Below are 56,040 nucleotides of genomic sequence, written 5' to 3'. Positions count from 1 at the left end.
ACGCAAACGTCGCCAGAATCCCGATGATCGCCACCACGATCAACAATTCGATAAGCGTAAACCCTTTCTGAGTACTCATAGACAAGCTCCATGCATGAGTCGAAATCTCATGATCTGAACCAGTATCAGCACAGCCCATGCCAAGCCCGTTGCCCCCTGTTAGCGGGGCGCGAGAACGGCGCAAGGCCTTGTCCTGCCCTCAGGATCCGCACTATCTGACACTTTTTGTCACCAGAGCAGCGCTGGTTTGGCGTCACCGGTTGACTAGGCTATAAGTCATGAACTGTCTGTGTCCGGTATCCCCATGAATGACATCGCCCTTAGCGGTCTGGCCAAGCAATTGGTGCTTGCCGAGCTGCTCACCGACCAAAACGCGCAACAGGCGTATCAGCAAGCCCAACGTCATAAAATCTCCCTGGTCAGTTATCTGGTGCAGAACAAACTGGTGAAAAGTCGCCAGGTCGCCGAGATCGCCTCGGAGCATTTCGGTATGGCGCTGCTCGACCTCAATTGCCTGGACAAGGAAACCCAACCCAAGGGTCTGGTCAGCGAGAAACTGGTTCGCCAGCACCACGCCCTGCCCCTCTGGCGGCGTGGCAACAAGTTGTTCGTGGGGGTTTCCGACCCGACCAATCACCAGGCCATCAACGACATCCAGTTCAGCACCGGGCTGAACACCGAAGCCATCCTGGTGGAGGACGACAAGCTCAGCGATGCCATCGAGAAGTTCTTCGACAGCCATGCCAGCGGACTGGAAGACATGGCCGACGTCGACCTCGATGGCTTGGACATCGAGTCGGTCGATGACCACCAACAGGACGCCATCGCCGGACAGGATGCCGACGACGCGCCGGTGGTGCGCTTCGTTCACAAGATGCTGCTGGACGCGATCAGGAGCGGCTCTTCCGACCTGCATTTCGAGCCCTACGAAAAAACCTACCGCGTGCGGATGCGCACCGACGGCATGCTGCGTGAAGTCGCCAAGCCGCCGATTCAACTGGCCAACCGCATCGCCGCCCGCCTGAAAGTCATGGCCAGCCTCGACATCTCCGAGCGGCGCAAACCCCAGGACGGGCGGATCAAGATGCGCCTGTCGAAGAGCAAGTCCATCGACTTCCGGGTCAACACCCTGCCGACCCTGTGGGGCGAGAAAGTGGTGATCCGGATCCTTGATCCATCGAGCGCGCAAATGGGCATCGACGCCCTCGGCTACGAACCTGACCAGAAAGACCTGTACATGGCCGCGCTGAAACAGCCGCAGGGGATGATTCTGGTGACCGGCCCCACGGGGTCGGGCAAGACAGTGTCGCTCTACACCGGCCTGAACATTCTCAACACCGTGGACATCAACATCTCCACCGCCGAAGACCCGGTGGAGATCAACATGGAAGGCATTAACCAGGTCAACGTCAACGCCAAGCAAGGACTGGGTTTTGCCCAGGCGCTGCGTTCATTTTTGCGGCAGGACCCGGACGTGATCATGGTCGGCGAGATCCGCGACCTGGAAACCGCCGAAATTGCCATCAAGGCCGCCCAGACCGGGCACCTGGTGCTGTCGACCCTGCACACCAACAGCGCCGCTGAAACCCTGACCCGCCTGCACAACATGGGCATTCAGGGGTTCAACATCGCGACGTCCGTGAGCCTGATCATCGCCCAGCGCCTGGCGCGCAAACTGTGCAGCCAGTGCAAGAAGCCCATCGATGTTCCCCGCGAGGCATTGATCAAGGAAGGCTTCCCAGAGGAACGGATTGGCGCATTCACGATCTATGAGCCGGTCGGTTGCGATCAGTGCAACGGCGGCTACAAGGGGCGCGTGGGGATTTATGAAGTGGTGAAAAACACAGCAAGCCTGCAACGGCTGATCATGGCCGAAGGCAATTCGCTGGAAATCGATATCCAGATGCGCAAGGACGGCTTCAACGACCTGCGTACTTCCGGGCTGATCAAGGCCATGCAAGGCATCACCAGCCTTGAAGAAATCAACCGGGTCACCAAGGACTGAACATGGCGGTCAAAGCAGCAAAAATCAGTGTGTACGCCTGGGAAGGCACCGACAAAAAAGGCACAAAAATAGCCGGCGAACTCAGCGGTCAGAACCCGGCGCTGATCAAGGCGCAACTGCGCAAGCAAGGCATCAATCCCGGCAAGGTGCGCAAGAAATCCGCCTCGCTTTTCAACCTCGGTCAACGCATCAAGGCGCATGACATTGCCCTGTTCACCCGGCAGATGGCGACCATGATGAAAGCCGGCGTACCGCTGTTGCAGTCGTTCGACATCATCGGCGAAGGCTTCGAAAACCCGGCCATGCGCAAACTGGTGGACGAGGTGAAACAGGAAGTCGCGGCGGGTAACAGCTTCGCGGCAGCCCTGCGCAAAAAGCCGCAGTATTTTGATGAGCTCTACTGCAATCTGGTGGATGCCGGCGAACAGGCCGGCGCGCTGGACACCCTGCTGGAGCGGGTCGCGACCTACAAGGAAAAGAGCGAAAGCCTCAAGGCCAAGATCAAGAAAGCCATGACTTATCCGCTGGCGGTGGTGGTCGTCGCGATCATCGTCACCGGGATTCTGCTGGTCAAGGTGGTGCCGCAGTTCGAGTCGGTGTTCAAAGGTTTTGGTGCGCAACTGCCGGCGTTCACGGTGATGGTAATCGGCCTGTCGCAGTTCATGCAGGATTGGTGGTGGCTGATGCTTGGCGCGCTGATCGCGGCGATATTCGGTGTGCGCCACGCCTTCAAGACATCGCAAGGCTTTCGGGACCGGACAGACACCTGGCTGCTGAAACTGCCGTTGATTGGCGCATTGATGTACAAGTCCGCCGTGGCCCGTTACGCCCGTACGCTGTCGACCACTTTCGCCGCGGGTGTGCCGCTGGTCGAGGCGCTGGAGTCAGTGGCGGGCGCGACCGGCAACATCGTGTTCAAGCGGGCGGTGCTGCGTATCAAGCAGGATGTTTCGACGGGGATGCAGCTGAATTTCTCCATGCGCACCGCCGGCGTCTTTCCGAACATGGCGATCCAGATGACGGCCATTGGCGAAGAGTCCGGCGCACTGGACGACATGCTCGACAAGGTCGCCAGTTTCTATGAGGCGGAAGTCGACAATATGGTCGACAATCTCACCAGCCTGATGGAGCCATTCATCATGGTGGTGCTGGGTGTTATCGTCGGCGGCCTGGTGGTTGCGATGTACCTGCCCATTTTCCAACTCGGCAATGCGATCTGACATGCCCTTGAACGAAATCCTGACTGTGTACCCGTTGGCGTTTGTCGTCATTGCACTGCTGGTCGGCTTGCTGGTCGGCAGCTTCCTCAATGTGGTGATCTGGCGCCTGCCGAAAATGCTCGAGCGTGAGTGGCAATTGCAGGCCCGGGACATTCTCGGTTTGCCTGGCGAAACACCGCCGGCGACCTACAACCTGATGCTGCCCCACTCCGAGTGCCCGCATTGTGGGCACCGAATTCGCGCCTGGGAAAACATCCCGCTGCTCAGTTATGTGTTTTTACGTGGACGATGCTCAAGCTGCGCAGCCCCCATCAGCAAACGCTACCCGTTGACCGAACTGGCCTGCGGCCTGCTGTCGGCGTTCATTGCCTGGCACTTCGGTTTCGGCTGGCAAGCCGGGATGGTGCTGGTCCTGAGCTGGGGCCTGTTGGCCATGAGCCTGATCGACGCCGAGCATCAACTGTTGCCGGATGTGCTGGTGCTACCGCTGATGTGGCTGGGACTGGTCGTCAACAGCTTCGGATTGTTCGTGCCGTTGCACGAGGCGCTGTGGGGCGCAATTGCGGGCTACATGGCGCTGTGGTCGGTGTTCTGGCTGTTCAAGCTGATCACCGGCAAGGAAGGCATCGGCCACGGCGATTTCAAGCTGTTGGCCATGCTGGGCGCCTGGGGCGGCTGGCAGATTTTGCCGCTGACCATTCTGCTGTCGTCCCTGGTGGGCGCGATTATCGGCATGATTTTGCTGAGCCTGCGCAATGCGAAAACCTCGACCCCGATCCCCTTCGGTCCCTATCTGGCCATTGCCGGCTGGATTGCATTGCTCTGGGGTGGTCAAATAACCGGCTTCTATTGGCAGTTTGTCGGTTTGAAATGAATACCCCTGTGGATAAACCCTGGATTCTCGGCCTGACCGGCGGCATCGGCAGCGGCAAAAGCGCGGCCGCCCAGCACTTCATCGACCTGGGCGTGCACGTGGTCGATGCCGATCATGCGGCGCGCTGGGTGGTGGAGCCGGGTCGCCCGGCGCTGGCACAGATCGCCGAACATTTTGGCCCCGGCGTGTTGCAAGCCGACGGGCAACTCGATCGCGCAGCGTTGCGCAAACTGATCTTCGAAGTGCCTGAGCAACGCCTCTGGCTCGAGGCGCTTTTGCATCCGCTGATCGCCAGGGAAATCGCCGATCACCTGGGCAAGGCACAATCGCCTTACGCGATTCTGGTTTCGCCGTTGCTGATCGAGTCCGGGCAGTACGCCATGACCCAGCGAGTGCTGGTGATCGATGCGCCCGAACAACTACAGATCGAACGCACCCTGCAGCGTGACCAGACCAGCGAACAACAGGTCCAGGCGATTCTCAAGGCGCAATCCAGTCGCCAGGATCGCGTGAGCCATGCCGACGATGTGGTGGTCAACGACCGCGACCTCGCCTGGCTGCACAGCGAGGTCGAACGCCTGCATCACTTTTACCTTACATTGCGTGGAGGCCAGTCATGAGCCAGATCCCAACCGTCGAATGCCCAACCTGCGGCGCCCCTGTGGAATGGACCCCGGAAAGCACATTCCGGCCGTTCTGTTCGGACCGCTGCAAACTGATCGACCTGGGGGCGTGGGCATCGGAAGAGCACAAGATTCCAGTGGCACCCGATGCCGAGGACGAGTTGTTCAGTGGCGATTTCGACCCGCGTCACTAAGTGACGGTTCAGGGCCGCATGAAGCCATAGTCCTGACCGTCATCGAGGTTCTCGGCGAGAAACTGCAACTCATCGGCCAGATCCTCGACACTGCGCACGGCCTTGCTCTGCTGCACCACCGCGCTGAGCAGGGCGCGCAGGCTCAACCCCGGATCAAACCCGACTTCCTGCGCTGCATCCAGACTGTGGCGCAACTCCTGCCTTGCCCATTCGTAGACACTCATTTTCGATGCTCCTGAAGGTTTTTCGGAGCATGGATTCGTCGACGTTTTTTGGATTTGATGTGGATCAAGATTTCGGATCGTCGTCCTTCCAGGGCGCCGAAAGATAGCGTGTGCGGTTGAATGTCTCCAGCCATTCGGGGCTGAACACCACCAGTGCGCTGACGACCATGCCGTTGATGAAGGCTTCGGGAAAGATGATCAGCCACAAGTAACCGACAAAATCTTCCAGCCAGTAAGGCATGACGAAAAGCTCGTTGAACCACAGCAGCCATAGGGCCAGCAGCAGGCACAGCAAGGCCGATAGCGCCGCTGCGAAGAAACCGGAAACGAAGATATACACGAATGGATTACGCGGCTGCGCGCGCTCGACCAGGATTGCGCAGCACTCGGTGACCAGCACGGGCAGCAGAATCAACAAGGCGCCGTTCACGCCGACGGCGGCGAGGTCCTGGCGTCCGAGCATTACCAAGCCTGCTTGTGCGACCAGTCCGCCGACGATCGCCAAGGGCCAATCCAGGAGCAGGGTTACTGCGGTCAAGCCGATGAAGTGATAGGACACGCCGGTGTCGAAATCCCGGCGTACCAGCCACAGCATGAACAGCGCGAACACGGTGCCGAACAACAGATGTTGGCGGCGGCTGTCGCTGAACAGCTCAACCCACGGGGCACGTGCGATGGCCCAGATCAGTGCCGGGACGTAGATCAGCCAGCCGACGGTGAGGGTTTCGGGGGACAGCAGCTCGGCACCGATCATGGCTGGGTGGGCTCCCTTGTCTTTGCCGGAATAGGGTGGGGTATCAGTTTACACCGGTGTTTGGTTGGTCTTTGGTTGGGGGGCATATCCGTTTTTTCGGTGATGGCGGCTATTGGTTCCGCTCTTACAGCGGGTTACTTGGAAAAGCGCCAAGTAACCAAGCGCTCTTGCCCCTTTCGTTCGGTGCCTCGCTGTGGCTCGGCATGCCCTCGCTCCGGTCCTGCTCCGTGGGCCCGCCGCCATCGGCCATCCATGGCCGGGGGCGGCTAACCCGGCATCCATGCCGGGTTGCCCACTGCGCAGAACCTGCGCTCGGCCTCTCGAGGGGGCGCTCAGATCAAGAGCTGAAGGCGAGCTAACGCTCGGCCTGATGAGTGGTGGGAATCAAAAGCGTACGCAGGCCCCCTGTAGGAACCGGCTTGCCGGCGAAAATCGTTTGCACACCGCGTTCATTCAGACAGCCCGCGTTATCGTTGACGTCCATCGCCAGCAAGCTGGCTCCTACAAGGGCAATGCAGATGCGTCTGGATGAGTACGATCAACTGTAGGAGCCGGCTTGCTGGCGATAGCGGTGGATCAGTCACCTGTTTATTGATTGGACGGATGCCATCGCCAGCAAGCCGGCTCCTACAGGGGAATGTGCAAACATCCAAAATTAGTGCGACCACCACAATGCGAGAGCACGTGCACGACTGATGAGCCAGGTCGGCTTTCAGGCCGCCTCGGCGGCGGTGGCGGTAGTCGCCCCCTCGAGAGGCCGAGCGCAGGTTCTGCGCAGTGGGCAACCCGGCATGGATGCCGGGTTAGCCGCCCCCGGCCATGGATGGCCGATGGCGGCGGGCCCACGGAGCAGGACCGGAGCGAGGGCATGCCGAGCCACAGCGAGGCACCGAACGAAAGGGGCAAAAGCGCTTGGTTACTTGGCGCTTCTCCAAGTGACTCGCTGTAAAAGCGAAACCAATAGCCGCCATAACCGCAGAAACGGATATGTACCCAAACCAAACGCCCCCAACGATTGTTACGTTTCCTGCAAAGCTGAATCAGCCCCAGCCCCCTTTATCCATCACCACCAAGGACTAAACTTCAAGCATCAAAACCAACACCGAGCACACAAAAATGAAAACCCTGAGCACCCTGTTTCTGACCCTGATCGCCACCTCAGCCATGGCCGCCAGCGAGCCCGCTGCCACCCCGTACGACCCGGCGCAACCGCTGGACATCGCCAAGGTGGTTTCCGTGACCGACACCGCAACCGCGTGCGACGTCGTGCCGGCAACCATGGTCTACATCGACCATCAGGGCCAGACCCATCGCGTGACCTACCAAGTCATGGGCAACTGCACAAGCAACCTGTAACACCTGGCATCACACGATCAGCCGTTTCGCCTGCAACGCCAAATCATGCAGGCCGGCCAAACGCGCCATGATCCGCTCGACCACCTCGACCCTGGCCACCGCACCGCTTTGCAATTCCCCCATCGAATGCAAAGCCACTCCAGCCTTTTCCAGCCCCAGACGGGTGGAGCCGGATAACTGCTGAATCCCCTGGCGTGCATGCTCCGCCGACTGCTCCAGCCCCGTGGCGATTTGCCGGATCTGCGCACTGGAGTCCGCAGCCTGACGCGAGAGATTGCGCACTTCATCGGCGACCACCGCAAACCCTCGGCCATGACTGCCCGCCCTCGCCGCCTCGATTGCCGCGTTGAGCGCCAGCAAATTGGTCTGACGGGCGATGTCCTGGATGCTGCCGACAATCGCGCCGATGCGCATCGACTGACTGCCGAGCTCATCAAACACCTGATCCAGACGCTGCATGTAGAGGTTCAGGTCCTCCAGCACACTGGCCGAAGACTGCATGCTCTGCGCACTCGCCTTGACCCGATCGCCGGCCGTGCGCGCCAGTTGATTGGCAAAGCGCATGTCTTCCTCGGTTTGCAGCACCGACTCGGTCAATTGCTCCAGCTTGTTCTGCAAGCCGATGTTGTAAGGCGGTTGTTCTTTTTCAAGGGTCATAGCAGCGTCCAGGTGTAACTGAGGATCAGGCGGTTTTCGTCGATATCACTGCGGTAGTTGGAACGGGCCATCACGTTGCGCACGCGAATCCCGAGGCCTTTGAGGCTACCGTTTTGCAGCACGTAGCCGAGGTCGAGATCACGCTCGCGATCCTTGCCCTCGAACCCTTGCCCTGTGTCGACGTTATTACCGGAAATGTAACGCACGGTGCTGGTCAGCCCCGGCACACCGAGGGCGGCGAAGTCGTAGTCGTAACGCGCCTGCCAGGAGCGTTCATCAGTAAATGCAAACTCGTAGGTCGGCACCTCGTTGCCCAGCGGCGAGATGTTGGCGAAGACACGCGGGAATGCGCTGTCACCGAACATCCCCTGATAACCGACATAAAACGTGTGACCACCGCGCTTGGCCGACAGCAGCGAGAAGAACGCCTGGTTATCGATGTTGCCCAACAGCTTCTTGCCGTCTTCGCGCGAATCGTAATAACCAAGGTTGGCGCCCAGAGTCCAGTCACCCATCGGCTGGCTGTGCTTGAGACCGAGAAAACGCTGGTTGTAGATATCTTCCAGTTGCCCGAACCAGGCGCTGACCGAGCTGCGTTTATCGTTGAAGGCGTAATCGGCGCCGGCAAAGTTGAAGCCATCACTGCTGACCTGGCGCTGCGGCACGTGGCCGAGCATGGCCTGCATCTTTTCGTCGCCCGCCTCGTTGCGCAGGCTGGTCGTGTTCAAGTGACCGCCTTGCAAAGTCAGGCCATTGATCTCACTGGAGCTGATGCTTGCACCTTGATAACTGGGCGGCAGCAGGCGGATATCACTGAACGCCAACACCGGCAGGTTGGGTTGCAACTCCCCGACCTTCAGCTCTGTTTTGGAGTAACGCACCTTAAGCGCAGCTTCGAGACGGCTGTAATCATCTGCCGCACGCCCGTCATCCTTGACCGGCAGTAAACCGGTATTGACCCGATCCGGGCTGCTGTCGAGTTTGAGGCCGAGCAGGCCGATCACATCCACACCAAACCCGACGGGGCCCTGGGTGTAGCCGGATTTGACGTTAAGAATGAAGCCCTGCGCCCACTCTTCGGCCTTCGACTGTTTGTTCGCCCCGACGATGTCGGAGAAGTCCCGGCTGAAGTAGTAATTGCGTGCCTGCAAGGTGGCCGTGGTGTCTTCGATAAAGCCGCCCTCTGCCGCCATCGCACCGGTGGAGAAACCCGAGACGAGCGCCATGGACAACACGGAACCGGTTGTTGGAAGAATCTGTTTCATCGTTTTTTCTCTTATTTTTATTGATCGACAGTTGGAAGTGCTTCAGCCGCCGCGCTTTCGCGACGGGCGTTTAACAACACATGGGTGACCATGCCGAAAATCAGTCCCCAAAAAGCCGCGGACAAACCCAACAACGACATGCCCGAAGCGGTGGTGAGAAAGGTCACCAGCGCGGCTTCCCGATCACTCGGCACCGCCATTGCGCCGGCCAGTGCCCCGGCAATCGCGGCGAACAGCGCCAGCCCGGCCAGCGCCGCGATCAGCTCTTTGGGGAACGCCGAAAACAGCGAAACCAGGGTGGCGCCGAAGATGCCCAGCAGCAGGTAACACAGCCCGCCGACCACCCCGGCCACGTAGCGCTTGCCAGGATTTTCATGGGCCTCGCGACCGGTACAAATGGCCGCGGTGATCGCGGCCAGATTCAGCCCGTGGCAACCGAACGGTGCCAACAGCGCCGTGCCCAACGCACTGCTGGCGATGATCGGGCCGGACGGCGTCGCGTAACCGCTGGCCCGCAGCACCGCCATGCCGGGCACGAACTGGCCGGTCAGCGCCACCATCACCAGCGGCAAGGCAATGTTCAGCGTCGCGCTGAGGCTGAACACGGGCGTGATCCACACCGGCGTGGCCAACCCGATCACCAGCGCTTCGCTGTGCAAATCACCGCCGAGAAACGCCATCGAGCAGCCCACCAGCAGCACCATCACCACCGCATAACGCGGCATCAGGCGTTTGCAGATCAGGTACGTGGCAAACATCGCCAGCACCAGCAGCGGTTTGCCCTGCAACGAGACAAACAACCCGGTGCCGAAACTGAACAGAATCCCCGCCAGCATCGCCGCCGCAACAGCCGCCGGCAGTTTGCCGATGATCCGGTCGAACGCCCCCGACACCCCGACCAGGAAAATGATCAGGCTGCTGACCAGGTACGCGCCCACCGCCTCCGGCATCGAGATCCCCGGCAACAGCGCCACCAACAATGCCGAGCCGGGCGCCGACCACGCGATGATCACCGGCACGCGGTAACGCAGGCTCAAACCGATGCCGAGCACCGCGCTGCCGATGGAAATCGCCCAGACCCACGACGACAACACTTCCCGCGACAGGTGTGCGGTCTCGGCCGCCTGGAAAATAATCACCAACGGGCCGGCATAGGAAATCACCGTGGCGATAAATCCGGCGACGGCCGCCGACAGGGAAAAATCCCGGACAAACGTTTTCATGAAGCTTCGCCGACAGACCCGTCTGGCGAACCGTTGCGCAGGCCCGACAGCGCTTGCCTGTGACTACGCTGACTGCTGATCGCAAACACGGTCATGGCTATCGCGGCCACCGCGCCGGGCAAGGCAAACGCCATGAAGTTGAGTTGCAGCGGCAGGCTGATCCCGAGCAAGGCACCACCCAGCAGCGGCCCGACAATCGCACCGTTGCGGCCGATACCCGAAGCCCAGCCCAGACCGGTGGAGCGAATGGTCATGGAGTAGAACTGCGCGGCGCAGGCGTACAACAGAATCTGCGAACCGATGGTGGTGGCGCCGGCGATGGCGATCAGCAAGTACAGCAGCGGCATCGGGCTGTTGAAACCGAGCAAGGTGATCGACACGGCGGCCACGGCGAAGAACACCGCCAACACCCGCGGCAGGTTCAGTTTGTCACCCAACACGCCGCCACCGACAGCACCGAAAATGGCGCCGAAGTTGAGCACCAGCAGGAACGACAGGCTCGAACCCAGGCTGTAACCGGCGTTGGCCATCAGTTTCGGCAGCCAGGAACTCAAGGCGTAAACCATCAACAAGCAGCAGAAAAACGCCAGCCACAACATCAGCGTGCGCAGTGCGCGCCCCTCGCGAAACAGTTGCAGCACGGGGGTGCCGGTGCCCTTCACTTCGCTCATGTGCAGTTGATCGCCGGACTGCGCAACGTACGCCGGATCGACCCGTTGAAGAATGGCCCGCGCCTCTTCATTGCGTCCCTGACGCAGCATGAAACCCACCGACTCGGGCAGGAAGTACATGATCAGCGGCAACAACACCAACGGCAGCACCGCGACGTAAAACACCGACTGCCAGCCGAAGCTCGGGATCAGCACGATGCCCAGTCCCGCCGAGAGCATGCCGCCCACGGAGTAGCCGCTGAACATGATCGCCACCAGCGTGCTGCGGATTTTCTTCGGCGCGTACTCGTTCATCAGCGCCACGACGTTGGGCATCACCCCGCCGATACCCAGGCCGGCGATGAACCGGCACAGGCCGAACTCGGTGGGGTTGCGGGCAAAACCGTTGAGCACGGTAAAACCGCTGAAGAGCATCACGCAGATGGTGATGGCTTTCTTGCGGCCGATCTTGTCCGAGAGCGGGCCGAAAAACAGCGCGCCGAACATCATTCCAAACAATGCGTAACTTCCCAGCGCGCCGGCCTGCAAGGGACTGAGCCCCCACTCCTTCATCAGCATCGGCAGCACCACGCCGTAAATCACCAGATCGTAACCGTCGAAAATGATGATCAGGGCACACCAGAACAGCACCATCCAGTGGAAGCGGTTGAATCGAGCGTTGTCGATAACCTCATGTACGTCGATCTTGCGCATGGCATTCATCTCTTGTTGTTGTTTTATTCAGAACGTCGGTAAAGCGGCTAACGTCCCGTAAAGCCGAGGGTAAAGCTGCCAGGCGCGGGGCAATATCCGCTTTGCGCAGATCGCTATCCGTTTTGTGCAGGGCCCTGAAACGGGCGCGGGATGGGGCAATGGCGTGACAGGCTTTTGCTCTTCTCCGACAAACTGTCTTCTTTGCGAACGCATTTGAACGCTAAGCTTGGGCCTATGGATGACTCAGATTACTTACGCTTGCTGACCATTGCGGCCGAGCAAGCCAACGCGTTTCTTTCCAATGCCCGCAAATGGGAGCGTGAGCGTTGGGTGTGCCAGCGCCTGCTGCAAGGGCTGAACATTCCTTACCGCACCGACGAATTCGCGCCTGCCGGGGAGCCGCCGGACGTGCTGTTTCGCGAGGCGAATTTCGAAGTGTTTTTCGTGCTCGACGAAGGCCGGCGCCTCAACGATGAGTGGCGCGATGAACTGCAACGCCGACGCAGTGCGTTTTCGCTGAGTTCGCTGGTGCGTCGCGAAGCCAAACCCCGGCGCATTCCGGCCAATGAATTCCTGTTGAGACTGGCGCCGACCTTGCGCAAAAAAGCGCACAACTACAAAGAGCGCGGCATGGACCTGGGCGAGCTGGACATCATCGCCTTCGCCAGCCTCAAGCGCGAAGTGCTCGACCTCAATAGCCATTTCCCACCGCCCACCGAATACTTGCGTCAGGGCTGGCGCTCGTTGTCGCTGGTGGGGCCGACCTTCGCCCGTGTTTTATTTGCGCATCCCGACGCTCCGGATTTTCTGCGCAGCAACCTCGGTCGCAGCATCGTCTTCGATGTCGGGATCAGCCTGTGAGTCCATTGCAGGAACTGATCGCTGAAGTCCCGCAAACCGGCCGCGTACGCTGGATCGGCGTGCGCCCGCAGCCACACGTGCCAATGATAGAACTGGAAGCCGTGGAGGCACGACTCGAGGCCGGTCTGACCGGCGATCGTGCCCGCCCCGGCGTGCGCAATGCGCGGCAGGTGACGCTGATTCAGTGGGAGCATCTGGCGGTGATCAACTCGCTGATGGGCCGCTCGGAAGATAACCCGCTGTTGCCTAATGATTTGCGGCGCAACCTCGTTATCAGTGGGATCAACCTGTTCAGCCTCAAGGGTCGCCGCTTCAAAATCGGCCAGGCGATTTTCGAAACCACCGGTTGGTGTCAGCCCTGCGCGCGTCTGCAAAACAACCTCGGCCCTGGCACCTTTCAGGCCGTTCGCGGACATGGCGGAATCACCGCCCGAGTGTTACAAAGTGGAATCATTCGCCTGGACGATACGGTCAGCGTCGAGCCTGTTCCAGCGAGCGGCTATGCTCCGTTCAATGCGGGCTGATGTGTTACACCGCCGCCCGCATGTAGCTTCCCCACATTCAGCAACGTCTACCCCTGACGAGGCCCGATATGACCAGCCGCCTGAACCCCGACGACCAAAAGCATGTCGAAGAGTACCTGCACCTGTCCCAGCACCGAGTCGAGCGCCGGCCTTTCCGGCCGTGGATGCTCCTGGTGGTGGTGCTGGCCGTGACTATTGGCCTGGGCCTGTTGAGCCGATTTATCAGTTACCTGACGCTATGAGCTGCATCGCGCTCGCTCGGGTAATTGCACCGATTTCTTTTAGCCTTGCGAGATATCCCCATGACTCATCGTATTGTCATCGTTGGCGGCGGCGCCGGCGGTCTGGAGTTGGCTACCCGTCTGGGTAAGACTCTGGGCAAGCGCGGCACGGCCAGTGTGATGCTGGTCGACGCGAACCTGACCCACATCTGGAAACCGCTGTTGCACGAAGTGGCGGCCGGTTCCCTGAACTCTTCCGAAGACGAACTCAACTATGTTGCCCAGGCAAAATGGAACCACTTCGAGTTCCAGCTGGGGCGCATGAGCGGGCTTGATCGGACACAGAAGAAAATCCAGCTGGCCGCCACCTATGACGAAGCCGGCCTGGAACTGGTGCCGGCGCGTGAAGTGCCGTACGACTCGCTGGTAATCGCCGTCGGCAGCACCACCAACGATTTCGGCACCCAGGGCGCGGCGCAACATTGCCTGTTCCTCGACACACGCAAACAGGCCGAGCGTTTCCATCAGCAACTGCTCAACCACTATTTGCGCGCGCACGCCGGGCAGACGGATGTGGTGCAGCAGATCAGCGTGGCCATCGTCGGCGCCGGTGCCACGGGCGTCGAGTTGGCCGCCGAACTGCACAACGCCGCACATGAACTGGCGGCTTACGGTCTGGACCGGATCAAACCGGAGAACATGCACATCACCTTGATCGAAGCCGGTCCACGGGTGCTGCCAGCATTGCCGGAACGCATTGGCGGGCCTGTGCATAAAACCCTGGAGAAACTCGGGGTCAATGTCATGACCAACGCGGCCGTTAGCGAAGTGACCGCCGACAGCCTGATCACCGCCGACGGCAAAGTGATCAACGCCAGCCTGAAAGTCTGGGCCGCCGGGATTCGTGCGCCGGGTTTCCTCAAGGACATCGACGGTCTGGAAACCAACCGCATCAACCAGCTGCAAGTGCTGCCGACCCTGCAAACCACCCGCGACGAGAACATCTTCGCCTTCGGTGACTGCGCGGCCTGCCCGCAACCGGGCACCGATCGCAATGTGCCGCCGCGCGCCCAGGCTGCACATCAGCAGGCGTCGTTGCTGGCCAAATCGCTGAAGCTGCGGATCGAGGGCAAGCCGCTGCCTGTGTATAAGTACACCGACTACGGTTCGTTGATTTCGCTGTCGCGTTTTTCGGCTGTGGGTAACTTGATGGGCAACCTGACCGGCAGCGTGATGCTCGAGGGTTGGCTGGCGCGGATGTTTTATGTGTCGCTGTACCGCATGCACCAGATGGCGCTGTATGGCGCGTTCCGCACGGCGATGTTGATGCTGGGCAGCAAGATTGGTCGCGGGACCGAGCCGCGCCTCAAGCTGCACTAATAACCATCCCCTGTGGGAGCGAGCCTGCTCGCGATAGCGGTGTGTCAGTCGCCACATGAGTTGGCTGACACACCGCTATCGCGAGCAGGCTCGCTCCCACATTTGATCTCCACTGATTTGGAGACCTGTGTCTTACTGCATCTCCCCCCGTGTCCGAACACCTGAAAGATCAAGACGGCGCCTAAGTCTCAATAAAAAAGCCGCGCTTTTCCTTCGAAAAGCGCGGCTTTTTCATGTCCGGCACATTTACACGCGAAAACGCTGCACCATCCCCTGCAACGCATTGGCCAGTTTCGATAGCTCGTGGCTGGAGGCACTGGTCTGGTCGGCGCCGGTAGCGGAACGCACCGACAGATCACGAATGTTCACCAGATTGCGATCCACTTCCCGGGCCACTTGGGCCTGCTCTTCCGCCGCACTGGCAATCACCAGGTTGCGCTCGTGGATTTCGTGAACCGAGGCAGTGATCGTCTGCAATGCGTCACCCGCCCGCTTCGCCATCACCAGGGTTTCGGCAGCACGGGAAGCGCTGGCATTCATCGAGTCCAGCGCCAGGCTTGAACCATTGCGCATGCCCTGGACCATTTGCTCGATTTCCTGGGTCGATTGCTGCGTGCGATGCGCCAGTGCACGCACTTCATCGGCCACCACCGCAAAACCGCGCCCGCTCTCCCCCGCGCGCGCCGCTTCAATCGCCGCGTTGAGCGCCAACAGGTTGGTTTGCTCGGCAATGGCCCGAATCACATCCAGCACCTTGCCGATGTCCTGGGACTGATTGGCCAGCGATTGCACCAACTCACCGGTGTGCTGCACATCATTGGCCAGGTCGCTGATGGCACTTGCGGTTTCGCTGACTCGCTCCTGCCCCAGATGCGCCGACTCGCTGGACTGGCGAGTGGCATCGGAGGTCGACACTGCGTTGCGCGCAACTTCTTCGACGGCGGAGGTCATTTCGTTGACCGCCGTGGCGGCTTGCTCAATCTCGTTGTTCTGTTGTTGCAGACCCTGGGTACTGTCGAGGGTGACGGCGTTCAGCTCATCCGCCGCCGTGGCCAGTTGCGTCGCCGAGCCACTGATGGCTTGCAGGGTTTCCCGCAGGTTCTGCTGCATGGTCGCCAGCGCCTTGAGCAAACGGCTCACTTCGTCGTTGCCATGGGTCGCGATAGGCCGAGTCAAATCGCCCTGCGCCACGCTTTCCGCCGCACTCAGGGCTTCATTCAGCGGACGGACGATACTGCGAGTCAGCAACATCGCCAGGCCGACGGTCGCCAGCGCCGCGAGTGCGATGAACAGGCTGACGATGGATCGCGAGGTTTCGTAGTGCGCTGCGGATTTCTGGCTTTCAACGGCGACCTGTTTGGCGAACAGGTCCGCCAGGTCATTGAGCTGCTTGCCGGAACCATCGACCACGGTTTTCATGTCGATCAACAGCAGTTTGGTCAGCTCGTCACGGCGACCTTGCTCGGCCAAGGTGAACGACTGGGCAATGCCGGTGCGATAGGCGGCGAAGGTGGTTTTGAACTGGTCGTACAAGGCCTGACCTTCAGCGGTGTCGACCAACTTGTCGTAAGCCGCAATCTTCTCGCTCAGTTCCTTGTCGCGGGTGTCCATCTGGCCGCGGTAGGTTGGAATGTTCTTTGGGTCTTGATCCAGTGCCATACGCAAGGAAATGGTACGGATGCGCAGCATCAGCTCGCGGATCTCATCACCACCACGGATGCTCGGCAGCCATTGCTTCTCCACCGCCACCTCGCTCTCGCGAATGCTCGACATCTGCCCCAGGGCAAATATTCCGAGCAACGCCACCAGCACGGCAATCAAGGCAAAACCCAGCGCAGCACGAGGGGCAATATTCAGCTGACGAAGAAACATAACGAGCGCCTTTCTTGTTGTTGGCCTGAATGGGAGGTCGCGAGTGCGCCCCGACAGCTCGTTATCGGCTAGTTGTACGATGACTTGAAAGGATTCGGCTTTTTCAAAGGCAAAAAAAATCCCCGTATCTTTCGATACGAGGATTTTTAATATGGTCGGGGTAAGGGGATTCGAACTCCTGACATCCTGCTCCCAAAGCAGGCGCGCTACCGGACTGCGCTATACCCCGGTAAAAAAAAGGCACCTTTAAAAGGCGCCTTCTGCGAACAGAGCTTTTGGCGTCTGATCTTAAGATTCGATTCCAGCGTTAACTGGTTTCAAAAATGGTGGGTCGTGTGGGATTCGAACCTACGACCAATTGGTTAAAAGCCAACTGCTCTACCAACTGAGCTAACGACCCAAAAATGGTCGGGGTAAGGGGATTCGAACTCCTGACATCCTGCTCCCAAAGCAGGCGCGCTACCGGACTGCGCTATACCCCGGTTTGAAATTGGCTCCGTGACCAGGACTCGAACCTGGGACCCAATGATTAACAGTCATTTGCTCTACCGACTGAGCTATCACGGAACTACATATTTCAATTTACAACGGTGAAGCTTTACTGCGTTCTCTTCGACCCGTTCGCATCGCTGCGTTCGTGTGTCTGAGGCGCGCTATTCTACAATCTTAAGCACCTCTGTCAACCCCCTAAATTGCATTCAAGTTAATGATTTGCAACTTATTTCAGATTCCTGCTTGGGGAGCAGAAACCCTTCCGGGTGACTTACTGCGGGGCGCACTTTACAAGCCTTTTCCTTTGAGTTCAACAACCTGACGAAAAAAAGGCCTCGCAATGCGAGGCCTCTTCAGTTTTGTTGCTGACGCGGATCAGGCGAAGACGATTTCGTCGTTTTCCACCACACCCTTGGCGGTATCGCCGGGCATGAAACGACCCGACAAAATCAGCTGCGCCAGCGGGTTTTCGATCCAGCGCTGAATCGCACGTTTCAGTGGCCGTGCGCCGTACACCGGGTCGTAGCCAACCGCGATCAGCTTGTCCATGGCCTCAGGGCTGAGTTCCAGTTTCAGTTCGCGCTCAGTCAGGCGACTGCGCAGACGACCCAACTGGATCTCGGTGATGCCCGCGATCTGATCCCGCGCCAATGGCTCGAAGATCACCACTTCGTCGACCCGGTTGATGAACTCCGGCCGGAAGTGCGTGGAAATCGCATCCATCACCGCTGCGCGCTGAGCCTCACGATCACCGACCAGTTCCTGGATCTGTACCGAGCCCAGGTTGGAGGTCATGACGATCACGGTGTTCTTGAAATCCACCGTGCGGCCATGGCTGTCGGTCAGACGGCCATCTTCCAGCACTTGCAGCAAGATGTTGAACACATCCGGGTGGGCCTTCTCGACCTCATCCAGCAGGATCACCGAATAAGGCTTGCGACGCACCGCCTCGGTCAGGTAACCGCCCTCTTCATACCCTACGTAGCCTGGTGGCGCACCGATCAACCGGGCCACGGAATGTTTCTCCATGAACTCGGACATGTCGATCCGCACCATCGCCTCTTCGGTATCAAAGAGGAACTCGGCCAACGCCTTGCACAACTCGGTTTTACCGACACCGGTCGGGCCGAGGAACATGAATGAACCGCTCGGACGATTCGGGTCGGACAAACCGGCCCGCGAACGACGCACCGCGTTGGAAACCGCGATCACCGCTTCGTCCTGACCGATCACACGCTGGTGCAACAGGCCTTCCATCTTCATCAGCTTGTCGCGCTCGCCTTCGAGCATTTTCGACACGGGGATACCGGTCCACTTCGAGACGACTTCGGCGATTTCTTCCTCGGTCACCTTGCTGCGCAGCAACTGGTTTTCGCTTTTGCCATGCTGGTCGACCATTTGCAGGCTGCGCTCCAGGTCCGGGATCACCCCATATTGCAGCTCGGCCATGCGGTTCAGGTCGCCTTTACGGCGTGCGGCTTCCAGTTCCTGGCGGGACTGTTCGATTTTCTGCTGGATCTGCGCAGAACCCTGGACTTCGGCTTTTTCCGAGTTCCAGATTTCTTCGAGGTCCGAATACTCCCGTTCATGACGAACGATTTCTTCCTGGAGTTTTTCCAGGCGCTTGATCGCCGCTTCGTCGCTCTCTTTCTTCAGCGCCTGGGATTCCACCTTCAGCTGAATCAGACGACGCTCAAGACGGTCCAGCACTTCCGGCTTGGAGTCGATCTCCATGCGGATGCGGCTGGCGGCTTCGTCGATCAGGTCGATGGCCTTGTCCGGCAACTGACGATCGGTAATGTAGCGATGACTGAGTTTGGCCGCGGCGATGATCGCACCGTCGGTGATCGCCACTTTGTGGTGAACTTCATAGCGCTCTTTCAGGCCGCGCAGAATGGCGATGGTGTCTTCTTCGCTCGGTTCGTCCACCAACACTTTCTGGAAGCGCCGCTCAAGGGCCGCGTCCTTCTCTATATATTGGCGGTACTCGTTGAGCGTGGTCGCGCCGACGCAGTGCAACTCGCCACGGGCCAACGCAGGTTTGAGCATGTTGCCCGCATCCATCGAGCCTTCGCCCTTACCGGCGCCGACCATGGTGTGCAGTTCGTCGATGAACAGAATAATCTGCCCTTCCTGCTTCGACAGTTCGTTGAGCAGGGATTTCAGGCGTTCTTCGAACTCGCCACGGTACTTGGCACCGGCAATCAGCGCGCCCATGTCCAGGGACAGCAGGCGTTTGCCTTTCAGGCCATCCGGTACTTCACCGTTGATGATGCGCTGGGCCAGGCCTTCGGCGATGGCGGTTTTACCCACGCCAGGCTCACCGATCAGCACCGGGTTATTCTTGGTGCGGCGTTGCAGCACCTGAATGGTCCGGCGAATTTCGTCGTCACGACCGATTACCGGATCGAGCTTGCCGTCTTCGGCGCGCTTGGTCAGGTCGACGGTGTATTTATCCAGCGCCTGACGCGACTCTTCGTGGTTGGCGTCGTTGACCGCTTCGCCGCCACGCAGGTTGTTGATCGCGTTTTCCAGGGCTTTTTTGCTGACGCCCTGACCGAGCAACAATTTGCCGAGTTTGCTGTTCTCGTCCATGGCGGCGAGCAGCACCAGCTCACTGGAAATGAACTGATCACCCTTCTGCTGGGCCAGGCGATCCGCCTGGTTGAGCAGACGCGCCAAGTCCTGCGACATGTTGACGTCGCCGGTCGGGTTCTGGATTTTTGGCAGCTGGTCGAGCTCTTTGGTCAGCTCTTTACGCAGGCTGTTGACGTCAAAACCGACCTGCATCAACAGGGGTTTGATCGAACCACCCTGCTGTTCAAGCATGGCTTGCATCAAGTGCGCCGGTTCAATACCGGGATGGTCAAGGCCGACGGCCAGCGATTGGGCGTCGGATAGAGCTAACTGCAATTTGCTGGTTAAACGATCTATACGCATGGGTCACCTTCCTTTTGAGCAGGCCGGACCTATAAAACATCCTGAATGAAGAAACCTGCCAGATACTGCTATAGATGTGGTCGATTCTGGGAGTTTCAAGCGTCGTACAGTTGACGCAGGTCAGAGGAGTTTAGCGTTCGAGCCAGATAAGGGAGGCAAACCGACCAGTGCGAGGACTACGACGGTAAGAAAAGAAGCGGGGATCGGTCACGGTGCAGAAACCGCCACCATAAACAGCAGTGACACCACGAGCCGCCAGACGCAAACGCGCCAGCTCATAGATGTCAGCCATGAATTTGCCAGCGTTTTGGCTCGGCACGAAGGCTTTCGCGGATTCGGGCAATTGCTCGACGAAGGTAGCCCGCACTTCCGGGCCGACTTCAAAGGCTTGCGGGCCAATGGCCGGACCGAGCCAGACCAGCACGTCTTCCGAGGGCACGGCCAGCGCATCGAGCGTCGCTTCGAGCACGCCCGCCGCCAACCCGCGCCAACCGGCGTGGGCCGCAGCGACGCGAGTGCCGGCACGGTCGCAAAACAACGCGGGCAGGCAATCAGCCGTCATCGCCGCGCAGGCAATGCCGGGCGTTGCCGTCCAGCTGGCGTCTGCGGTGGCCACAAGGCTTGGGTCCGCATGAGCCACGGCGATGCCGTGAACCTGCTTCAACCAGGCCGGCTGCATGGAGAAATGATCGGTGAGGCGACGGCGGTTTTCGGCAACAGCTTCGGGGCTGTCGTCGACGTGATCGCCGAGGTTGAGGCTGTCGAACGGCGCCAGACTGACGCCGCCCGCACGGGTGGTGACGCAGGCTTTCACCCCGGCAGGCGCAGGCCAGTCGGGAATCAGCCAGTCACTCATCCGATGAACGCCTCGCGGTCTTGCTTGAGCAGCGTCAGCAACCAGACGAAATCGTCCGGCAGTGGCGATTCCCAGCTCATGCGTTTACCGGTAGTCGGGTGATCCAGCTCCAGGAACCGCGCATGCAGCGCCTGACGCGGGAACGTCTTCAAGGAATCGACCATGGTCTGACTGGCGGCTGGCGGGATACGGAAACGACCGCCGTAGGCAGGATCTCCGACCAACGGGTAGTTGATGTGCGCCATGTGCACGCGAATCTGGTGCGTACGACCGGTTTCCAGCTTCACCCGCACGTGAGTGTGGGAGCGGAAACGCTCGAGCACACGGTAATGGCTGACGGCTTGCTTGCCACCTTCCATCACGGCCATGCGCTGGCGTTGCTGGCCGTGACGACCGATAGGCGCGTTGATCTTGCCGCCCGCCGTTACCACACCGATCACAATGCACTCGTAGATCCGGCTGACGCTACGGCTCTGCAACTGTGTAACCAGCTGCGTCTGCGCTTGAATGGTCTTGGCCACCACCATCAGACCGGTGGTGTCCTTGTCCAGGCGATGCACGATACCGGCGCGGGGCACATTGATAATGTCCGGCACGTGGTGCAGCAAGGCGTTGAGCAAGGTGCCATCAGCGTGACCGGCAGCCGGATGCACCACCAGGCCCGCGGGCTTGTTGATCACCAGGATGTCGTCGTCTTCATAGACGATGTCCAGCTCGATGTCTTGAGCGATCCATTCGCCCTGAGCTTCCTGCTCGGCAGTCAGTTCAAGAATGGCGCCACCGTGAACGATGTCTCGCGGGCGGATAACCGCCCCATCCACAGTCAGGCGGCCGTCTTTGATCCAGGCGGAAAGGCGCGAGCGCGAGTGCTCAGCGAATAATTGTGCGGCGACTTGATCGAGGCGTTGGCCGCCCAATTCGGACGGCACCTCTGCGCGAAGTTCAATTTTATCGGACATGCTCAGACTAGGCGTCGGCACAGCCTTTGGTTTCGGCTGCGCGCTTGTGGTTAAATACGGCGTCTTTTGCCCCGAGGCTATTCAACGGGGCGCTCATCATAACAGGACGGCCTCGCCCAAGACAGCGGCCGTCATAGGGACGCAAGCCGCCATGCAAGTGAAACACCTGCTGCTGATCGCCATCCTCGCATTGACCGCTGCTTGCTCATCGAAGGAAGTCGTAGACGAAAACCTTAGCGAAGTCGAGCTGTACCAGCAGGCTCAGCAAGATCTGGACAACAATAGCTACACCGCCGCCACAGCCAAGCTGAAGGCGCTGGAGTCGCGTTATCCGTTCGGTCGCTACGCCGATCAGGCTCAACTCGAGCTTATCTACGCCAACTACAAGAACACCGAGCCTGAGGCTGCGAAGTCTGCCGCCGAGCGCTTCATTCGTTTGCACCCTCAGCATCCGAACGTGGATTACGCCTATTACCTCAAGGGCCTGACCTCTTTCGACCAGGACGTCGGCCTGCTGTCGCGTTTCCTGCCGCTGGACATGACCAAGCGTGACCCGGGTGCTGCCCGCGACTCCTACAACGAGTTCGCCCAACTGACCAGCCGCTTCCCGAACAGCCGCTACTCGCCGGACGCCAAGCAGCGCATGATTTACCTGCGCAACCTGCTGGCGGCCTACGAGATTCACGTCGCCGACTACTACCTGACCCGTCAGGCCTACGTCGCTGCCGCGAACCGTGGTCGTTACGTGGTGGAAAACTTCCAGGAAACCCCATCGGTCGGCGACGGCCTGGCGGTGATGACTGAAGCCTACCAGCGTCTGCACCTGGACGACCTGGCAGCCACCAGCCTCGAAACCCTGAAGCTCAACTACCCGAACCACCCAACGCTGGTGGACGGTCAGTTCGTGCCATCGGTCGACGAAGCCGACAACCGTTCGTGGTTGAGCAAGGCGACTCTGGGCCTGATCGAATCCCGTCCACCGCTGCCGCCGGGCGAAACCCGCGCCAACCAGGACGTGCAGAGACAATTCCGAGACGCCAAAGAAGCGATTCCGAACGATCTCAAGCCTAAAGATGAAAATGGCGACGTGATCGAAGAAGAAAATCACGAAGCGGAAGGCAACAACAGCGACCGCTCGTGGTTCAGCTACATGACCTTCGGCGTGTTCGACTGATACGACCGGTGGTGCAAAAAGGAGCCTTTCGAGGCTCCTTTTTTATGTCCGGACTTTTATTGCGGCGCTAACAGGCTGTGCGCCCGTCATGTCCTTGGCTAAACTGCTTAATCACTCGTCATAAAGCAGCTCATCATGCTTCGTTTACTGTTCTGGATCGCCCTGATTGCCGCTGCGGTATGGTTCTGGCGCAAGTTCAAGGGCCAGGCTTCTGTGCCCAAGTCCCCCGCCGAACTGGAAGCCGCGCCCATGGTCCGCTGCGCCCATTGCGGCGTACACCTGCCCCGCGACCGCGCGCTGAGCCTTCAACAACAGTGGTATTGCAGCCAGGCTCACCTCGAGCAAGGCCCGGGCTCCAGTGATCGCTGAGACGTCCAGTCCCGGCAGCAAACAGGCTCAGCGACTGCTGCGCCTTTATCACCTCTACCGTCTAAGCGTCGGCATCACCTTGGTGCTGCTGATCTCCAGCAACCTGGACAACCAGTTGCTGACGTTCGCCAATGACAGCCTGTTGCGCAGTGGCAGCTGGCTGTACCTGGTGCTGAACATCTTGCTGGTGGTCTTCTTCGAGAACACCCGCCGTCCGGCGCAACTGTTCAGCCTGGCGCTGATTGATGTCCTGCTGTTGTGTGGCTTGTTCTACGCCGCCGGCGGTGTCGCCAGCGCCATCGGCAACTTGCTGATCGTCTCGGTGGCCATCAGCAACACCTTGTTGCGTAGCCGCATCGGCCTGCTGATCGCCGCCGTTGGCGCGCTCGGCATCGTCGGGCTGAGCTTTCTCCTGAGCTTAAACCACCCCGCCAGCCCCAACGATTACCTGCAAGCCGGCACCCTCGGTGCGCTGTGCTTTGCTGCAGCGGTGCTGGTGCAAGGCTTGATCCAACGCCTGGAAGTCAGCGAAACCCTCGCCGAACAACGGGCCAGCGAAGTGGTAGGCCTCGAAGCCCTCAATGCATTGATCCTGCAACGCATGCGCACCGGCATCCTGGTGCTCGACGGCCAACTGCGGGTGCAATTGGCCAACCACAGCGCGCTGATCTTACTGGGCAGAGACCATCTCGAAGGCCAACGGATCGACGACTGCGCTCCCATTCTTGTCGAACGCCTGCAACTGTGGCGGAACAATCCGACGCTACGCCCCCAGAGCCTGAAAATTGCCAACAGCGGCCTGGAACTGCAACCGAGCTTCATTGCCCTGACCCAAAGCCCACACCACCAAACCCTGGTCTTCCTTGAGGATCTCGCACAAATAGCCCAACAGGCCCAACAACTGAAGCTCGCCGCTTTGGGCCGCCTGACGGCCGGTATAGCCCACGAAATTCGCAATCCTTTGGGCGCCATTAGTCATGCCGCTCAGCTATTGCAGGAATCGGAGGAACTGAACGGCGCGGATCGACGTCTGACCCAGATTATTCAAGACCACTCTCAGCGAATGAATCGGGTTATCGAAAACGTCCTGCAACTGTCCCGCCGCCAGCAAACCGTGCCGCAACGACTCGACCTGAGGGCGTGGCTGGAACAGTTCGTTGCCGACAGTCGCGAAAGTGCGCTTGATCGTCAGCAGATTCACCTGCGCATCGGTTCAGGGGACTTCAAAACCCTGATGGATCCGAACCAGCTCACCCAGATTCTCGATAATTTGTTGCGCAACGCCTGGCGACATAGCGCTCAAATCCACGATCAGGCGCAGGTCTGGCTCGATTTGTTTGTCGACCCCGACAGCCAGTTGCCGATCATCGAGGTTCGGGACGATGGCCCCGGCGTGGCACCGGACCAGCAGGTGCATTTGTTCGAACCGTTCTATACCACCAGCGCCCAAGGCACGGGCCTGGGGCTGTATCTGTCCCGTGAGCTGTGCGAAAGCAACCAGGCCCGCCTAGACTTCAAGCCACGCCATGATGGCGGCTGCTTTCGCATCACCTTTGCTCACGGACGGAAACAAAGTTGAACATGAGCCCACGGCAAAAAGTCCTGATCGTCGACGACGAGCCGGATATCCGCGAACTCCTGGAAATCACCCTGGGACGGATGAAACTCGACACCTTCAGCGCCCGTAACCTCGGCGAAGCCCAGGCGCTGTTGAAGCGTGAGACCTTCGACCTGTGCCTGACCGACATGCGCCTGCCGGACGGCACCGGTCTTGAGCTGGTGCAACATATCCAGCAACGCGCCCCAAACCTGCCGGTGGCCATGATTACCGCCTACGGCAGCCTCGAAACGGCGATCAACGCCCTCAAGGCCGGCGCCTTCGACTTCCTGACCAAACCGGTGGACCTCACGCGGCTGCGCGAACTGGTCACCAGCGCCCTGCGCATGCCGGCACCGGGCGCAGCCATCGACCGACGGTTGCTGGGCGATTCGCTGCCCATGCGCAGCCTGCGCAAACAAATCGACAAACTGGCGCGCAGTCAGGCGCCGGTCTATATCAGCGGCGAGTCCGGCAGCGGCAAGGAACTGGTCGCCCGACTGATCCACGAACAAGGACCGCGCGCCAACCAACCGTTTGTCCCGGTCAATTGCGGGGCGATACCGTCGGAACTGATGGAAAGCGAGTTTTTCGGCCATCGCAAAGGCAGCTTCAGCGGCGCTATCGAAGACAAGCCCGGGCTGTTCCAGGCCGCTCAGGGTGGCACGCTGTTCCTCGACGAAGTGGCCGACTTGCCGCTGTCGATGCAGGTCAAACTGCTGCGGGCGATTCAGGAAAAAGCCGTTCGCAGCGTTGGCGGCCAGCAGGAAACCGTGGTCGATGTGCGGATCCTCTGCGCCACCCATAAAGACCTCGACGCCGAAGTCGCCGCTGAACGCTTTCGCCAGGATTTGTATTACCGGCTGAATGTGATCGAACTACGGGTTCCGCCCTTGCGCGAACGCCGCGACGACATCGAGTCATTGGCCAGTCATGTGCTCAAGCGTCTGGCGGCAGCCAGCGGCCAACCCGCCCCGAAGCTCCACCCACAAGCGCTTGAAGCGCTGAAAAGCTATCGCTTTCCGGGCAATGTGCGGGAATTGGAGAACATGCTCGAACGCGCCCACACCCTGTGCGACAACAAACAGATCGAAGCCAGCGACCTGCGACTGGCCGAAGGCAATTGCAGCGCCGACAGCGGTGTGCCGGACCTGACGCAGATAGACAATCTGGAAGACTATCTGGAAAACGTCGAACGCAAACTCATCCTCCAGGCCCTTGAGGAAACCCGCTGGAACCGCACGGCGGCGGCTCAGCGATTGAATTTGTCGTTTCGGTCGATGCGTTACAGGTTGAAGAAATTCGGGCTGGATTGAAGGGCCCCATCGCGAGCAAGCTTGCTCCTACAGAATTTGAGTCAATCACAATATGTAAATCGACTCATACCCTGTAGGAGCAAGCTTGCTCGCGATAGCGTCCTGACAAACGCCAACTATCTAACGGTCAAATCCGCCCTGCCGGCGCATATGGCGCCGGATCAATGATCGGCGTCCTGCCCAGCATCACATCCGCAAACAACTGGCACGACGCCGGCGCCAGCACCAACCCGTTACGGTAATGCCCGCAGTTGAGCCATAACCCCTCGAAGCCCGGCACCCGGCCGATGTAGGGAATGCCCTCCGGGGAACCCGGTCGCAACCCCGCCCAATGCCCGACCACCTCGGCATCCGCCAGCGCTGGAATCAATTCCACCGCCGACGCTTTCAGGCTTTCAAGCGCAGAGCCGGTCGGCGTCTTGTCGAAGCCTTCATGTTCCAGCGTGCTGCCAATCAGAATGTGTCCATCCCGGCGAGGAATCGCATAACGCCCCTTGGCCAGCACCATGCTCGGCAGGAAGTCCGCCGCGCACTTGTAAAGAATCATCTGCCCTTTCACGGGTTCAACCGGCAACGCAAGGCCCAGGCTTTTGAGCAAATCACCGCTCCAGGCACCCGCCGTCAGCACCACCTGATCACCATGGATCGCGCCCGCCGAAGTCTGCACGCCGACGACTTTTTCGCCTTCGCGAACGAACCCGCTGACTTCGCACTGCTCATGAATCGTCACGTTCGGCAGCGCCAATAAGGCAGCCTTGAGGGATTTCACCAGCCGTGGATTACGTACGTTGGCCACGTCGGCCATATAGATCGCACGGGTAAAACCGCCACCCAGGACCGGCACCGCATCGTGCGCCGCCGAGATATCCACAGCCCGCAGCGGACGGTTTTCCCGCTCGGCCCAGGCCAGCGCCTCGGCTTCATCGTCCAGGTCCAGCCAGTACAGGCCGGTGGTGTGCACTTCGGGATCAATCCCGGTCGCAGCAAACAGGCGCTCGCCCAGCTGTGGATAAAAGTCCTGAGACCAATGGGCCAGCGCGGTAACTGCCGGGCTGTAGCGCCACGGGTAGAGCGGTGAAACGATACCGCCACCGGCCCAGGACGATTCCTGACCGACATTCGAACGGTCCAGCAGCACAACGCTCTGTACTTGCGACGCGAGATTGAACGCTGTCAGTAGGCCAATCACACCGCCGCCGACTATCACCACTTGCTGTTGCATGGTCATGTTCCGATCCAACCGTTAAAGAGACAGGAGGCGCAAAAGGCGCCCGGAAAAAACTCAGCGACCCCAGCAATCCTTGGTGGTCAGTCCGGCCGTCGCGTTGACCATGCTTCTGACACCGGTGTTGGTGATGGTGAAATCGCCACACTTGTCAGTCGCCATGCTGCCGGCCTTGCGTGTAGCGGTCAGCAGGAAGGTCTGGTCGGTCAGGGTCGGGGTGATGGTGTAATAGTCATTGCCGGCGCTCAGGCCGGTGGCATTGGTGTAGACATTACCCTTCGAATAAAACCGTTCAAGAACCTGCGCCTGCTCGGAGAGCAGCCCGGCCACTTCAGCCCGGCGGCCCTTTTTCACGTATTCGGTGAGGCTCGGGTAGCCAATGGTGATGACGATCCCGATGATCGCAATCACGATCATGATTTCGATCAGGGTAAAACCTCGGTTGGATCTGCGCATGCCTCAACTCTCACTTACTGTATTTGTCGCCACATGATGCGACGGCTGCCACCGCCGCCCTTTTCGGTCAGCTTGGTCACCGTTGAACCTGTATCGGTTACGATCTTGCCGGTGCCGCCGTTGGTAACGGCGCTCAAGAATGGCATCCCGCTAGTGAAAATCACCCCGGCGGATATCGCGTCTGCGCTGTCGACCACCCCATCGCCAGTGGTGTCGAGCACCGCGTAGTTGAGCATCTTACCGCTGAACGCATCCAGTTCGACCAGTTTGCCGGTGCCAAAACTGGCACAAGGGTCCGTGGTGTCCACAATGGCCGTGGTAAATACGATTCGCCCCAACACCAGAGCCGCCTGGTTAATCACCCGCTCACCGGTCAATACGCTGTTGTAGACCAGTGGCAAATACCAGCCCTTCTCCGCCGGATAGGTCACTTCGTTCTGGCTGGTGGTGATGAACTGCCCCGTACTTCCCGAGAACACGCCCGTCACCGACTGGATCTGCAAACTGGACGTGGTGATCTGTCCAGAGCCGCCGTCAGCATCCCACACCGCATAAAACGCCTGCAGATCCTTGTTGGTCTTGTCGACCGTCTCATTGAATTTGCCGGTACCGAAAAACACCACTTTGCCGCCCAGTGAATTGTCCGCCAGCAACGGCTGCGCGGTGATTGGCTGGGTGGCCCCGCCCGCCGTCGTGAACAACGGTTTGCCGGAAAACGCCACGCCCCAGGTGTCCGTGGTAGCGCCGCTCAAATCAAACTTCCATAACCGCCCTTTCAGGTCCCCGCCATAGGCGGCCTGCACCACATTCTGCGAGTTGACCTTGAGTTTCACCGACGACAAACCGTTGGTGGTTTCCGTGCTGTCGACGACGATTTTCTTGATCAGCGATCCATCGCGGATATCCACCACGTACAACGCCGCCACGCCCGAATTGCTGCCGTAGCCGTTGGAGATGAATGCCGCCCAACGACCATCCGCTAAGCGTGCCACTTCCGGACGGGCGTAGGCATAACCCAGATCATTGAAAACGTTCGCCGTGTTTGCTGTGGCAGGTGCACTGATTTCCCACAACGCCTTGGTCACGTTGCCTGCCGAAGCGTCAAACAGCTGCAAGGCGTAGAACGTCTTGCCGCCCGCGCCTGTTCCGCCGAGCGCGAGGGTTTTCCAGGCACTGTTGAGTTGTGCATCGAATACGCCGACCTGACCGTCGACCAAAAACTTGTGGCTGACGCCGTTGATGTAGGCGGTATCGGCGATATAGCGCAACGATGGCAAAACACTGGAGGGCATGTAGGCATAACGTCTGGCGCCGTTACCCGAGTTGATGACGCTGACAAAACCATCATTGGCATTGACCACCAGGCTGGTGTTCATGTTGCTGGATTTGGTGGCCAGATAGGTGCTGTAGCTGGTGTCACTGACCAGATCGGATGCGGTTTTTTCCGTGGGTGAGGCCAGCACCAAAGGCGAATTGATGATGTCGCCGAGCAACACGCTGCGAACTTTCAACCCGGTCTTGTTGGTGCCCTTGCTCCATTCCACAAGGTCGCTGCCCGTGATGCCGGTGGGCAGGCCTTGATTCAGCACCGTCTGCTGTGCCGGGGCGAAATTGGCGTAGGCCAGCGTGACGGGAGCATTGCTCACGTTGTTCCACGACTGGTAAGTCGGCGCTGTGGCGCCGGGCACGATGGCGGTATCAGTCGTCCAGAGCACCGTGGAGGTATTGACCGAGCCGGTGGCGGTGAACCCGTAAGATTTGATGGTGCCGCGCCAGTCCTTGGGGTCGTAGCTGGTCTGGTAGTAAGCGGAACCGACCCCGACGATTGCACTGCTGGTGGTGCCGCTCCCGCCAGAACCGGCTTTCGACGTGATGTCGCTCAGGGCTGATGACAACGCGGTATTGAGGCCGGCACTGTCCGTCGCCTGGTAGTACTTGCCCTGCCCGTAACCGGCGGCGTCCGACAACATCTGGTTCGCGGCGGTGAAACCCACGGTGTAGGTGTTCATGTTCTGTTTGGGGAAATCTGCGGCGTTCCAGCTTTTGCCACCGACATCGGTGCCGGTGGTGCGCATATCGATGTCGAAGGCGAATTTGGCGATGTCGTCCAGGTACAACGTGTCCCCCTCGCCATCACCGGAGAGGTTGTCGCCATCGTTCGCGCTGTTGCCGTCCCAGTTCGGCAAGCGGGCGCCACCGAGCGGATCGTTGGTCGGGAAGGTCCTGTCGAACGTAGGCAAGCCGTCGGTGATCACCACGCCATAGTTTTTCTGGCAGCGATACTGGATCGGGCTGGTGTAAGTGGTTGGCGTCGAGTTGTAGTACGGCGCCATGCCGCGCATGTACCGCGTGATCTCGTAATAGGTTTCTGCCAACGGGGTATTGGCGATTGCACTCAAACCATTGATTGAAGAGATCAAGGCGTTGTAATTGGTGTCCGCCTGGGCCTGGGTAACGCTACCACTGACGGGAGACAGATCGCTGACCGCACGGGCGATAAAACCGCCGGGGCCGGAGTTGCCACTGACAGAAGGGTTGAATGTCGCCAGGCCTATTCTCAATGAACGGTTGCTGGTGACCAGATTGGTGGATACATCCTGCGCAACGCTGATGCGGTAATCATTGGGGATCGCACCGGTACCGGTGGTGAAATCCCTGTTCGAACCGTTGGCCAGTGTGACCAGATAAGACAGATAGTTAGCCGTATAACGCGTGTTTTCGTTGCCCACCGGGTCCGGCAGCTTCAGGCATATCGATGACAGTCCCAGGAAGCCCCGATAAAAACCGTACCAGTTGCCATTGTTGGAGCAACCGCCGCGATTCAGGCTCGACAAGGTGATGTTGGTATCGTCCATGTCCAGATTCTGACCGCTCAGACACGAGCTGTTCGAACTGCAATTGGCAATTTGCGGGCGACTGACCGTCGGATCGAATCCCGGCGCCCAAATGATGTTGTTCATGCTCCCCGAATCATCGATCAGCAGCATCACGTTGGGCGCAACCGCCGCGGCGCTCAGCAGGGGCGAGTCCGAGGGCGTGAATGCGTACGCAGGCGCTGACAGGTACAGCCCCAATGCAATACCACTCAGTAACCGCCAGATCCCTGAGCACCTATTGGTATTTGGCATAGATGCTCTCCACCACACTGCGCACGTTGTTGCCCACGATGGCCACTGCCGTGACCCGATAAAGCGTCGCAGAGGTGTTGCTCGGCACATTCACGGCATTCAACGTGGTGCCGATGTTCTGTACCCCATAGAAGCCGTTGGCGGCCGCGATCCAGGTGACACCCGAGGAGGAGTTGAGACCGGCAGCCGTGAGGGTCGATGACTCGGCGGGTGGCAAACATTGATTGCCGCTGCAAACCGGCAATGTATAGGTATCGAGCTGAACCGCACTTTCGCCGATGCGCAACGCGGCTTCGGCGATCTGGAACGACTGATTGCGCAGGGTGACGCTGCTGGCCATCTTTTCCTGCAGGGTTGCGTTCTGCATCGATGAAATACCAATCAGCGTCAGCAACAGGAGGAACACCAGGCTGACCAGCAGCGCCATGCCACGCTGGGCGTGAGTGGTAGCGGGAGAAAAACTCATCGGCCCTCCCCTCATGGCAAGCGGTTGCGCAAAGCGGCAACCACGTTGAAGGTTTGATCTCGAACGCGACTGTTCGGATCTTTCAGCGTCAACGTCAAGCGCACACTACGGATTCGCGCAGGGTCGGACGGGTTGGTGCTGTAACTGGAAGCGGCCGTATCGGTGGCTGACGCTGCGAGACCGAAGCTCACGTCAAAGGCTTTGACGTTGTCGACAAGCACTGCCTGAGCCGGCGTGCCGATGCCACTGCCCATCGTCAGTTGGCCGTTCTTGAGGCTGTAGATCAGTCGTCGAATCGGAAACGCCAATTGCCCTGTGGCGGGAGCCTGCACGTTGGAGTAAGCCGTCGCGGTATTTCGGCAATCCGAAACCACCGTCCAGGTCGGCGTACCGCCACCCGCTCCGACATCGGCAGTCACCAGGGTCAGCTTGAGGTTGGCATTGTCCCAGCCGATCGGCGTTGCCTGGTTGGTAGTGAAACCGACCCCAGCGCTTGCCTCGGAGATCGTCCCCAGACAACCGAACATCCCCACCATGCGGATTTCCTGAATCATTTTGCTCAGCACGAAACGCGCATCTTCCTGCATGTTCGCTGCCGCGTTCTGGCTGACATAAGTGTTCTTGGCCGCTATGAAAATCTGCGCCACACCGAGCACCACGACCAGGCTCAACGCCAACGCGATCAACATTTCGATCAGGCCGAAACCTCTGTTGAGCCGGTTCATGGTGTCGCCACCGGATCGACAGCGGCGCGACTGGTCAGCACAAAGCTGCGACGGGAATTGGCGGCATTGGCAGCCCGCGAGTCGTCCCAGGTAATGGTGATGGTGTACACCCGCTGATTAAGGGTGACGCTGCCCGTAGCGGTGGCGCCGAGCATACTGACGATATTGGTGGTGAAGTCGTAGAGGTCCTGATCCCGGGCAACGTTGAGGTTGCCGGACGTCGGCGGCGTGACCGTGTAATCGGCGCCGGCGTTGGCGCGGATGCGGTCCATCATGTCGTAGGCGATAAAACTCGCCTGGCTGGTCATCCGCGAACTGTCGGTGTACTTCAGCGCATTGAGCTGGAACGCCGCCGCCCCCAACAGCCCCACGCTCAGAATCACCAACGCCACGAGAACCTCGATCAGCGTCATGCCCTCCTGTGCACGCTTGCTCCATCCCCTCATCCGCAACTTCCACCCAATAGAATTCGTCCGTTCAAACACACATTCAGCGTCCTGTTTTGCGCCCCCAGTACGTAGCTGATCACCACCGCCGTGGACGGTGCCGACAGACCGCCCAGATTGTTGAAATCGATGGCGGTCACGCCTGAGGTTAGCGTCAGAGTCGCGCCGCTGCTCATCGCGGGAACAACCCGCAATACATTGGCCACAGTGCCAGTACTGTCATAAACCGCCAATTCCCCGGTCCAGACACTGCCACCCGCCGTCGGCCGCACCCGGGTGGTGATGCCGCGGTCGATGGCTTCAAGCCGGGCGAAATTCAAGGCGCGTTGCAGGTCGCCGATCTCGGTATCGGCCCTGGTGCCTTGCACCGAACGGGTAAACGCCGGTACTGCCAGGGTGATCAGAATCAAAAAGACCGCAAGCGCGACCAGCAACTCGATCAGCGTGAAACCTTTTGTACGATGATCCATCAATGCCCTCCGTTGCCGTCGGCTATACCTGCTGTTACACGCTAGAACATTCGACCCACAGGTGTCGGTTGTTTTGCCATTACTGCGCAAGGATTGCGCGGGCCACCGCACTCCAGGGAGGGAGATGTCATGCGTCAGCAGGGTTTCAGTCTGATTGAACTGCTCATGGGACTGACGATTGTCGGGATTGTTCTGCATCTGGTCAGTCCGGCGTTTGCAGCGCTCACGGAATCGAACCATCAAGAGGAGGCAGCGAAGTCGCTTGTCAGTGGCATGCGCAGCGCCAGAAGCGAGGCGATCACGCGAAACCAGGCTGTCGTCATACACGGGATAAACGACGATTGGGGCCAAGGCTGGCGGATGATTCTGGATTTAAATGGCAAGGGACATGAGGACAGCAGCAATCCGCTGCTTGTCGAGCGCCGAAGCGGCACTCGGGTGCCGGTTGTCGGCAATCACTATGTCAGGACTTCAGTACGATTCAGCCATCTCGGCGAACCGCAGCACGGAGGCTTTCAAGCAGGGACATTGCATGTTTGCGCAAAACACGAGCCAGTGAGTCAGCACCAAGTGGTGCTGGCCCCGAGCGGTCGCGTCAGCCTGCGCAGCATCAAGGCTGTGCAGGCGTTGTGCGAGAAAGGAAGAAAATCAAAGCAGCGAACGAACGCGTAACTCTTTCGGCATGGAGAACGTGATGTTCTCCTCGCGACCCGCCAGTTCATCGGCACCGGTAGCGCCCCAGGCCTGCAACTGCTGGATCACGCCACGCACCAGTACTTCCGGCGCAGAGGCACCTGCGGTAATGCCGATGCGCTCGACACCGTCGAACCAGCTCTTTTGCAGGTCTTCAGCGCCGTCGATCAGGTAGGCCGGAGTGGCCATGCGTTCGGCCAGCTCACGCAGGCGATTGGAGTTGGAGCTGTTCGGGCTGCCGACAACCAGCACCACGTCGCATTCGTCGGCCAGCGTCTTGACGGCGTCCTGACGGTTTTGCGTGGCGTAGCAGATGTCGTCCTTGCGCGGGCCACCAATCGCCGGGAAACGTGTACGCAACGCGTCGATAACGCGGCTGGTATCGTCCATGGACAGGGTGGTCTGGGTCACGAACGCCAGTTTTTCGGGGTTGTTCACCTGCAACGCGGCGACGTCTTTCTCGTCCTCGACCAGGTAAATCGCGCCGCCATTGCTGCCATCGTACTGGCCCATGGTGCCTTCGACTTCCGGGTGACCAGCGTGGCCGATGAGGATGCATTCACGGCCATCGCGGCTGTAGCGCGCGACCTCGATGTGCACTTTGGTTACCAGCGGGCAGGTGGCGTCGAACACCTTCAGGCCACGGCCGGCGGCTTCGGTACGCACCGCCTGGGAAACGCCGTGTGCACTGAAGATCACGATGACGTCGTCCGGCACCTGATCCAGCTCTTCAACGAAGATCGCGCCGCGAGCGCGCAAGTCTTCGACGACGAATTTGTTGTGGACCACTTCGTGGCGCACATAGATCGGCGGCCCGAAGACTTCCAGGGCGCGGTTGACGATTTCGATCGCCCGGTCCACACCGGCGCAGAAGCCACGGGGGTTGGCGAGTTTGATTTGCATGCTGTGCCTCGTGTCTTGCGCGCAGGAAAATTAGAACATTGTAGGAGCCGGCTTGCCGGCGATGAGGCCCTTGGCGTTGCAGCGAGCCTGATGGCCCCATCGCTGGCAAGCCAGCTCCTACAGAACAGCGTTTACAACGATTTGACGTTGATGATTTCCACGTCAAAGGTCAATGTCTTGCCGGCCAACGGATGGTTGAAGTCGATGGTCACTTGCTCGTCATCGAACTCTTTCACCACGCCAGGCAGCTCAGTATTCGCCGCATCGTTGAAGATCACCAGCAAACCCGGCGAAAGGTCCATGTCCTTGAACTGTGAACGCGGGATGATCTGTACGTTTTGCGGGTTCGGCTGACCGAAAGCGTTTTCCGGCAGAATCGTCAGCGTACGCTTGTCGCCGGCCTTGAAGCCGAACAGGGCCGCTTCGAAACCTGGCAACAGGTTACCGTCGCCGACCTGGAAGGTCGCCGGGGCTTTGTCGAAGGTGCTGTCGACGGTGTCGCCGTTCTCCAGGCGCAGTGCAAAGTGCAAGGTGACTTCCGTGTTCTGGCGGATGCGTTGCTCAGCCAATACCTGTTCAGTCATGAACTGCTTCTCCCGTCTTCTTTGATTTGAACATGTCCAGCGCCAGCATCACCGCACCCACAGTAATTGCACTGTCGGCGAAGTTAAACGCCGGGAAGTACCAGCGGTTCTGCCAATGCACCAGGATGAAATCGATCACATGGCCCAGGGCTATGCGGTCGTACAGATTGCCCAGCGCACCACCCAGGACCAGCGCCAACGCGATGGCCAGCCAGGTTTCGTTGCGCCCCAGACGCTTGAGCCACACCACCAGCACCGCACTGACCACGACCGCGATCAGGGCGAACAACCAGCGCTGCCAGCCCGAGCTGTCGGCCAGGAAGCTGAATGCCGCGCCCGTGTTGTAGGCCAGGGTCCAGCTGAAGTAATCGGGGATCACCACGATCTGCTGGTACATCTCAAGCTTGCCTTCGAAGTAGAACTTGCTGGCCTGGTCGATGACCAGGACCAGCAAACTCAACCAGAGCCAGCCCAGCCGTCCGAAACGGCCAATGGCATTAGGCATAGTGACGAACCTCGCCAGTGCCGCTGATGTTATCGACGCAACGACCGCAGATTTCCGGATGCTCCGGGTTCACGCCGACGTCTTCACGGCAGTGCCAGCAACGGGCGCACTTGGCGAAGGCCGACTTGACGATTTTCAGCTTCAGGCCGCTGACTTCGGTGACCACTGCATCGGCCGGAGCCTGTACGAACGGCGCTACGCTGGCGGTCGAGGTGATCAGTACAAAGCGCAGTTCGTTGCTCAGCTTGGCCAGGTCGGCGCTCAGGGCGTCTTCGGCGAACAGCGTCACTTCGGCCTGCAGGTTGCCACCGACGGCTTTGGCCGCGCGCTGGATTTCCATTTCTTTGTTGACCGCGACCTTCACCGCCATGATCCGCTCCCAGTAGGCGCGGCCCAGTTCGACGTTTTCCGGCAGTTCGGTCAGGCCTTCGTACCAGGTGTTGAGCATGACCGATTCGTTACGCTCGCCCGGCAGGTATTCCCACAGTTCGTCGGCGGTGAATGCGAGGATCGGCGCGATCCAGCGCACCAGCGCTTCGGAGATGTGGTACAGCGCGGTTTGCGCCGAACGGCGGGCCTTGCTGTTGGCGCCAGTGGTGTACTGACGGTCCTTGATGATGTCGAGGTAGAAACCGCCCAGCTCCTGCACGCAGAAGTTGTGGATCTTGGAGTAAACGTTCCAGAAGCGGTATTCGCCGTAGTGCTCTTGCAGCTCGCGTTGCAGCAGCAAAGTGCGATCCACGGCCCAACGGTCCAGCGCGAGCATTTCTTCAGCCGGCAGGATGTCGGTGGCCGGGTTGAAACCGGTCAGGTTGGAGAGCAGGAAGCGCGCGGTGTTACGGATCCGCCGGTAGGCGTCCGCACTGCGTTGCAGGATCTGTTCGGAAACCGCCATTTCACCCGAGTAGTCGGTGGAAGCTACCCACAGACGCATGATGTCGGCGCCCAGGGTGTCGTTGACCTTTTGCGGCGCGATCACGTTGCCCAGCGACTTGGACATCTTGCGGCCGGACTCGTCGACGGTGAAGCCGTGGGTCAGCAGCTCGCGGTATGGCGCGTGGTCGTCGATGGCGCAACCGGTCAGCAGCGACGAGTGGAACCAGCCACGGTGTTGGTCCGAGCCTTCCAGGTACAGGTCGGCGCGTGGACCGGTTTCGTGGCCCATCGGGTGCGAACCGCGCAGGACGTGCCAGTGTGTGGTGCCCGAATCGAACCAGACGTCCAGGGTGTCGCTGATCTTGTCGTAATGCAGCGCTTCGTCACCGAGCAGCTCGGCAGCGTCCATCTTGAACCAGGCTTCGATGCCTTCGACTTCGACGCGCTTGGCGACTTCTTCCATCAGCTCGGCGGTACGTGGGTGCAGCTCGCCGCTTTCCTTGTTCAGGAAGAACGGGATCGGCACGCCCCAGTTGCGCTGACGGGAGATGCACCAGTCCGGACGGTTGGCGATCATCGAGTGCAGGCGCGCCTGGCCCCAGGCCGGAACGAACTGAGTTTCTTCGATGGCTTTAAGAGCGCGCTTGCGCAGGGTGTCGCCGCTGACAGGCTCTTTGTCCATGCCGATGAACCACTGCGCGGTGGCGCGGTAGATCAACGGGGTCTTGTGACGCCAGCAGTGCATGTAGCTGTGTTCGATGATGGTGGTGTGCAGCAGCGCACCGACTTCGGTCAGCTTGTCGACGATGGCCGGGTTGGCTTTCCAGATGAACTGGCCGCCAAAGAACTCCAGCGAAGTCGCGTATACGCCGTTGCTTTGTACCGGGTTGAGGATGTCGTCGTTGACCATGCCGTATTTCTTGCAGGTCACGAAGTCGTCCACGCCGTAGGCCGGAGCGGAGTGAACCACACCGGTGCCAGCGCCCAGTTCAACGTAGTCGGCCAGGTAAACCGGCGACAGACGGTCGTAGAACGGGTGACGGAAGTTGATCAGTTCCAGTTCTTTACCGGTGGTGGTCGCGATGACCGAACCTTCCAGGCTGTAACGGACCAGGCAGGACTCAACCAGCTCTTCAGCCAGCACCAGCAACTTGTCGCCGACGTCGACCAGGGCGTAGTTGAATTCCGGGTGAACGTTCAGCGCCTGGTTGGCCGGGATGGTCCACGGGGTGGTGGTCCAGATCACGATCGAAGCAGGTTTGCCCAGCGACGGCAGACCGAAAGCGGCAGCCAGCTTGGCTTCATCGGCAATCGGGAACGCCACGTCGATGGTCGAAGACTTTTTGTTCTCGTACTCGACTTCCGCTTCAGCCAGGGCCGAACCGCAGTCGAAGCACCAGTTCACAGGCTTCAGGCCCTTGAACACGAAACCGCCCTTGACGATTTCGGCGAGCGCGCGGATTTCACCGGCCTCGTTCTTGAAGTCCATGGTCTTGTACGGGTTGGCGAAGTCGCCCAACACGCCCAGACGGATGAATTCGGATTTCTGGCCTTCGATCTGCTCGGTGGCGTAGGCACGGCACAGTTCGCGGGTCTTGTCCGCGCCCAGGTTCTTGCCGTGGGTCACTTCGACTTTGTGTTCGATCGGCAGACCGTGGCAGTCCCAGCCCGGAACATAAGGCGCGTCGAAACCCGACAGGGTTTTCGAGCGGATGATCATGTCCTTGAGGATCTTGTTCAGCGCATGACCGATGTGAATCGTGCCGTTGGCGTACGGAGGACCGTCGTGCAGAACGAACTTCGGACGATCCTTGCCAATCTCGCGCAACTTTCCGTACAGGCCAATACTGTCCCAGCGCTGCAGAATCTGCGGTTCGCGCTGTGGCAGGCCGGCCTTCATTGGGAAGGCGGTGTCCGGAAGGTTTAGCGTGGCTTTATAGTCGGTCATTTATGGCTCTTCATTAGCGATTGGCGCTAGGTGCGACAGGGCACGGGCGGCGGCGACATCCGCATTGATCGCCGTCTTAAGCGCCTCCAGAGAGGCGAAACGCTGCTCTTCACGCAGCTTGTGGTGGAAAACCACCGTCAAACGCCGGTCATACAGATCGCCGGCAAAATCTAAAAGATGTACTTCGAGATGGGCTTTGCCATCCCCTTGGACCGTGGGCCGCACGCCGATATTGGCGACGCCTGGACAGGTCTTGCCGTCGATGTCGACGTTGACCAGGTAAACCCCGGTGAGCGGCACGCGACGGCGCTTGAGTTGAATGTTGGCGGTTGGCGTACCCAACTGGCGCGCCAGTTTCTGGCCATGCAGGACTCGCCCGGTAATCTGGAACGGCCGACCGAGCAGGCGCTCTGCCAAGGCAAAATCGGCAGCGGCCAGGGCATTTCGCACCTGGGTGCTGCTGACGCGAATACCGTCCAGCTCAACGGTTTGCGCCGCTTCGACGGTGAAGCCCTGCATGACGCCGGCCTGTTGCAGGAAATCGAAATCCCCTACCCGGTCACAGCCGAAGCGGAAGTCGTCACCGACCTCAAGATGCTGCACGCCGAGACCGTCCACCAGAATGGTATCAACGAATTCGCTGGCGCTGAGCTTGCTCAGGCGCTGGTTGAAAGCCAGGCACAGGACCCGGTCGACGCCTTCGTCAGCCAGCAGCTGGAGTTTGTCGCGCAGGCGCGCCAAGCGGGCCGGCGCTGTCTCCGGGGCGAAAAACTCCCGTGGCTGCGGCTCGAAAATCACCACGCAGCTGGGCACGCCCAACTCGAGCGCTCGCTCACGCAGCCTCGCCAGGATAGCCTGGTGGCCACGGTGAACACCGTCAAAGTTGCCAATAGTGGCGACACAGCCCCGATGCTGGGGGCGCAGGTTGTGGAGGCCTCGAACCAGCTGCATAACGCGCTTCTTGCTCATAAAGTGGTCGATTATAACCACACCCGGCGGCCGACGACAGGCAACACCGTAACCCAAAGTGATCGAACCGACAAAACCGCCGGCCCGCCCGTGTTTATCGAGGCAAAAGCCTCAGTTCAGCGCCTTGCGATTGAAGTCGCGCAAACGGAAGCCCATCAACAGCAACATGCCGAAATACGAGACCACGCCAGCCCCTACCAGAGCGCCCAGACGCAGGAATCGCTCAAGCATGTGGCCCTGATCCCAGGCCGGCATGAAATGCATCCCGGCCAGCAACACCGCGGACATCACCGTGACAGCTACAATCAGTTTGGCACCGAACTTCGCCCAGCCCGGCTGCGGCTGATACATCTGCTGTTTGCGCAGCTGATAGAACAGCAACCCGGCGTTAAGGCAGGCACCGGCGCTGATCGCCAGAGCCAGACCCGCGTGAGCCAGCGGCCCGATCAGCACCAGGTTGAACAACTGGGTAATCACCAGGGTGAAAATTGCGATTTTCACTGGCGTGCGAATGTTTTGTTGCGCATAAAAGCCCGGCGCCAGCACTTTGATCACGATAATCCCAAGCAACCCGACCGAATACGCAATGAGCGCGCGCTGAGTCATGGACGCATCGAAGGCGTTGAACTGGCCGTATTGAAACAGTGAGACCGTCAGCGGCTCAGCCAGGATACCCAAGGCCAGCGAGCACGGCAGCACCAGCACAAAGCACAGGCGCAGCCCCCAATCGAGAATCCGCGAATACTCTGCGCGATCCTTGCTGGCGTAGGTCTTGGCCAGGGTCGGCAGCAGGATCGTGCCCAACGCCACGCCCAGCACGCCGGAGGGCAATTCCATCAGGCGGTCGGCGTAATACATCCACGACACCGAGCCGGCGACCAGGAACGAGGCAAAAATCGTGTTGATGATCAGCGAAATCTGGCTCACCGAAACGCCGAGAATCGCCGGCAGCATCTGTTTCATGACCCGCCACACGCCACTGTCACGCAGGTTCAGGCGTGGCAGCACCAGCATGCCGATCTTTTTCAGGTGCGGCAGTTGATAGAGCAACTGCGCCAGACCACCCGCCAGCACCGCCCAACCCAGTGCCATGACCGGCGGATCGAAATACGGTGTCAGGAACACCGCAAAGATGATCATGCTGACGTTAAGCAAGGTCGGCACGAAGGCCGGCACCGAGAAGCGGTTATAGGTGTTGAGGATCGCCCCGGCCAATGAAGACAGGGAGATCAGCAATATATAAGGGAATGTCACCCGCAACAGGCTGGAGGTCAGCTCGAATTTTTCCGGGGTATCGGTGAAACCGGGCGCGGTCACCCAGATAACCCACGGTGCAGCGAGTATGCCCAACGCAGTGACCACTGCCAGCGCCAGGGTCAGCAGTCCGGAGACGTAGGCAATAAAGGTTCGTGTCGCCTCTTCGCCTTGCTGGCTTTTATATTCAGCAAGAATCGGCACAAACGCCTGGGAAAACGCCCCCTCGGCGAAGATCCGGCGCAGCAGATTGGGCAGCTTGAAGGCGATAAAGAAGGCGTCGGTGGCCATTCCCGCACCAAAAATACGCGCAATGAGGGTGTCACGGACGAACCCCAGAATCCGGGAAAGCATCGTGATAGAGCTGACGGCGGCCAACGATTTGAGCAGATTCATTGAAAGAGTTTGTGCCTGTCGATAAACAGCAGGCGAACAAAGCGCCCACTTATGCGATACTCCGCGCCGCAGCAGCACAGAGCCAAAGCTCGCGAGTTTACAGGTCAAGCGCCGGAAATAAATATCCCGCCTCTTTATACCTACCACTTAGCGGAACGTCTCAACCGCCCTTGACAAGACATCAACTCATCGGCATGATTCGCGGCCTATTTTGTTTGCTATTTCCTAAAAAGTCTTTCGAGGAGCTCGACGGTGGCCAACACACCTTCCGCCAAAAAACGTGCAAAACAGGCTGAGAAGCGTCGCAGCCACAACGCCAGCCTGCGTTCCATGGTTCGTACCTACATCAAGAATGTAGTTAAAGCCATCGACGCAAAAGACGCTGAAAAAGCTCAAGCTGCTTACGTTCTGGCCGTGCCAGTTATCGACCGTATGGCCGATAAAGGCATCATCCACAAGAACAAGGCTGCTCGCCATAAGAGCCGCCTGAATGGCCACGTCAAGGCTCTGAACCTTGCTGCTGCCTAAGTAACACGCTTGTTAAAAAACCGACCTCAGGGTCGGTTTTTTATTGCCTGCGATTTGTGTTGTGCCTGAGACCCCATTGAAACTGATCGCCAGCAAGCCGGCTCCTACAGGTATTGCGCAATCCTTGTAGGAGCCGGCTTGCTGGCGATAGCGGTCTTCAGATCACTGATGCGCCCAAGGCAGGATAGGGATTGCGGTAACCGCATTCTGCGGACTGCCTTCAATCAAGCGATCGCTGTACACCAGATACACCAGCGTATTGCGCTTCTTGTCGAGGAAACGCACCACCTGCATGGTCTTGAAGACTAGCGAAGTACGCTCCTTGAACACCTCTTCGCCATCCTTCAACTCACCCTTGAAGTTGATCGGACCAACCTGACGGCACGCAATGGACGCTTCCGCTCGATCTTCAGCCAGACCCAAGCCACCCTTCACACCGCCCGTCTTGGCCCGGGACAGATAGCAGGTCACGCCTTCGACTTTCGGATCATCAAATGCCTCAACGACGATGCGGTCGTTCGGGCCGACGAACTTGAACACCGTCGACACCTGACCAATCTCCTCAGCCGAAGCCAGCAGCGGCATTGCCAACAGCAAGCCCAACAATCCTTTTGCCACGCGCATTCAAATATTCCTTCAGACCAGGATCAGGTTATCGCGGTGAACCAGTTCCGGCTCCGCCATGTAACCCAACAGACCGACAATCGCCTCAGACGACTGACCGATGATTTTTTGTGCTTCCAGCGCGCTGTAGTTGGCCAGGCCACGGGCGATTTCACGACCGTCCGGCGCCACGCACACCACCATTTCACCGCGACGGAAACTGCCCTGAACCAGTTTGACACCCACCGGCAGCAGACTTTTATTGCCCTGGGACAAGGCCGTCACCGCACCGGCATCCAGCACCAGCGTGCCGCGAGTTTGCAGATGCCCGGCCAGCCATTGCTTGCGCGCCGCCAGCATGCCGCGCTCCGGCGACAGCAAGGTGCCGATGCGCTCGCCGGCCTTCAGGCGATCCAGCACACGCTCAAGGCGCCCACCGACGATGATGGTGTGCGCACCTGAACGGGCCGCCAAGCGCGCCGCACGCAACTTGGTCTGCATGCCGCCACGACCCAACGCACCACCAGTACCGCCCGCCACTGCATCCAGCGCCGGATCATCAGCGCGCGCTTCGTAAATCAGCTTGGCATCAGGGTTGTTGCGCGGATCGGCGTCGAACATGCCGTCGCGATCCGTCAGGATCACCAGCAAATCAGCCTCGACCAGGTTAGCCACCAGCGCCGCGAGCGTGTCGTTGTCGCCGAAACGGATTTCGTCGGTGACCACGGTGTCGTTTTCGTTGATTACCGGGATCACTTTCAATTCGACCAAGGCACGCAAGGTGCTGCGGGCATTCAGGTAGCGCTTGCGGTCGGACAGATCGTCATGAGTCAGAAGAATCTGCGCAGTGTGCCGGCCATGCTCGGCAAAGCTCGACTCCCATGCCTGAACCAGACCCATCTGACCGATGGCGGCAGCTGCCTGCAATTCGTGCATTGCACTGGGCCGCACGGTCCAGCCCAGACGGCTCATGCCCGCCGCTACCGCACCGGAAGACACCAGCACCAGCTCGACGCCCGCCTCATGCAAGGCCACCATCTGTTCAACCCAGACACCCATTGCCGCGCGATCCAGGCCCTTGCCGTCCGCCGTCAGCAACGCGCTGCCGATTTTCACGACCCAACGCTGCGCACCTGTCACCTTGCTCCGCATCATCTTCAACCTTAGCTTGAGGGCAGCGCGACCCAGCGCTGCCCGTGACGTTAATCGTGGCTATTTGTTACCAACAATCGATTTCCAGATACTAAAACGCCGCTCCAGGGAGCGGCGTTCAAGTTTATCGCAACAGATCAGTCACGCACGTAAATGATTTCCGGACCGTCTTCGTCATCCACATCTTCTTCGTCCCAATCATCGTCACCGATGTCATGGACCGACTTCACGCCGCTGCGACGCAGGGCACGCTGGTCATCCAGGGCCTGCAACTGAGCGCGCGCTTCGTCTTCGATGCGCTGATCGAGCTCGGCCAGCTCTTCCTTGTAGGCCGGATCGTTCGCCAGACGGTCAGCACGATCTTCCATGTAACGCATGATGTCGTGGCACAGACGCTCGGTACCGAGCTTGGAGATGGCGGAGATCACGTAAACCGGACCGGTCCACTCCAGGCGATCAACGATTTCCTTGACGCGAGCATCGTGCTCTTCTTCAAGGATCTGGTCGCATTTGTTCAGTACCAACCAACGATCACGCTCAGCCAGAGACGGGCTGAACTTGGTCAGCTCGCTAACGATCACTTCGGCCGCATCCGGGGCGCTGGTGTCATCCAGTGGCGCCATGTCCACGAGGTGCAGCAGCAAACGGGTACGCGACAAGTGCTTGAGGAAGCGAATCCCCAGGCCAGCGCCGTCGGAAGCGCCTTCGATCAGGCCCGGAATGTCCGCAACCACGAAGCTTTTCCAGCGATCGACGCTGACCACACCCAGGTTCGGCACCAGCGTGGTGAACGGGTAGTCGGCGACTTTCGGCTTGGCGGCCGATACCGAGCGAATGAAGGTACTTTTGCCAGCATTTGGCAAACCCAGCAGACCAACGTCCGCCAACACCTTCATTTCCAGCTTCAGGTCACGTGCCTCACCCGGCTTACCCGGAGTGGTCTGACGCGGAGCACGGTTGGTACTGGATTTGAAACGGGTGTTACCCAGACCGTGCCAGCCGCCATGGGCCACCAGCAGCTTTTGACCGGCTTTGGTCAGGTCGCCGATCACTTCCTGAGTGGCAGCGTCGATGACTGTGGTGCCGACCGGCACACGCAGTACCAGCTCTTCACCTTTCTTGCCGGTGCAATCGGTGCTGCCGCCGTTGGAACCGCGCTCGGCATCGAAGTGCCGGGTGTAACGGTAGTCCACCAGGGTGTTGAGGTTTTCATCGGCGATCATGTAGACCGAGCCACCATCACCACCGTCGCCGCCGTTAGGGCCACCGTTTTCGATGAATTTCTCGCGACGGAAGCTCATGCAACCGTTGCCACCGTCACCGGCCTTTACTCGAATCGATACTTCATCAACAAACTTCATAACAAAACGCCTCTCGCCATACGGACGAGCCGAAAAAATCCAGACATAAGACTCTTGCAAAAATGAGCGCAGCGACCTCAATCAACGACCGCAAATCCAGCGCTGGAGCTCATTACAAACAGCTTTGCAAGAGACTCACCCCACAAACGAAAAAGCCCCGTCGCGAGACAGGGCTTTTCCAGCATCTACGTAATTATGCCGCGACGACTTCAGTCTTCGGGACAATGCTCACGTAACGGCGGTTGAAAGCGCCTTTTACTTCAAACTTGATCACGCCGTCGATTTTAGCGAACAGAGTGTGATCTTTACCCATGCCAACACCGTAACCGGCGTGGAATTGGGTGCCGCGCTGACGCACGATGATGTTGCCCGGAATGATAACCTGGCCGCCATACATCTTCACGCCAAGGCGTTTGGCTTCTGAGTCGCGACCGTTACGGGTACTACCACCAGCTTTTTTGTGTGCCATGAGTCAATTCTCCTAGTGAGGAATTAGGCTGAAATTAAGCCTGAATACCGGTGATTTTGATCTCGGTGTACCACTGGCGGTGGCCCATACGCTTCATGTGGTGCTTACGACGACGGAACTTGATGATGCGGACTTTATCGTGACGACCTTGGGAGATCACTTCAGCCACAACGGTAGCGCCAGCAACAACTGGAGCGCCGATGTTCACGTCATCGCCATTGGCGACCAACAGAACGCGATCAAAAGTAACGGATTCGCCGGTAGCGATTTCCAGTTTTTCGATCTTCAGGTATTCACCTGGGGCGACCTTGTATTGCTTGCCACCAGTAACAATTACTGCGTACGACATGGTATTTCTCCGATAATCCTGCTCACCCAGCTCTTTATAAGAAGAGGTATTGGCTGGCATGGCTGCATATGGCTGGAAGGCCAGTTTGCAATTGCGTAAGGCAGGTGCTGCCCAGGAAGTTCAGGGTGCGCGATTGTACGCAAGCTGCCGTGGCGTTGCAAGAGGCCGTCCATCGCGCCTTGACACCCGCCGACGTGGGTCCTAGCATGCCGCGCAACCCTTCTGGAGCGACTGTCGCTGATGCAACCCCAAGCTTTCTACCGCGCGGTGGCGGACGATTTTAGCGCCGTCGACGGCATCATCAAGAAGCAGCTGACTTCCCGAGTGCCGCTGGTATCGAAAATCGGCGATTACATTACCTCGGCTGGCGGTAAACGCCTGCGTCCTTTATTAGTGCTGCTGTGTGGCAAGGCCCTTGGCCGCGAAGGCGACGACCTGCGCCTGCTGGCCGCGACCATCGAGTTCCTGCACACCGCCACCCTGCTGCACGACGACGTGGTCGACATGTCCGGCATGCGCCGCGGCCGCTCGACTGCCAATGCCATGTGGGGCAACGCACCAAGCGTGCTGGTAGGCGACTTCCTGTACTCGCGCTCCTTCGAAATGATGGTCGAACTGGGCTCCATGCCGGTGATGAAGATCCTTTCGCAAGCCACGCGCATCATCGCCGAAGGCGAAGTGTTGCAGCTGTCCAAGGTTCGTGATGCGAGCACCACCGAAGAAACCTACATGGAAGTCATCCGCGGCAAGACCGCGATGCTTTTCGAGGCTTCGACCCACAGCGCCGCCGCCCTCTGCGAAGCCACGCCGGAACAGGCTGAAGCCCTGCGCACGTTTGGCGACCACCTGGGCGTAGCCTTCCAGCTGGTCGACGACCTGCTGGACTACAAAGGTGACGCAGAGACCCTGGGCAAGAACGTCGGTGACGATCTGGCCGAAGGCAAGCCGACCCTGCCGCTGATCTACACCATGCGCGAAGGCACGCCGGAGCAGGCTGCCCTGGTGCGCAAGGCGATCCAGAAAGGTGGCATCGAGGACCTGGAAAGCATTCGCGAGGCCGTTGATGCTTCCGGTTCGCTTGAGTACACCGCGCAACTGGCCCGCGACTACGTGGCCCGTGCGATCAAATGCCTCGACGCGCTGCCTGCCAGCGAATACCGCGATGCATTGGTCGAGCTGAGTGAATTCGCGGTCGCCCGCACTCACTGATCTGCTTTTCGTAGGAGCCGGCTTGCTGGCGATTGCATCACCGCGGTGCTTCTGGAGCACCGCGGCGACTGGATCGCCAGCAAGCCGGCTCCTACAGCCCCCCTCCCGGCTAAAACCCTATATAATGTGCGCTTTTTAGCGATCCTGAATCCAAGGAGCTTTAGTGAGCACGTTGCCACCCTGCCCGAAATGCAATTCCGAATACACCTATGAAGACGGCGCACAGCTGATCTGCCCGGAGTGCGCCCACGAATGGTCCGCCAGCGGCGAAGCTGAAGCGGCGTCCGATGACGCCGTGAAAAAGGATTCGGTGGGCAATGTCCTGCAAGACGGCGACACCATCACCGTGATCAAGGACCTCAAGGTCAAAGGCACATCGCTGGTGGTCAAGGTCGGCACCAAGGTCAAGAACATCCGCTTGTGCGATGGCGATCACGACATCGACTGCAAGATCGACGGCATCGGCCCGATGAAGCTCAAATCCGAGTTCGTCAGAAAAGTCTGAACCTGCTGTATTCCATCCCGCGCCCGGCGTGGGATGGTGCTTCGCCCTCCCCCGCTTCACCCCGCATTTCCTCGCAATAGCCAAACGCCAGCCGCTTTGACCTTACGCAATCTTTACCTGGAAAAAATCACAAACCGCCAATAGGCCCTTGCTATTTAATGAATAAGAATTATTCTCATTGAAACCAATCAATGGAGATGAGACCCATGACTTATTTGATCGATGCCTGGCTTGACCGCCCACACCCCTACCTCAGGATCCTGCATCGGGAAACCGGGGAAGTCTGTGCTGTGCTTGAAGAAGAAGCCTTGAACGAGCTGCAGGATCAGGGTGACCTGGACGTCAACGGCTTGAGTTCCAGCGAGCCGGTAGTGCTCAAGGAACTGGTGCGCAATCTGTTTCTGTTCTGCTATGCCCGGGCGTTGCGCCCGTCGCATGAACTGCATCACAAGCTGGAAATATGAGAAACCCCAAACCGTGTAGGAGCCGGCTTGCTGGCGATTGCATCACCGCGGTGCAACTGAAACACCGAGGTGCATGGATCGCCAGCAAGCCGGCTCCTACAAGGTAGTCAGGCTTACAGAACGTCGAGCAGCTCGACGTCGAAAACCAGTACGCTGTGCGGCGGAATGCTGCCAACGCCTTGAGCGCCGTAAGCCAGTTCGCTCGGCACGTACAGACGCCATTTGCTGCCAGCGTTCATCAGTTGCAGGGCTTCGGTCCAGCCAGCGATCACGCCGCCTACCGGGAATTCTGCAGGCTGACCGCGCTCGTAGGAGCTGTCGAACACAGTGCCGTCGATCAGGGTGCCGTGGTAGTGAGTACGCACTTGGTCTTCACGGGTCGGCTTGGCGCCTTCACCGGCAGTCAGCACTTCGAATTGCAGACCGGAAGCCAGGGTGGTGATGCCATCGCGCTTGGCGTTTTCAGCCAGGAACGCCAGGCCTTCGCCGGCAGCCGCTTCAGCTTTGGCAGCTGCTTCGGCTTGCATGATTTCGCGGATAACCTTGAAGCTGGCGGACATTTCTTCCTGACTTACACGGCTTTCCTTACCGGCGAAAGCGTCAGTCAGGCCTGCCAGGATTGCGTCCAGGCTAACGCCCGGCGGCGGGTTGTCACGCAGTTGGTCGCCCAACTGACGGCCAATGCCGTAGCTGACGCGGGTTTCGTCGGTGGACAGATTTACTTCGGACATGACACTGCTCCGCTGTGCGGACGGCCCTGGAACTTGCCGTGCGTGCACAGCGCGTCCCGGAACGCCCGGAACCAAAAGGGTCAGCAGACTAGCACAGATGTCGTTGCGCTGATGAGGGGGTGTCAGTGCTGCCAGGCAGAACCGAAGGCAATCGGCACCTTCAGACTTTCCCCCGCACTCGCACCCAACCCGCACATTTCATCGTGAACCGATGTATGCACAAGGTTGAATGGCAAGGTGGGAAAGTTATGCAGCACTTCACGCGCATGCTCGACCGAGCGCAGGTGAACCATCTCGCCGTGAGCATCACTCAACGGGTAGGCGGCCCCATGCATGCGCGCCTCCAACAGGTAGATTCCGCCTTCCATGGAGATCAGGTTCAGCTCATCGACTTTCCCTGCGATGGCATAAGCACGTAACTCTACGAAGTTCATGAACGCACCTCACGCAGTGGCGAGCCAGCATTCATACAGGCATAGGCCTCACAGCATCAAAGTACAAGCCATAAACGCCACCGCCCGTCTGTTTCACACCGTTCATGTAGGAGCGTGCGGTGCGGCGATCCGACTTGCCCGCGAAGGCGGCGTGACAGACAACACCTATGTCGACTGACCCGGCCTATTCGCGGGCAAGCCTCGCTCCTACAGAGGCCGCGTGGATCAGTGCTTGGTGAGCTTATCCAGATACCCCATGGCAAACGCCGATACCACGAAGGTCATGTGGATGATCACATACCACTTCAAATGCTCGGGATCGACGTTTTTGGCGTCCATGAAGATCCGCAGCAGGTGAATCGACGAAATCGCCACGATGGACGCCGCGACCTTCATCTTCAATGAAGACGAATCCATGGTGCCCAGCCAGTTGAGCTTTTCCTTGTTGTCATCGATATCCAGCTCGGAAACGAAGTTCTCGTAGCCGGAAATCATCACCATCACCAGCAAACCGCCCACCAGCGCCATGTCGATCAACGACAGCAGCACCAGAATCAGGTCCGATTCGGCCATCGAGAACACGTTAGGGATGACGTGGAAGACTTCCTGGAAGAATTTCAGCGCCAGGGCCAGCAGCCCGAGGGACAGACCGAAGTAGATCGGCGCCAGCAGCCAGCGGGAGGCGTACATTGCATTTTCGATAAAGCGTTCCATTGAATCTCACACGTGGGCTGGAAATGGCCGCGAGTATACCAGCCCCCCGTTACAGCCAGAAACACTCGGAAAATCCGCCACCTGCGCGTGTGTGACAAGGTTTTTCTGCTAGTGTCCAAAGGATTGACACCTCTGCGACATCGGACAGGACGACGGGAAATGGATGTGCGATTGCCTTTAATGAGCGCCGGGATTTGTCTGGCCCTGCTGGTGAGCGGCTGTTCACCGGACGATGACAAACGCCAGGTCAGCCTTGAGGAAAAGACCGCGCAATTCGAAACCTCCCTCGACGCAATCCAGGACCCGAAACTCAAGGATGCCGTGGCCGAACTCGGTGGCTCCCTGCTGCTGCTCGAACGTGCGCAACTCAAACTCGACAGCAAACCGGTGGAAACCGAGTACGGCGAAGACGTCCTTGCCGTGCTCAAGCACTACCCCACGCCACAGGCGCTGGTCGACACGTACATTAACGGCCTGTTCGTGCTGCACAAGGATTCCAGCTCCGACTACCTGACCGATCTGCAACCGGTGTTCCCGTTCAACTTCAACATTCCCGCCGAGTTTCTCTTTCCCCATGGCCTGGAATGGCAGTCGGTGACCTTGAGCAACAAACGCGTGATTCCGTTCCAGCCGGAGTGGTCGGAAACCGATCCGGGCATTCAACTGAGCCCGTCGAGCTCCAACCTGACCAGCCCCGACGATCTCACGGTGACTTATCCCTTCATCGACGGCCTGGGCATGGAAATCAAGAACCAGCCGCAGCCCGTCAGCCTGCAAGGCAAGGTCGAAGTCATCGCCCCGCGCAGGCTCTATAGCTTCGACCTGACCAAAAAAGACGTCGGCCAGACTCGCAGCAATGACAACCTGAGCGTCACGCTGCTGAAGCTGACAAACAACTACGCCGAAATCGAGTTCAGCAACAGCGCGCCGCTGGCCCCGGAAGTCAGCGAGATACCCTTCAACCCGTCGGTCGTCCAGGCCAGGGACGCCACCGGGCAATTTCTTTCACGCTCCGGTTCGATCAACCAAACCCCCGCGCAAATTGCCTTCTACCAGAAACAACTGGCGAAAATGCAACAGCAGAAGAGCTGGAGCGAAGCCTTCGAAAGGCAGCTCGATGAAGAACAACGCGCGTTTGAAAAGCAACAAACCAGGCATTACTCCAAGGTGTATTTCAACGGCCCCATCGAGACCCTTGAAGTCAGCCTGTTGGACTTTTCGGCGGCCACGGTCACGCGCAAGGACCTGGACCTGCCGATCCGTCGCTTCGATCAACACACCACGGCAAAAACCATCCAGCCACTGACTTTACCCGTGGTCGTGTACGACGATCAGGCACCGACCTGGCTCAAAGGCGCAACGCTCAGCGAGGAGCAACTGAAGAAGAGCGTCAGCATCCGGCAATCGGTGGACGACCCGAGCGCGGCGCGCATCGAGTTCGATCACACCCGAAGCTTCAACGATGAACTGCTCGGCACGTCCTTCAGCCCTGGCGATAGCCCGGTCAGTTTCTTTACCGAGGACAGCAGCGGTCAACGTGACGAGCCGATCGAACTGCCGCCCGAGGCTTATCAGGTCGATCCCCTGCGCGGCATCATCACTTATGACCTGAACCTGTTCGCGCAAACGCCGGCGTTTGCGGTGGGTTCCATGCCGCTGTTCCTGGCCACCGTCGACAAGCAGACACTTGAAACCGCCCGGCTGCCCAAAGGCCTGGAATTGAAAGGCAATGCACTGGTGGTTGATCTGAAGCTGTTTCCCGCCCAGGACTGGCGCTTTTTCGCCAGGGACGACAGCGGCCACTATCTCAAGGAGATTCTTTCGGTCATTCACGATGCAAGTGCGCAGGGCCCGGCGTTATTCAGCGTGCATTACTTCTACGGCCAGCCGGCGCAGCTGGAAACCTACCAGCGAACCGATCTCACCACGGTGCAATATGGATTCGAGGTCAAACTCGACAAGGCTGATACGTCCAGCCTCGCCCAATAGTCGTCTCAGTTATCGGGGCGGAACTCGAAGCCGCCCATGTTGCGGCAGCGCCCACCATTGATTTCCCGTAGCTGGGCTTGCAGGTGCAGGCACCAGATTTGCGGGTCATCGGCCAGTTCATAGCCATGCAACGTCAGGCTTTCAACGATGGTGTCGAGGATCGATTCAGCCGCGAAGGGCCCAGGAAACGGACCTTGGGCTTTGATGGCTGAGGGTTGTTCGCCGGCCATTCCGGCGGCGAAAAGCAAAGTCCACATGCCCGTATCACCAGCCAATGGCTTGATGGCACATTCGATACGGGTCACAAGGCCCAGGCATTGACGGGTGAGGCAGAGGTTGCGCGACATGGCGGCGACCCTCGGTAGATCCGGTATTCAGCTCCCACGGGAGAACTGTCTCGATCCAGTGATTACTGTCGATGTCCTTGAGCTGAGAATAGAAGAAAAGTCAGGCCCGCACGCCAACTGAGACCAGAAGGCGCCGAATGGTCATTGTGTGAATATTGACGTCAGAGTGATGGCACATTGTGGCGGATGTACCGATACAAATGTAGGAGTGAGCCTGCTCGCGATTGGGCAGTATCAGTTGACATAAATGTCGGCTGACACACCGCTATCGCGAGCAGGCTCGCTCCTACAGGGGATCGGGGGTTGCCCGATAGCAGCCTTGTATCAGGCCGGCTTGGCTTCGACCAACGCTTCCTGTGCCGCTTCTTTCTCGGCTTCTTTCAGATCTTCTTCACTGATCATTTCCGCGATCACCCGCAAGCGCTCCACCACCCGCGCATTCACGCTGCCTTCTGGGAACTCGCCATTTTCATCCGGCGCACCGGCAGGCTCGCCGACCAACAGGCTCAGCGCTTCGTCAGCCTGGCGTACTGCGTAAACGTGGAATTGCCCTGCGCGCACCGCCGCCAGCACTTTCTCGTCCAGCATCAGCGTCGCCACGTTGGCGTGAGGAATGATCGCCCCCTGCTCACCGGTCAGCCCCCGGGCTTCACAGAGACGGAAGAAGCCTTCGATCTTCTCGTTGACCCCGCCCACCGCCTGCACTTCGCCGAACTGGTTGATCGAGCCGGTGATTGCAAAGCATTGCTTGAGCGGCGTTTTCGACAACGCCGAAATCAACGTGCACGCCTCGCCCAACGACGCACTGTCGCCATCGACATAACCGTAGGACTGCTCCAGGGCGATACTCGCGGAAATCGCCAACGGGAATTCCTGGGCGTAACGGCTGCCCAGATACCCGGTGAGGATCATCACGCCTTTGGAGTGAATCGGCTGGCCGAGGTTGACCTCACGCTCAATGTCGACAATACCGCTGCCACCCGGGTACACCGTGGCGGAAATCCGCGCCGGGACACCAAACGCCGAATCCCCGACTTCCAGCACCGTCAGCCCGTTGCACTTGCCCACGGCCGCGCCATCGGTGTCGATCAGGATGATCCCGGCCAGCATGTCATCGAGAATCCGCGCCGAAACGCGCCCGGTGCGGGTGGCCTTGGCCTTGAGTGCACGCTCGATGTGCCCGGCGTCGGTCATTTCATCGCTGGCCAGGTGACGAATGAAATCCGCCTCGCTGACCAGTTGGAACAAGTCACCGATCCGCGCCGACAAACGCCCCTGGTGCTCGGCCAGACGCGCGCTGTAGGTCGCCAGGCGCGCCACCGCATCGGCGGTCAGCGGTGCCATGCCTTCTTCGGAGGTACGGGTTTTCAGCAACTGGGCGAACTGCTCCAGGCTTTCGTCGACCATCGGGATGTCTTCGTCGAAGTCCACCAGAACGCGGAACATCTCCTGGAAGTCCGGATCGAGGTCTTGCAGCGTGTAATACAACTGCCGGGCACCGATGATGACGACTTTGACCTGCAACGGAATGTGTTGCGGTGTCAGGGTCACGGTGGCCAGACGCCCCAGCTCACCCAGCGGTGATTCCATTTTCAGTTTGCGCGATTGCAGGGCGCGCTTGAGCGCATCCCATACGAACGGCTCGCTGAGCATTTTTTCTGCTTCAAGGATCAGGAAACCGCCATTTGCACGGTGCAGCGCGCCGGGACGCAACTGGCGATACGTGGTGTAGAGCGCGCCCTGATCGGTGCTGTATTCGATGCGGCCAAACAGGTTTTCGTAGGTCGGGTGCGGCTCGAACACCACCGGCGCACCGCCGCTGGCCGAGTGACCAACCACCAGGCTCGGCGCGTATTGCTCTTCCAGCATCTTGCGCGCCACTGCATCGACCTTGCTGTCGTCGACCAATTGCTCGACCACGGTTTTCAGCAAATAAACCTGCATGGCTTGCAGGTAACCGCACACCGCCGCGTTCTCGGCGTATTTTTCCGACAACGGCGACAGCAACGGCTGCAAGGCCAGGGTAATGGTTTCTTCGTTGAGGTGGCGCAGTTGATTGCTCGACTCGCGCTTCCACTGCGGCAGGCTGGCGAGTTCTTCGTTCAGACGCTCTTCCAGACCGGAAATGTCTTCGTGAAAACGCTCGCGATCGGCTTCCGGCAACTGGGCGAATTCCGCTTCATCCAGCGCCTTGCCTTCGCTCATCGGGGTAAACGCGATGTTGCTCGCGTCACGGTACAACGCGACTTCTTTTTCCAGCGCCAGGCGCTCGATGATGTCCAGCGCCTTGTCGTAGCGCTGGTTGAAGGCGCGGTCGATGGCGCTTTTTTTCTGCTGATAAGACGGATGCTCGAAGACCGCCGGGAAGGTCGCCAGCAGGTTGTCGATCAAAGCGTTGATATCACCGATGAACGCGCCGGCCGTGCCCGATGGCAATTCCAGGGCGCGCGGCTCGCGGGGTTCATCGAAATTGTTGACGTAGACCCAGTCGGCCGGGGTCTGCAGGCGTTTGCCTTCGGCCTTCAGGTAGCGTTTGACGAACGAAAACCGGCCGGTGCCAGGCTCGCCCATGACGAATACGTTGTAACCGGGGCGTGGCATGGCCACACCAAACTGCAAGGCTTCGACCGCACGTTCCTGGCCAAGCACACCGCGGAAGGGCTCCAGATCATTGGTGGTAGAGAAGCTGAACTGTTCAGCGGAAAACGGACGGGTCAGCGCTTCGGGCGCTAGACGCAAGCTGGCAGCAACAGGATCAGGCATCGGGCTTCCTTACATCAGGCGGGGCAGATAGCGGCATTCTGGCGCTGCCCATACCCCACTTGCAAGGCGCGCCTTTCGCCAAAGCATAGCCAAGCGGACATCCCCAGGCGGGCCGGGTCTAAATCAATGTTTTCAACGAATGTTTCGTAAAAAGTAACGGAACCCTTGGAACGTGCCTAAACTCCAAGCTGCGCGGCTGGAACAATAACCGGCCCACTGGCGCCGTAGTGGTCTGTACGAAAACTCGCCGAGCGGCGATCAGGCAAGGCGAAAACAGATGAGGAAGCGGAGTGTGGGGGACCCACATGAGCATTCCGAGTCTATTTTCAACGCAGCCTGATCGTCGCGCAGGCAGTTTTCGTACAGAGCCGGGCCAGAACCCTTGTCCATTGGTACGCACATAAAGAGAACAAAGCTATGAAACGGATTCTTCTCGGTACTCTCTTCACCGCTGTATCCATCAACGCTATGGCACAGGCGCCAGGCGGCCCGGATTGCGGGTGGGGCAACATGCTGTTCGAAGGTCAGCGTGGCACCCCGGCTCACTTCCTGGCATCCACCACCAACGGCACTTCCGGCAACGCAACGTTCGGTATGACCTCTGGTACCAACGGTTGCGCGACAAATGCGTCGCTGACTTATGGCGGCAAATCCTGGTTTGCCATGAATGGCATGATGAACGAGCTGTCCGAAGACATGGCTAAAGGTAACGGCGAAGCGCTGACGACCTACGCCGTGGTACTGGGCGTGGCGCCGGAAGACCGTGCGCATTTCGCGGCTGTGACTCACGAGCACTTCCAGCAGATCTTCAGCAAGGCTGACGTGACTGCAGAAGATGTGCATACCAACACCCTGGCCGTTTTGAAGGCCGATCCTCGTCTGGCCAAGTACGCAACTCAAGCTTAAGCTCGACCCGCCCGCTCCTTTCGGGGAGCGGGTTTTATTTTTTGGACCTGCCCTCTTTCGGCCATATCGTTCAACTGTAGGAGCCGGCTTGCTGCGGGCGGCGTTCCGACGATGGCATCACCGCGGTGATTCAGAAACACCGTGTCGATGCC

54 protein-coding genes, 4 tRNA genes and 1 pseudogene (1 of these 59 only partly in view) are annotated in these 56,040 nt (G+C 59.3%); 21 read left to right on the top strand and 38 right to left on the bottom strand.

What is annotated here, in order from left to right; translation table 11 throughout:
- On the bottom strand, nt 1–79 hold the start of the coding sequence (locus IB254_RS24885) for a pilin (protein ID WP_192419980.1). The gene continues 338 nt to the left of window position 1, outside the view; 79 of the gene's 417 nt are visible here — the first part of the coding sequence; its start codon is at nt 77–79; the stop codon falls past the left edge of the window.
- A 225-nt stretch (nt 80–304) separates the two neighbouring features.
- Between IB254_RS24885 and pilB the strand changes: the two genes are divergently transcribed.
- From pilB to yacG, 5 genes are read left to right on the top strand one after another with little or no spacing between them, the layout of a single operon-like run.
- Nucleotides 305–2,005 carry a type IV-A pilus assembly ATPase PilB gene (pilB, locus tag IB254_RS24880; protein ID WP_192419978.1) on the top strand — a complete coding sequence of 567 codons (1,701 nt, stop codon included), beginning with the start codon at nt 305–307 and terminating at the stop codon, nt 2,003–2,005.
- 2 nt (nt 2,006–2,007) lie between these two features.
- The gene (locus IB254_RS24875; protein WP_192419976.1) at nt 2,008–3,225 is read left to right on the top strand and encodes a type II secretion system F family protein; all 1,218 of its coding nucleotides are present in this window, start codon (nt 2,008–2,010) and stop codon (nt 3,223–3,225) included.
- Between the two features lies 1 nt (nt 3,226).
- On the top strand, nt 3,227–4,099 hold the full coding sequence (locus IB254_RS24870; protein WP_192419974.1) for a prepilin peptidase: 873 nt from the start codon (nt 3,227–3,229) through the stop codon (nt 4,097–4,099).
- Nucleotides 4,096–4,719: a dephospho-CoA kinase gene (gene coaE / locus IB254_RS24865; protein ID WP_008033209.1), complete on the top strand. Its 624-nt coding sequence runs from the start codon at nt 4,096–4,098 to the stop codon at nt 4,717–4,719. Before IB254_RS24870 ends, coaE begins: the two co-directional genes overlap by 4 nt.
- Entirely contained in the window at nt 4,716–4,916 is a 201-nt protein-coding gene (gene yacG / locus IB254_RS24860; protein WP_008033210.1) for a DNA gyrase inhibitor YacG, read from the top strand. Before coaE ends, yacG begins: the two co-directional genes overlap by 4 nt.
- An 8-nt stretch (nt 4,917–4,924) precedes the next feature.
- Here yacG and IB254_RS24855 read toward each other — a convergent pair whose 3' ends face one another.
- Both IB254_RS24855 and IB254_RS24850 read right to left on the bottom strand, forming a co-directional pair.
- Nucleotides 4,925–5,140 (bottom strand): hypothetical protein, encoded by a 216-nt coding sequence (locus IB254_RS24855; protein ID WP_008033212.1) that lies wholly within the window; start codon nt 5,138–5,140, stop codon nt 4,925–4,927.
- 64 nt (nt 5,141–5,204) lie between these two features.
- Nucleotides 5,205–5,894 (bottom strand): energy-coupling factor ABC transporter permease, encoded by a 690-nt coding sequence (locus tag IB254_RS24850; RefSeq protein ID WP_192419972.1) that lies wholly within the window; start codon nt 5,892–5,894, stop codon nt 5,205–5,207.
- Between the two features lie 1,116 nt (nt 5,895–7,010).
- On the opposite strand from IB254_RS24850, the gene IB254_RS24845 reads away from it, so the two are divergent.
- Nucleotides 7,011–7,250 carry a DUF2790 domain-containing protein gene (locus tag IB254_RS24845; protein ID WP_008028718.1) on the top strand — a complete coding sequence of 80 codons (240 nt, stop codon included), beginning with the start codon at nt 7,011–7,013 and terminating at the stop codon, nt 7,248–7,250.
- Between the two features lie 9 nt (nt 7,251–7,259).
- On the opposite strand, the pseudogene IB254_RS30010 reads toward IB254_RS24845, so the two are convergent.
- The 4 genes and pseudogenes from IB254_RS30010 to IB254_RS24825 form a co-directional block, all read right to left on the bottom strand.
- Nucleotides 7,260–7,661, bottom strand: a pseudogene (locus tag IB254_RS30010) (methyl-accepting chemotaxis protein); the annotation flags it as partial.
- A 242-nt stretch (nt 7,662–7,903) separates the two neighbouring features.
- Nucleotides 7,904–9,172, bottom strand: a complete 1,269-nt coding sequence (locus IB254_RS24835) for an OprD family porin (RefSeq protein WP_192227991.1) — start codon at nt 9,170–9,172, stop codon at nt 7,904–7,906.
- 17 nt (nt 9,173–9,189) lie between these two features.
- On the bottom strand, nt 9,190–10,395 hold the full coding sequence (locus IB254_RS24830; protein WP_192419968.1) for a benzoate/H(+) symporter BenE family transporter: 1,206 nt from the start codon (nt 10,393–10,395) through the stop codon (nt 9,190–9,192).
- Entirely contained in the window at nt 10,392–11,759 is a 1,368-nt protein-coding gene (locus IB254_RS24825) for an aromatic acid/H+ symport family MFS transporter (protein WP_008028725.1), read from the bottom strand. The genes IB254_RS24830 and IB254_RS24825 overlap by 4 nt, the downstream gene beginning before the upstream one ends.
- A gap of 234 nt (nt 11,760–11,993) precedes the next feature.
- Here IB254_RS24825 and IB254_RS24820 point away from each other — a divergent pair, with 234 nt between their 5' ends.
- The 4 genes from IB254_RS24820 to IB254_RS24805 all read left to right on the top strand — a co-directional run bounded on the left by IB254_RS24820 (nt 11,994) and on the right by IB254_RS24805 (nt 14,745).
- The gene (locus IB254_RS24820) at nt 11,994–12,620 is read left to right on the top strand and encodes a DUF1780 domain-containing protein (RefSeq protein WP_032828736.1); all 627 of its coding nucleotides are present in this window, start codon (nt 11,994–11,996) and stop codon (nt 12,618–12,620) included.
- Complete coding sequence (locus tag IB254_RS24815) at nt 12,617–13,144, top strand: MOSC domain-containing protein (RefSeq protein ID WP_008028728.1); 528 nt, start codon at nt 12,617–12,619, stop codon at nt 13,142–13,144. The genes IB254_RS24820 and IB254_RS24815 overlap by 4 nt, the downstream gene beginning before the upstream one ends.
- Nucleotides 13,145–13,212: 68 nt before the next feature.
- Nucleotides 13,213–13,386: a DUF3094 domain-containing protein gene (locus IB254_RS24810; protein ID WP_008028730.1), complete on the top strand. Its 174-nt coding sequence runs from the start codon at nt 13,213–13,215 to the stop codon at nt 13,384–13,386.
- A gap of 60 nt (nt 13,387–13,446) precedes the next feature.
- Entirely contained in the window at nt 13,447–14,745 is a 1,299-nt protein-coding gene (locus IB254_RS24805) for an NAD(P)/FAD-dependent oxidoreductase (protein ID WP_192419966.1), read from the top strand.
- A 246-nt stretch (nt 14,746–14,991) separates the two neighbouring features.
- Here IB254_RS24805 and IB254_RS24800 read toward each other — a convergent pair whose 3' ends face one another.
- From IB254_RS24800 to rluD, 8 genes are all read right to left on the bottom strand, one after another.
- Nucleotides 14,992–16,617: a methyl-accepting chemotaxis protein gene (locus IB254_RS24800; protein WP_192419964.1), complete on the bottom strand. Its 1,626-nt coding sequence runs from the start codon at nt 16,615–16,617 to the stop codon at nt 14,992–14,994.
- Nucleotides 16,618–16,769: 152 nt separating this feature from the next.
- Nucleotides 16,770–16,846, bottom strand: a tRNA-Pro gene (locus IB254_RS24795).
- 95 nt (nt 16,847–16,941) lie between these two features.
- Nucleotides 16,942–17,017: transfer RNA gene (locus IB254_RS24790), tRNA-Lys, on the bottom strand.
- Nucleotides 17,018–17,022: 5 nt separating this feature from the next.
- Nucleotides 17,023–17,099, bottom strand: a tRNA-Pro gene (locus IB254_RS24785).
- Between the two features lie 9 nt (nt 17,100–17,108).
- Nucleotides 17,109–17,184: transfer RNA gene (locus IB254_RS24780), tRNA-Asn, on the bottom strand.
- A gap of 300 nt (nt 17,185–17,484) precedes the next feature.
- A complete protein-coding gene (gene clpB / locus IB254_RS24775) occupies nt 17,485–20,049 on the bottom strand; it encodes an ATP-dependent chaperone ClpB (protein WP_008037881.1) in 2,565 nt (854 codons plus the stop codon).
- 130 nt (nt 20,050–20,179) lie between these two features.
- Nucleotides 20,180–20,905: a peptidoglycan editing factor PgeF gene (pgeF, locus tag IB254_RS24770; RefSeq protein WP_192227995.1), complete on the bottom strand. Its 726-nt coding sequence runs from the start codon at nt 20,903–20,905 to the stop codon at nt 20,180–20,182.
- Nucleotides 20,902–21,864: a 23S rRNA pseudouridine(1911/1915/1917) synthase RluD gene (gene rluD / locus IB254_RS24765; RefSeq protein ID WP_008028788.1), complete on the bottom strand. Its 963-nt coding sequence runs from the start codon at nt 21,862–21,864 to the stop codon at nt 20,902–20,904. Before rluD ends, pgeF begins: the two co-directional genes overlap by 4 nt.
- Before the next feature lie 151 nt (nt 21,865–22,015).
- Here rluD and IB254_RS24760 point away from each other — a divergent pair, with 151 nt between their 5' ends.
- From IB254_RS24760 to IB254_RS24745, 4 genes are all read left to right on the top strand, one after another.
- Nucleotides 22,016–23,038 (top strand): outer membrane protein assembly factor BamD, encoded by a 1,023-nt coding sequence (locus IB254_RS24760; protein ID WP_008028792.1) that lies wholly within the window; start codon nt 22,016–22,018, stop codon nt 23,036–23,038.
- 135 nt (nt 23,039–23,173) lie between these two features.
- Nucleotides 23,174–23,407 (top strand): PP0621 family protein, encoded by a 234-nt coding sequence (locus IB254_RS24755; protein ID WP_008037883.1) that lies wholly within the window; start codon nt 23,174–23,176, stop codon nt 23,405–23,407.
- On the top strand, nt 23,397–24,986 hold the full coding sequence (locus IB254_RS24750) for a sensor histidine kinase (RefSeq protein ID WP_192419962.1): 1,590 nt from the start codon (nt 23,397–23,399) through the stop codon (nt 24,984–24,986). Before IB254_RS24755 ends, IB254_RS24750 begins: the two co-directional genes overlap by 11 nt.
- A 2-nt stretch (nt 24,987–24,988) precedes the next feature.
- On the top strand, nt 24,989–26,320 hold the full coding sequence (locus IB254_RS24745) for a sigma-54-dependent transcriptional regulator (protein ID WP_192419960.1): 1,332 nt from the start codon (nt 24,989–24,991) through the stop codon (nt 26,318–26,320).
- A gap of 127 nt (nt 26,321–26,447) precedes the next feature.
- Here IB254_RS24745 and thiO read toward each other — a convergent pair whose 3' ends face one another.
- Genes thiO through IB254_RS24710 form a run of 7 tightly spaced genes read right to left on the bottom strand, consistent with a single transcriptional unit; the run spans nt 26,448 to nt 33,236 of the window.
- Nucleotides 26,448–27,548, bottom strand: coding sequence for a glycine oxidase ThiO (thiO, locus tag IB254_RS24740; RefSeq protein WP_192419958.1), 1,101 nt, complete (start codon nt 27,546–27,548; stop codon nt 26,448–26,450).
- A gap of 54 nt (nt 27,549–27,602) precedes the next feature.
- The gene (locus tag IB254_RS24735) at nt 27,603–28,001 is read right to left on the bottom strand and encodes a type IV pilin protein (RefSeq protein ID WP_192419956.1); all 399 of its coding nucleotides are present in this window, start codon (nt 27,999–28,001) and stop codon (nt 27,603–27,605) included.
- A 14-nt stretch (nt 28,002–28,015) separates the two neighbouring features.
- Nucleotides 28,016–31,129 carry a pilus assembly protein gene (locus IB254_RS24730; RefSeq protein ID WP_192419954.1) on the bottom strand — a complete coding sequence of 1,038 codons (3,114 nt, stop codon included), beginning with the start codon at nt 31,127–31,129 and terminating at the stop codon, nt 28,016–28,018.
- Nucleotides 31,113–31,595 (bottom strand): PilX N-terminal domain-containing pilus assembly protein, encoded by a 483-nt coding sequence (locus IB254_RS24725; RefSeq protein WP_192419952.1) that lies wholly within the window; start codon nt 31,593–31,595, stop codon nt 31,113–31,115. Before IB254_RS24725 ends, IB254_RS24730 begins: the two co-directional genes overlap by 17 nt.
- An 11-nt stretch (nt 31,596–31,606) precedes the next feature.
- Nucleotides 31,607–32,320 carry a PilW family protein gene (locus IB254_RS24720; RefSeq protein ID WP_192419950.1) on the bottom strand — a complete coding sequence of 238 codons (714 nt, stop codon included), beginning with the start codon at nt 32,318–32,320 and terminating at the stop codon, nt 31,607–31,609.
- Entirely contained in the window at nt 32,317–32,766 is a 450-nt protein-coding gene (gene pilV, locus IB254_RS24715) for a type IV pilus modification protein PilV (RefSeq protein ID WP_192419948.1), read from the bottom strand. The genes IB254_RS24720 and pilV overlap by 4 nt, the downstream gene beginning before the upstream one ends.
- Nucleotides 32,763–33,236 (bottom strand): GspH/FimT family pseudopilin, encoded by a 474-nt coding sequence (locus tag IB254_RS24710; RefSeq protein ID WP_192419946.1) that lies wholly within the window; start codon nt 33,234–33,236, stop codon nt 32,763–32,765. Before IB254_RS24710 ends, pilV begins: the two co-directional genes overlap by 4 nt.
- 129 nt (nt 33,237–33,365) lie before the next feature.
- Here IB254_RS24710 and IB254_RS24705 point away from each other — a divergent pair, with 129 nt between their 5' ends.
- Nucleotides 33,366–33,908, top strand: coding sequence for a GspH/FimT family protein (locus IB254_RS24705; protein ID WP_192419945.1), 543 nt, complete (start codon nt 33,366–33,368; stop codon nt 33,906–33,908).
- Here IB254_RS24705 and ispH read toward each other — a convergent pair.
- The 6 genes from ispH to murJ all read right to left on the bottom strand — a co-directional run bounded on the left by ispH (nt 33,885) and on the right by murJ (nt 41,364).
- Nucleotides 33,885–34,832, bottom strand: a complete 948-nt coding sequence (ispH, locus tag IB254_RS24700) for a 4-hydroxy-3-methylbut-2-enyl diphosphate reductase (protein WP_008028815.1) — start codon at nt 34,830–34,832, stop codon at nt 33,885–33,887. The two genes, IB254_RS24705 and ispH, sit on opposite strands and share 24 nt — an antisense overlap.
- A 131-nt stretch (nt 34,833–34,963) precedes the next feature.
- Entirely contained in the window at nt 34,964–35,401 is a 438-nt protein-coding gene (fkpB, locus tag IB254_RS24695; RefSeq protein ID WP_192420016.1) for an FKBP-type peptidyl-prolyl cis-trans isomerase, read from the bottom strand.
- A 7-nt stretch (nt 35,402–35,408) separates the two neighbouring features.
- On the bottom strand, nt 35,409–35,921 hold the full coding sequence (lspA, locus tag IB254_RS24690; protein WP_008028819.1) for a signal peptidase II: 513 nt from the start codon (nt 35,919–35,921) through the stop codon (nt 35,409–35,411).
- Complete coding sequence (ileS, locus tag IB254_RS24685; protein ID WP_192419943.1) at nt 35,914–38,745, bottom strand: isoleucine--tRNA ligase; 2,832 nt, start codon at nt 38,743–38,745, stop codon at nt 35,914–35,916. Before ileS ends, lspA begins: the two co-directional genes overlap by 8 nt.
- Nucleotides 38,746–39,696 (bottom strand): bifunctional riboflavin kinase/FAD synthetase, encoded by a 951-nt coding sequence (ribF, locus tag IB254_RS24680; RefSeq protein ID WP_008028822.1) that lies wholly within the window; start codon nt 39,694–39,696, stop codon nt 38,746–38,748.
- Nucleotides 39,697–39,825: 129 nt separating this feature from the next.
- On the bottom strand, nt 39,826–41,364 hold the full coding sequence (murJ, locus tag IB254_RS24675) for a murein biosynthesis integral membrane protein MurJ (protein WP_192419940.1): 1,539 nt from the start codon (nt 41,362–41,364) through the stop codon (nt 39,826–39,828).
- A gap of 252 nt (nt 41,365–41,616) precedes the next feature.
- Here murJ and rpsT point away from each other — a divergent pair, with 252 nt between their 5' ends.
- A complete protein-coding gene (rpsT, locus tag IB254_RS24670; RefSeq protein ID WP_008028826.1) occupies nt 41,617–41,892 on the top strand; it encodes a 30S ribosomal protein S20 in 276 nt (91 codons plus the stop codon).
- A gap of 162 nt (nt 41,893–42,054) precedes the next feature.
- On the opposite strand, the gene IB254_RS24665 is transcribed toward rpsT, so the two are convergent.
- The 5 genes from IB254_RS24665 to rplU all read right to left on the bottom strand — a co-directional run bounded on the left by IB254_RS24665 (nt 42,055) and on the right by rplU (nt 45,826).
- Nucleotides 42,055–42,516 (bottom strand): CreA family protein, encoded by a 462-nt coding sequence (locus IB254_RS24665; protein ID WP_008028828.1) that lies wholly within the window; start codon nt 42,514–42,516, stop codon nt 42,055–42,057.
- A 12-nt stretch (nt 42,517–42,528) separates the two neighbouring features.
- Nucleotides 42,529–43,647 (bottom strand): glutamate 5-kinase, encoded by a 1,119-nt coding sequence (gene proB, locus IB254_RS24660; RefSeq protein ID WP_017340857.1) that lies wholly within the window; start codon nt 43,645–43,647, stop codon nt 42,529–42,531.
- 137 nt (nt 43,648–43,784) lie between these two features.
- Nucleotides 43,785–45,008 (bottom strand): Obg family GTPase CgtA, encoded by a 1,224-nt coding sequence (gene cgtA, locus IB254_RS24655; RefSeq protein WP_008037904.1) that lies wholly within the window; start codon nt 45,006–45,008, stop codon nt 43,785–43,787.
- Between the two features lie 193 nt (nt 45,009–45,201).
- A complete protein-coding gene (gene rpmA, locus IB254_RS24650; RefSeq protein WP_003215862.1) occupies nt 45,202–45,477 on the bottom strand; it encodes a 50S ribosomal protein L27 in 276 nt (91 codons plus the stop codon).
- Nucleotides 45,478–45,511: 34 nt separating this feature from the next.
- Nucleotides 45,512–45,826, bottom strand: coding sequence for a 50S ribosomal protein L21 (rplU, locus tag IB254_RS24645; RefSeq protein WP_003176051.1), 315 nt, complete (start codon nt 45,824–45,826; stop codon nt 45,512–45,514).
- 240 nt (nt 45,827–46,066) lie between these two features.
- On the opposite strand from rplU, the gene IB254_RS24640 reads away from it, so the two are divergent.
- The 3 genes from IB254_RS24640 (at nt 46,067) to IB254_RS24630 (ending at nt 48,004) form a co-directional block, all read left to right on the top strand.
- Nucleotides 46,067–47,035: a polyprenyl synthetase family protein gene (locus IB254_RS24640; RefSeq protein WP_008028837.1), complete on the top strand. Its 969-nt coding sequence runs from the start codon at nt 46,067–46,069 to the stop codon at nt 47,033–47,035.
- A gap of 163 nt (nt 47,036–47,198) precedes the next feature.
- Entirely contained in the window at nt 47,199–47,540 is a 342-nt protein-coding gene (locus IB254_RS24635; protein WP_008028840.1) for a zinc ribbon domain-containing protein YjdM, read from the top strand.
- Between the two features lie 206 nt (nt 47,541–47,746).
- Nucleotides 47,747–48,004, top strand: a complete 258-nt coding sequence (locus IB254_RS24630; protein ID WP_008028843.1) for a hypothetical protein — start codon at nt 47,747–47,749, stop codon at nt 48,002–48,004.
- A 113-nt stretch (nt 48,005–48,117) separates the two neighbouring features.
- Here the strand turns inward: IB254_RS24630 and IB254_RS24625 are convergent, their stop codons facing one another.
- From IB254_RS24625 to IB254_RS24615, 3 genes are all read right to left on the bottom strand, one after another.
- Nucleotides 48,118–48,735 carry an FKBP-type peptidyl-prolyl cis-trans isomerase gene (locus tag IB254_RS24625; RefSeq protein ID WP_192419938.1) on the bottom strand — a complete coding sequence of 206 codons (618 nt, stop codon included), beginning with the start codon at nt 48,733–48,735 and terminating at the stop codon, nt 48,118–48,120.
- A gap of 122 nt (nt 48,736–48,857) precedes the next feature.
- Nucleotides 48,858–49,169 (bottom strand): DUF6482 family protein, encoded by a 312-nt coding sequence (locus IB254_RS24620; protein WP_008028846.1) that lies wholly within the window; start codon nt 49,167–49,169, stop codon nt 48,858–48,860.
- Nucleotides 49,170–49,394: 225 nt separating this feature from the next.
- Nucleotides 49,395–49,883: a TIGR00645 family protein gene (locus IB254_RS24615; RefSeq protein WP_008037914.1), complete on the bottom strand. Its 489-nt coding sequence runs from the start codon at nt 49,881–49,883 to the stop codon at nt 49,395–49,397.
- A gap of 159 nt (nt 49,884–50,042) precedes the next feature.
- On the opposite strand from IB254_RS24615, the gene IB254_RS24610 reads away from it, so the two are divergent.
- Nucleotides 50,043–51,872, top strand: a complete 1,830-nt coding sequence (locus IB254_RS24610) for a hypothetical protein (RefSeq protein WP_192419936.1) — start codon at nt 50,043–50,045, stop codon at nt 51,870–51,872.
- Between the two features lie 5 nt (nt 51,873–51,877).
- Here the strand turns inward: IB254_RS24610 and IB254_RS24605 are convergent, their stop codons facing one another.
- Together IB254_RS24605 and IB254_RS24600 are read right to left on the bottom strand one after the other, a co-directional pair.
- Nucleotides 51,878–52,219: a hypothetical protein gene (locus IB254_RS24605; protein WP_192419934.1), complete on the bottom strand. Its 342-nt coding sequence runs from the start codon at nt 52,217–52,219 to the stop codon at nt 51,878–51,880.
- 324 nt (nt 52,220–52,543) lie between these two features.
- Complete coding sequence (locus IB254_RS24600; RefSeq protein ID WP_192228007.1) at nt 52,544–54,982, bottom strand: Lon protease family protein; 2,439 nt, start codon at nt 54,980–54,982, stop codon at nt 52,544–52,546.
- Between the two features lie 417 nt (nt 54,983–55,399).
- On the opposite strand from IB254_RS24600, the gene IB254_RS24595 reads away from it, so the two are divergent.
- Nucleotides 55,400–55,888: a DUF3015 domain-containing protein gene (locus IB254_RS24595; protein WP_008028855.1), complete on the top strand. Its 489-nt coding sequence runs from the start codon at nt 55,400–55,402 to the stop codon at nt 55,886–55,888.
- Nucleotides 55,889–56,040 lie beyond the last annotated feature (152 nt).

It is taken from the genome of Pseudomonas sp. PDM03, assembly GCF_014852385.1.
Lineage (GTDB): Bacteria > Pseudomonadota > Gammaproteobacteria > Pseudomonadales > Pseudomonadaceae > Aquipseudomonas > Aquipseudomonas migulae.
The sequence above is the reverse complement of the archived record's forward strand: the minus strand, read 5'-3'. Positions and strand labels throughout refer to the sequence as shown.

What these genes read in the sequence shown, in the direction of transcription:
- pilB (WP_192419978.1), top strand. Translation starts at nt 305, where the DNA reads ATGAATGACATCGCCCTTAGCGGTCTGGCCAAGCAATTGGTGCTTGCC.
- IB254_RS24875 (WP_192419976.1), top strand. Translation starts at nt 2,008, where the DNA reads ATGGCGGTCAAAGCAGCAAAAATCAGTGTGTACGCCTGGGAAGGCACC.
- IB254_RS24870 (WP_192419974.1), top strand. Translation starts at nt 3,227, where the DNA reads ATGCCCTTGAACGAAATCCTGACTGTGTACCCGTTGGCGTTTGTCGTC.
- coaE (WP_008033209.1), top strand. Translation starts at nt 4,096, where the DNA reads ATGAATACCCCTGTGGATAAACCCTGGATTCTCGGCCTGACCGGCGGC.
- yacG (WP_008033210.1), top strand. Translation starts at nt 4,716, where the DNA reads ATGAGCCAGATCCCAACCGTCGAATGCCCAACCTGCGGCGCCCCTGTG.
- IB254_RS24855 (WP_008033212.1), bottom strand. Translation starts at nt 5,140, where the DNA reads ATGAGTGTCTACGAATGGGCAAGGCAGGAGTTGCGCCACAGTCTGGAT.
- IB254_RS24850 (WP_192419972.1), bottom strand. Translation starts at nt 5,894, where the DNA reads ATGATCGGTGCCGAGCTGCTGTCCCCCGAAACCCTCACCGTCGGCTGG.
- IB254_RS24845 (WP_008028718.1), top strand. Translation starts at nt 7,011, where the DNA reads ATGAAAACCCTGAGCACCCTGTTTCTGACCCTGATCGCCACCTCAGCC.
- IB254_RS24835 (WP_192227991.1), bottom strand. Translation starts at nt 9,172, where the DNA reads ATGAAACAGATTCTTCCAACAACCGGTTCCGTGTTGTCCATGGCGCTC.
- IB254_RS24830 (WP_192419968.1), bottom strand. Translation starts at nt 10,395, where the DNA reads ATGAAAACGTTTGTCCGGGATTTTTCCCTGTCGGCGGCCGTCGCCGGA.
- IB254_RS24825 (WP_008028725.1), bottom strand. Translation starts at nt 11,759, where the DNA reads ATGCGCAAGATCGACGTACATGAGGTTATCGACAACGCTCGATTCAAC.
- IB254_RS24820 (WP_032828736.1), top strand. Translation starts at nt 11,994, where the DNA reads ATGGATGACTCAGATTACTTACGCTTGCTGACCATTGCGGCCGAGCAA.
- IB254_RS24810 (WP_008028730.1), top strand. Translation starts at nt 13,213, where the DNA reads ATGACCAGCCGCCTGAACCCCGACGACCAAAAGCATGTCGAAGAGTAC.
- IB254_RS24805 (WP_192419966.1), top strand. Translation starts at nt 13,447, where the DNA reads ATGACTCATCGTATTGTCATCGTTGGCGGCGGCGCCGGCGGTCTGGAG.
- IB254_RS24800 (WP_192419964.1), bottom strand. Translation starts at nt 16,617, where the DNA reads ATGTTTCTTCGTCAGCTGAATATTGCCCCTCGTGCTGCGCTGGGTTTT.
- clpB (WP_008037881.1), bottom strand. Translation starts at nt 20,049, where the DNA reads ATGCGTATAGATCGTTTAACCAGCAAATTGCAGTTAGCTCTATCCGAC.
- pgeF (WP_192227995.1), bottom strand. Translation starts at nt 20,905, where the DNA reads ATGAGTGACTGGCTGATTCCCGACTGGCCTGCGCCTGCCGGGGTGAAA.
- rluD (WP_008028788.1), bottom strand. Translation starts at nt 21,864, where the DNA reads ATGTCCGATAAAATTGAACTTCGCGCAGAGGTGCCGTCCGAATTGGGC.
- IB254_RS24760 (WP_008028792.1), top strand. Translation starts at nt 22,016, where the DNA reads ATGCAAGTGAAACACCTGCTGCTGATCGCCATCCTCGCATTGACCGCT.
- IB254_RS24755 (WP_008037883.1), top strand. Translation starts at nt 23,174, where the DNA reads ATGCTTCGTTTACTGTTCTGGATCGCCCTGATTGCCGCTGCGGTATGG.
- IB254_RS24745 (WP_192419960.1), top strand. Translation starts at nt 24,989, where the DNA reads ATGAGCCCACGGCAAAAAGTCCTGATCGTCGACGACGAGCCGGATATC.
- thiO (WP_192419958.1), bottom strand. Translation starts at nt 27,548, where the DNA reads ATGACCATGCAACAGCAAGTGGTGATAGTCGGCGGCGGTGTGATTGGC.
- IB254_RS24735 (WP_192419956.1), bottom strand. Translation starts at nt 28,001, where the DNA reads ATGCGCAGATCCAACCGAGGTTTTACCCTGATCGAAATCATGATCGTG.
- IB254_RS24730 (WP_192419954.1), bottom strand. Translation starts at nt 31,129, where the DNA reads ATGCCAAATACCAATAGGTGCTCAGGGATCTGGCGGTTACTGAGTGGT.
- IB254_RS24725 (WP_192419952.1), bottom strand. Translation starts at nt 31,595, where the DNA reads ATGAGTTTTTCTCCCGCTACCACTCACGCCCAGCGTGGCATGGCGCTG.
- IB254_RS24720 (WP_192419950.1), bottom strand. Translation starts at nt 32,320, where the DNA reads ATGAACCGGCTCAACAGAGGTTTCGGCCTGATCGAAATGTTGATCGCG.
- pilV (WP_192419948.1), bottom strand. Translation starts at nt 32,766, where the DNA reads ATGAGGGGATGGAGCAAGCGTGCACAGGAGGGCATGACGCTGATCGAG.
- IB254_RS24710 (WP_192419946.1), bottom strand. Translation starts at nt 33,236, where the DNA reads ATGGATCATCGTACAAAAGGTTTCACGCTGATCGAGTTGCTGGTCGCG.
- IB254_RS24705 (WP_192419945.1), top strand. Translation starts at nt 33,366, where the DNA reads ATGCGTCAGCAGGGTTTCAGTCTGATTGAACTGCTCATGGGACTGACG.
- ispH (WP_008028815.1), bottom strand. Translation starts at nt 34,832, where the DNA reads ATGCAAATCAAACTCGCCAACCCCCGTGGCTTCTGCGCCGGTGTGGAC.
- lspA (WP_008028819.1), bottom strand. Translation starts at nt 35,921, where the DNA reads ATGCCTAATGCCATTGGCCGTTTCGGACGGCTGGGCTGGCTCTGGTTG.
- ileS (WP_192419943.1), bottom strand. Translation starts at nt 38,745, where the DNA reads ATGACCGACTATAAAGCCACGCTAAACCTTCCGGACACCGCCTTCCCA.
- ribF (WP_008028822.1), bottom strand. Translation starts at nt 39,696, where the DNA reads ATGCAGCTGGTTCGAGGCCTCCACAACCTGCGCCCCCAGCATCGGGGC.
- murJ (WP_192419940.1), bottom strand. Translation starts at nt 41,364, where the DNA reads ATGAATCTGCTCAAATCGTTGGCCGCCGTCAGCTCTATCACGATGCTT.
- IB254_RS24665 (WP_008028828.1), bottom strand. Translation starts at nt 42,516, where the DNA reads ATGCGCGTGGCAAAAGGATTGTTGGGCTTGCTGTTGGCAATGCCGCTG.
- proB (WP_017340857.1), bottom strand. Translation starts at nt 43,647, where the DNA reads ATGCGGAGCAAGGTGACAGGTGCGCAGCGTTGGGTCGTGAAAATCGGC.
- cgtA (WP_008037904.1), bottom strand. Translation starts at nt 45,008, where the DNA reads ATGAAGTTTGTTGATGAAGTATCGATTCGAGTAAAGGCCGGTGACGGT.
- rpmA (WP_003215862.1), bottom strand. Translation starts at nt 45,477, where the DNA reads ATGGCACACAAAAAAGCTGGTGGTAGTACCCGTAACGGTCGCGACTCA.
- rplU (WP_003176051.1), bottom strand. Translation starts at nt 45,826, where the DNA reads ATGTCGTACGCAGTAATTGTTACTGGTGGCAAGCAATACAAGGTCGCC.
- IB254_RS24640 (WP_008028837.1), top strand. Translation starts at nt 46,067, where the DNA reads ATGCAACCCCAAGCTTTCTACCGCGCGGTGGCGGACGATTTTAGCGCC.
- IB254_RS24630 (WP_008028843.1), top strand. Translation starts at nt 47,747, where the DNA reads ATGACTTATTTGATCGATGCCTGGCTTGACCGCCCACACCCCTACCTC.
- IB254_RS24625 (WP_192419938.1), bottom strand. Translation starts at nt 48,735, where the DNA reads ATGTCCGAAGTAAATCTGTCCACCGACGAAACCCGCGTCAGCTACGGC.
- IB254_RS24620 (WP_008028846.1), bottom strand. Translation starts at nt 49,169, where the DNA reads ATGAACTTCGTAGAGTTACGTGCTTATGCCATCGCAGGGAAAGTCGAT.
- IB254_RS24615 (WP_008037914.1), bottom strand. Translation starts at nt 49,883, where the DNA reads ATGGAACGCTTTATCGAAAATGCAATGTACGCCTCCCGCTGGCTGCTG.
- IB254_RS24610 (WP_192419936.1), top strand. Translation starts at nt 50,043, where the DNA reads ATGGATGTGCGATTGCCTTTAATGAGCGCCGGGATTTGTCTGGCCCTG.
- IB254_RS24605 (WP_192419934.1), bottom strand. Translation starts at nt 52,219, where the DNA reads ATGTCGCGCAACCTCTGCCTCACCCGTCAATGCCTGGGCCTTGTGACC.
- IB254_RS24600 (WP_192228007.1), bottom strand. Translation starts at nt 54,982, where the DNA reads ATGCCTGATCCTGTTGCTGCCAGCTTGCGTCTAGCGCCCGAAGCGCTG.
- IB254_RS24595 (WP_008028855.1), top strand. Translation starts at nt 55,400, where the DNA reads ATGAAACGGATTCTTCTCGGTACTCTCTTCACCGCTGTATCCATCAAC.